The following is a 57671-nucleotide window of genomic DNA, read 5'->3' as shown; positions in this document are numbered from 1 at the left end:
GGCTAAGGAAGAGGAATTCCTGCTCCGCAATTGGAGCTATTACGGACTGAAAGAAAAGATCGCCTATAAAGCGAAGAAAGTAGGAATCAATGTGATTGAGGAATAGTTATTCACCCGCTTCAACGTTCTTTGAAATGTTAGAGGCTGCTTGTACAGCCGTAGGGTGAGGTTAAATGAAACACTCACTAAATACTTTTTTTCAATGGGAAAGCTTCCCTATTGTTGGAATTGATGTATGATTACAATGGGGTCGGTTTTTGAAAAATTAACACGCACTGCCGTATAAGCCGTGCGTTACAACGGGCTGCTGTTCACTCGATAGTATGGACAATGCACTTGCTGTAAATCCGCGAGTAAAAAACTAAATCGAAAATAATCGCATAGCTCGAAATACAAACCGCTTCAAAAGAATGGTATTTATGCAAGTCTCCTTCACAAACGTATCGTATACAACCGTAGTTTCTTACGCTCGAATTGGTCAGAAATAGGCAACGGCTCCTAGTTGGAAACATTTGGCGATAAGGCATATATACAGTGCTCTTGACGGTGCCTTTTGAAATATCGCAGGCATTTGAATATATACAACCTTGCTCTTGTTCTCCCGTTGGGCTGCTGTTCCCAAGTACCTGCAATTCGCTCGTCTGATGAAAGTATTAAAAGTACAACACTCCTGCCGTGGACCTTGGAGATAATGGATTAACATATACAATAGTCTCAAAACTTGATGAAAACACAAGGGTAAAAACGCTGTAACTACCATATACAATCCCTGCTTGTTCTGTGTTCCCGGAAATTAGTTCCTGATGTTGATGATACCGTACCTATACAACTAAGTGAACACCCGACCCACGAACATCGGAGGATCTCTTGTCGGGCATCGATCCCATATACAATGGTTGGCGCTTACTTATATGAAGTTGTGGAATGGTTTTCGTTTCAGTATACAACGGCAGAGAACCACATCTTTTTCGTTTAAAGCTTTACAAAGGCGTCTTTCTGTCAGATCAAATTTTTGCAACGGTCTAGGCTGCAAATGTGCTAAAAGTCATAGCGCTTATTACAACGTTGTCAAGCAGGCGCGCTTATTATTCAGAATTATACAACGGCCTTGCTGTGAAACCTATGGGGGATTGGACTGCTACGAACACCAATTTGAAAGGAATATACAACTGCTAGTGCCTCGACAAAGACTGGAGATAGATAATGCCTATCACAATATGAAATTAAGTACTAAGATTATTCAAGAATGACCTTTCTAAAAAGAATGTTGAAATTTTCGAGGCTGCGTGTACAGCCGTAGGGTGAGGCGAAATTGACACTCACTGAATACTATTTATTGCAATAGACGGTAGGTTAATGCACTATACAAAGGGTGAGCCTTGCTGAGAAGGCTGTGGGAATAGGTATAGGCAATTCTCTCGATTGGAAAAACTAAGAAACTTCGTTATCGAGGCTGCTTGTACAGCCGCAGGGTGAGGTCAAATAGACACTCACTGAATACTTTTTGCAATGGTGAGTCTCACGTTAGATTTACTTTTGCTTCTGCAACGGGCTGCTGTTAATCCGTTGACACTAATTCGAAGTACGGCCAATGGTCCTGTTAGCGAAAACACATAGGTTATAATACCGGCCAAAATAATTTATGCAATAGTCTCGATCATAAACGTACTGTATCCATAAGAAATTGAAGTGTGCACAATAGTCTCCAACCTCGTGGTATGTTACTTTTTTGCGATAGCGAGCTAGCTTAAAACCTGAATTGGCCTCATTTCAGTACATACAGCGGCCTTGCCATGTTACTTGAGAAAAAATGCATTCGCTGCATCCGCTTGTAACTAAAAAGCCCGGCTCCTCGGACGAGGGCACTGAAAAAGTCCTTATTGGTTAAGACTGGAAAGAGAGCAGAAAAACTACGGTTGTCTGCTCTTTTTTTTGTACCTTAAAGCAGGTTTTAAAAGGTACCCGATGCTTGCTTACCAACAAAAGATTCAGTTCAGTTCCTACTCGGGGCTGTATGATCTGATCGTTCCCAAAGATAACCTTCTTCGAAAGATCAACGACCTGATAGACTTCAGTTTTATATACGATGAACTGCTTGAGAAGTACTGCCACAACAACGGACGTACAGCGNGGTTTTAAAAGGTACCCGATGCTTGCTTACCAACAAAAGATTCAGTTCAGTTCCTACTCGGGGCTGTATGATCTGATCGTTCCCAAAGATAACCTTCTTCGAAAGATCAACGACCTGATAGACTTCAGTTTTATATACGATGAACTGCTTGAGAAGTACTGCCACAACAACGGACGTACAGCGGAGAGCCCTATCCGTATGTTCAAATACCTGTTGCTGAAGACCATCTATTGTATTTCAGACGTAGATGTCGTTGAGCGCTCCCGCTACGATATGTCCTTCAAATATTTTCTGGAGATGGCACCGGAAGATGATGTGATCAATCCCAGCTCGCTGACCAAGTTCCGCAAACTTAGACTGAAAGACACGGATCTGTTAAACCTCTTGATTAACAAAACAGTCTGCCTTGCGATTGAAAAGGATATCATCAAATCCAAGTCGATCATCGTAGATGCCACCCATTCGCTGTCCAGATCGAACCCGCATTCTGCCCTTGATGTCCTTAGGGAGCGATCAAAGCTGCTCCGCAAAGCGGTTTATGCCATAGACGGGGGTATGAAGGGCCGGATGCCCGAAAAGAATGAGTCGGGTGACCTTGGGAAAGAGATTGCCTATTGCAGGGAGTTACAGGAACGGATCGAGTCGGACAGGGCCTTGGGCGAAACCCCTGCGGTCAAAGAGAAGTTGAACCTGTTAAAAGAAACGGTTGAGGACACCCGGGAGCACTATACGCTTTCCAGGGACATGGATGCCAAGACCGGCCATAAGTCAGCAGATAGCAAATTCTTCGGTTACAAGATCCATCTTGCCATGACCGAGGAACGTATCATCACGGCTGCGGTGGTTACCTCGGGGGAAAAAGCGGATGGTCCGGAACTGCCCGAGCTTTTAGGGATCAGCCGGCAGAATGGGGTGGAAATAGATACGGTCATCGGCGATGCAGCTTATTCAGGCAAAGAAAACCTGAAATTGGGCAGCGACCGGGGTATCAGGATCGTTGCCAGGCTTACCCCTTCCATTACCCAGGGCACCAGAAAGGATGAAAAGATGTTCGATTACAACAAGGATGCCGGGATGTTCGTTTGCCCGGCAGGCCATCAGGAAGGCCCGCCAGGGAAAGAAAGACAGGGGGAAAAACCAAGCGGACACCTATTACTTTGACGTGGAAAAATGCAAGGTCTGTCCCCTGAGGGAAAACTGTTACAAGCCCGGAGCTAAGAGCAAAACCTATTCGGTAACCATAAAATCCGACCTCCACAAAGAACAGATGGACTTTCAGGAAACCGACCATTACAAACAGAAAACCAGGGAACGATACAAGATAGGGGCAAAGAATAGTGAGCTAAAAAACGTACATGGATACGGACGGGCAAACTCCTATGGTATTGGGAACATGGAAATGCAGGGGGCCATGGCAATCTTTGCAGTAAACCTGAAAAGGATCCTGAAATTGATTGAATAATCCCGAAATCCGGGCTTTCATCTGATTCCAACCTTTTGCCCAAAGAAAGATTGGAGTGCCAGGAACCCATACTGGCCTCCAAAATCAGTCGGTAGCCCGAAATATCGAAATCGGGAAATAAAAAAACGATCAAGTAAAACCATGTTCCACTTGATCGTTTCTGTTAAGCCGTCCCATAAATGAGGGACTTTTTCAGTGCCCTCCGTCTGGACGGCCGGGCTTTTATTCCTATATTCTAGTTTTCAACCATTATCGGGTATCATATCGCCCTCCTCCGATTGGCTTGATAGATTGTCAATGAAGGTTCTGACATTCTTTTTATTCCAGCCATAAGAAATAGCAGAAATGAACATCGCGTCAGGATTGCAAATGCTATTAATCAAAACTCGTCCCTTATCTTTCTTTATAGTAATCAATTCCCCCCAGCTACCCGACCAACTCCAATCCCTATAAGCCCTTACATAATTTCTTTTCTTTTCGAGAACTATCCACTTCAAATCACCCGATGTCTTACTTAGTGCTTTATCAAAGGAACTATCTGTAAAATACGTTCTGAACTCTTTGAATTTCAATCGATTTCGCTGCAAAAAGAAAAGCAAGATTGCCACGAAAATAAATATAACGGATATCAAAAGAAGGTCTTTTGGCTCTACCACTCCCTTATAATCGTCAAAAACATAGTGTTGTATTATACTCCACAAGTTTGCCAAGGGGACGATAAGAAAAAAGAATGGAACGGAATAATGCCAAAGAAGCTGCTTTTTAGTTAACGAAATTCGTTCGGGATTTACAACAATATTCGGATTAGTCATTTTATATCAACGTCTTATACCTAAAAATCTTTGAGCCGGAACTCTTACACTTTCGTGATAACCAGGAATATTGGTAATTGCACGGCCGATTTCCCAACCTACTCCCCATGAAGCGCCATAAATACCCCCCAACGTTGAAAAAGCATTGGAGCCTTGTTCAAGTGCGTATTGTGCTCCATTTATCTGCCCTGTATTGAGCTGGTTTTGTACATTCAATGCATTGTAAGCTCCCAATAGATAACCTCCCACGCGTAGCTCATTACTCAATGCCTTTCCAATGCTTTTTCCTCCAGTACGCTGGTTGCCATTGAACGTCTGGGAATATGATTTCATCTGTCGCAAGCTGTACCAGCTCGCCTTATTGTACATGAGATGTGAACCAGCAGATAATGCAGCTCCGACTCCGGCCCCCAACAATCCTCCCATCCCGCCAGATGGTTGTTCAAACCTAAGGTATTCTGTGCCGATTGAATTTATATTACCCATTTGACCCACAGCATTTGCTACCTGACCCTGAGCATTAGCAACCCAATTCCCACTTTCATAAGAGGCCCTTCCTGTCACTGTAACCTCATCCAACTCCCAACTGAATCCATTTCCCGCACTGATTACATGATTCGACATATCGGATATTGATACGTTACTATTGCTGTTCATATAGCTCATAAAACTGGAAATCTCATCAGGATCATCAATCGTGATGTTTCCATTTGCATCTACACGGTACATACCATTGGGGTCATAATACAATATAGGATTGTTGCCGACATAGGTATATGGTGTAAATGATGAATACATTTCCGCCAACGGATCCACGGCTCCCCACCTCCCGATCACCGGATCGTAGAACCGTGCCCCGTAGTCGTACTGGCCCCCAAGTTCATCCTGCCTCTCTTTTCCGTTATAAAGATACTTATTCTCCGGGCTCGAAACAAGGGCGCGCGGTGTTTTTAGCGAACCGAACGGGTAGTAGTCATCCTGCTGCAGTACCTGCACGTTGCTGCCGGACCGCTTGATTGTAGCACGGACATTCCCCAAATGGTCCGTCAGATTGAATTGGTACACATAACTGCTGCCACTTCGCAGGGCAATCCCTTCTCCCGTATGGATCAGGTCGATCGCGTTGCCGTTGTACTCGATGCCCTCCAGGTAATTGCGGATAGTGGTGCTCCCACTGATTGTTGAAGTTTTCCGGAGCTTTATACCCAATGCATCATACATATAGCTTATACTCATGCCCGTCTTATCTGCCGTTTTCGGCAGATTGAGGAAATTATAGGCAAAAGCCATTCCTGTACGGTCGGAGGTCGCATTTCCGTTTGGGTCGTAAGCATAGTTTCCGGATACCGCCCCAGAAAGATTTACCAATCGATTTCCGGTATAGGTATACGAAATTCCGCTAGCATGGTTATCTCTTTTCAACGTAGTGATGTTCCCCATCAAATCATAGGTCAATTGCTCACGCATGTTTCCGGCACTGTTCCCGTCAACAAGCCGGTGCAGTGCATCGTAGGTGTAGGTGAAATACTTGCTGACCTGCCCCGATTGCACCCAATGTTGCTCCGAAATATTTCCATTATAATATGCGATCCCCGTATTTGTGGGATTATTGTATTTCAGACTAAACGTAAAATATGGGGAACTGGCACTTTCCAACCAGCCGCGGATATTGTGCACATAATCAATGCCCGTCAAAAAAGAGGTCCCCAAGCTGTTTCCCCCAAGGGACTTTTTCTTCAGCTCGCCAATCTCGTTATACTCATTTTTGGATAAAATAACCTTTTCCTGATTATTGATTGTATGGGATGTGCTTAATAATCTGCCAGCGTGATCATAACCGTATCCCGTTACGAGCGTCGTTGTCTGGCCCTGGGCAATGTGTTTCCTTGTGGACTGGAGCAATTGCCCGGGGAAATTGTAGAGGTCGGTAACGTAATCGGTTCCGCCCAAATGATTCTGGCCGGCGGTCTGCCTTAATCGCCCCTTGTCATCATAATAGTAAACGGTCAGCAGGGGGGCTGACCCATCATCCTTGCCAACCCTCGTGCCCGTCAGCAATGCCTTTGTCTTCGGACTCGGGCTAAAATCGATAGCGGGCAAGCCGGCAACGCCCGTAAAACCGTACGTATCGTAGTAATTTGTAACATACACAGCCATGTTCGTGGTAGGGAAAGCCAGGTTTGTATATTCCGAGGCGTTAAGCCTGCCCACCCAAAGGGGGGCATTGGACGCGTCCAATTGGGACTGCAGCGACACCCTGTTCAGGGTTGAATTGTAAATCCCTGTTTGCGCGACCCTCCCGAAAACGTCGTACTTTATAAATCCCCATTTCCCCTGCGGCCGCTGGTTGGCGTCCTGTTCGAGCACAAGCCTGTCACGCCTGTCATATACCATATGCCGCCACCCACTGGCCGGGATCTTCTTTTCTATCAGCCTGTTCCTGAGGTCATATTTATACCAATACGCAGATTCCAGCAATTCCGCTTCGGTCGGAACCGAACTGTCGCTTTGCGATAAGCGATCCGACAGGTCCGGTGGAAGGACAAAAACAAGGTTCCCGTAGTCGTCATAAATATAATAGGTCTGCGTCCAGTGCCCCCTGTTCCCCAGCTGCGTCCGGTTCCGTGTCCGCTGGACTTTCCGCAGCACCGTCTGCCCCCCGGAGGTGACGTATTCCCGCGTTTCCAGGCCTTCCTCATCGATAAGGCTTCTCACGGACAGCTTACCGCTTTCATAATAGCCATTGCTTGCATTGGTATAGAAATGGTATCGATAGGGAAGGCCGTTGGCGGCGATGCGCCAGCAGATGACTTTCTCGTCATAGTCGCCCGTGCCGTGCGAATTAAGCGAATTCACGGTGCGCACAGACCTCTTTTCATTCTTCCAGTCTTCCCCGGGGCCGTATGTAAACTCCTCCCTGCCCAACGGCGAACGCTCATGGACCGTTTCACCGAACGGCCGGCCGTCTTGTACACCCGCAGGATTCTGGTAAAACTTGAAATGCTCACCGGACATATAATCCCCCATGCCATAGTTTGGCCGTACGTTTGGAAGGGCGTTGGGCTTATATGCCCCGTCGGATCCTTGCATGTACGGAGCGAACGTCAGGTGCGGGCGGCCAATGTTATCATAGGTCTGTGATTGCACAATGTCCTTGCCCAAGGGCGAGGCCTGCCAGGAAACAACCTGTTCTTCCCTGCCCAAATCATCGTAGTATGCAATTGTTTTGTTCCTGTCTGCGATGGTTAGAGCCTCCACATCCAAAAAGGATCCCAGCCCGCTTTTTTTGACGACACTTTTTGTGACCGAGTTCCGATTGGCTACGGCCGCTTGGCTATAAACCCGGAAGACACCGGAAACATGGGTTTTGCCGGCCTTCGTTGCTTGCAGCATGTACCCCCCGGGCAGGTTGGTCGTGTACGACGCCCCGGTGGCCCCGCTTATGACCGTTCCGTTTTCACGCTTCCACACATAGGAATTAAAAGGGCCGTTCGTAACCGAGAGCACCGTTGTGCCGTTCACCGGTAACACTCCCCCGTTTGCCGCTGATAAAATCGGTCTTCCCGGATCAACCACCAAAACATCCAAAGTCACATCGGCACTGATGTATAGGAAATCAGGATGGTCACCCTCTGTGTACAAAAGATAGTCGAACTCAAACTCCCCCAATTGGGTCCACCTAAGCTTTATACGGTAAGGCTCTTCCTCCACCGTGACTAAAGGGCCGGCGCCCAGAGAATATGCCCAGGTGTAGGAATCGGGAAAAGGGGCATGTATAATGGCACCGTTCCTGTTTCGGAAAACAATGCGATACTCTACCTCTTCATTAAGATTGACGACCGACGGGCCCGTGATTTCGATATGGCCTTTTTGGCCTTGCCCTTTTGCAAAAAAAGTCAGGCATATCATGGCGGCTATCGCCAAGAACTGTATGGGCAGCTTTACCATGGCATTCATCTTTTGTATTGGTATTTATAGGTCTCTAAAATCGATCCGTCAAAATCCTTGACAACATATAGGCGCCCCAGGCCGTCATACTCATAATACATGGGCCTATTGGTCGCATCGGTTGCGCACACCCGCCCATATTGCGGATGGTAGGCAAATGTCATTAACGTAACGTCATCCGGAAGCTTTTGGCGCAGCTTTTGGTTAAAATTCGACCAAAGGGTTTTCTGTGCGTTCGTCTGCATTTCCCCCACGGAAGAGAGAAAGGCGTCGATATTCCCGTAACCCAATTCCACGACGGACTCATCGGCCTTGGCCGACAGGTTTGGCCCATCGGCATTTACCGCCTGAACAATGGGCAAGGTTTTATTGTAGCCCCAAACGAAAGACACACGCGCATCATTGTCCTTGGAAAAACTCGTCACGTTTCCTTTACTGTCGTATGCATGATACCTTAATAAAGTCCTATAATTGACCCCGTCCCTGCTCTGTTGTTCCGATACGGGCGCAATCACACCATCCGGCCACAACTGGTAGTTTTGCTTATCCCAAAGATAGGCTACGTCATTCCTCCGATGCTCCTTTACGATTGCCGGAGAGATGATGTTCTTGGCCACCATAAGAATGTATGGGGCGGACGTGAAGTCGGTGGGATATTTATAAACGGTGGAGATGGTATCCAAATTGGATTGGGACACCATTTTCCGTGTCATTTGCTTGTGGAGCAAATTACCGTAGAAGTATTTTTGGCGGACCGCCATCACCGTTCCGTGGCTGTAATCCGTTTCTACCTCTTCGCTGGTCACCCACCATTCAGATAGGTTGTCATAATAGCGTATGTCGCCATCTTGATAAATAAAAAAGGGGCTTGTATCCGTATTTGGCTTCATAAACTTTGCGGCTTTCAGGGACGACCCATGCATTTGCCGATATCCGTAGTCCTTCCGTTTGAGCAATTTCCATGAACCGTCCTTATATTCGATATATTTCAGCTTTCCATTAACTCCCGAGAATGAAAGTGGAAGTTCCGGTTCCTGGAAAGTGAACCCCGGACCTAAATTGTGGAAATTATAATGTATGTGGCCATCCCCGTTGCCGCCCCCTTCGAAAACATAGACATCGGAATAGGTTACATGGGAAGGCGGGGCATGCCCTCCCAGCGGATTTACCGAAGACGACGTTCTGATCAGGAAAAGCGCGTGGGACGAAAGCCATCCGTCTTCGGTCTGCAGATATTTGCTGCAACCCCTCGTGTAATGTCTTTTCGGGAACGTAACCTTGGCAGAAGAGAAGCCGTCCGGACTGCCATCAACGCTATATATAAACTTCTTTTGCCGGAGAAGGGCATTATTTTGGGCATATTCCGATATCGATTTTATGCGGAGCCCCCCGATTGCCTTATTCCTGACCGTTGTATACGAAGTAGACGACGCGGAAAGGATAGTCACGTACTCCGGATGATAGATTACCTCTATCGTGTAATCTCCGGAAGACAGGTAAACCGTGGCATTGGGGCTCGCAATGGAGAACGTTCCGATAATGGCGTTTGAACCGTTCCGAAGGTAGGCGACAGCCTGTCCATCGGGTATCCGGTCGTCAGCTATTGGATAACAAGTTAGGTCGAGCGCCACTTCCCGCCCGAGGCTCAAGGTAAAATGACCGATTGTCTCCGAATAGGCATTGGACCCATCGGCCTTGGCTATCTCGGTCTTCCTGATATGCTGATAGGGTGTCACAGGATGGCTATGCGGCTCGTAATCGAATTCCGTCCTTCCGCCCGTTGGATAGACAACGGAAGTAAGCAAGCCCCGCTTGCTGAACATCCCCGTGCTGTCGCTTAAACGATCGACCCCCTGGAATGTCCAGGGGCTACCGTCTTTAATCTCCGTCACGGTCGGCAAAAGCGTCGGCGCCACCTCCCCGGGAATCGTGTAACCGGCAAATGAAGAATAATAGCCCCATTCATCGATCTGCCTCCTATATTTGGAAGGAAGCTCCTGCGGACGGAAGTAGGAAAAACGATAGGGGGGAGAAGAAGAATTGTCCCGCCCGACTTCAGCGATGGAATCCAGTTTCAAGCGGAGGAACTGGTGCGGGTTCGCCCCGGCATATGAACCGTTGAAATAACTATAGGAAAAGACAAACTTTCGGACCAAGGCATTGTTTAGGTCGTACTGCGCTATTTCGGATAATTTCTGGGGCTTCCAGCTATTAGTGTTCAAAAAGGGGTCCGGTTCCACGTCATCGCGTACGGTCCTACTGAAGAGGATACTACCTTTGTCATAGGTTATTTTCCGCAGATACACGTTCTGTATCCTTTGCCTGCTGGCGGAAGTAAAATTGTATACGGTTGCCATCGGCCCGATCTCTTGGGTGTATCCCCCCAACGCCAATCTATCATAACGTTTCTGGTGCACCTGGATCACGCTCAGGCTTAGGCCGGGTTCGTATTGGAAGCGGACCACGGTTTGCCCCTGGGGATCCATGATGGAATCCAGATACCAAGCGTTCTCGGACTCATCGTATGCGTTGGTAAAATTAGGCTCAAGGCCACTGAAATTGGCCAGGTCGGAATTTTTATAGTAACTCCCGGCAATTTCAGGCGTTCCGAAAAAATACTTGTAACCTTGCGGATCTGTGATCGCCCACCTCGCGGAATTGACCCTTTCCAGCAGTTCTATCTTGAGGTTATTCTGCTTTTCCACATAGATACTGTCCCCCATGCTCTGCTTGCCCAAAAAAAACTTACCCGTATTTCCCGCGAAATTGTAATAGAAAACATCCGGCTCAGCATCTATCGTTCGATTCCCAACGTGCCGGAAATATTGGCCGGTTTCATGCGCCTCTTGGGGATCAAGAATGGGAGATTCGACATAATTGTGTTCATCGTGCGGAGGAAGTGCGGTCGCCGAAGGGTATCCGCCAGTCTTAAAATCATCCAACCCCCGGATCGAACGGGTGATAACCCCACCCCCGTCAGAAAGGGCCCATCCCAATCCGACCCAACTTGCCTCATCGGAAACTTTGATGCCGTTTGCGGAATTATATTCAAGGCTTATCCTTATGGGTACTTTATCGGAACTTTCATCCAATAAGGGAACACCGAGGCCGTGCCCACCCGTGAAATGGCTTGCCTCAATATCCACGAACTTCACCAATGACGCTGCCGTTGGAGATGGTGGAATCACTTTCGAGGCTTGGAAATGTTCGCCTGTTTGCGCTTGGGCATGCATTCCCACCGATACCAGAGTTATTAGGAACACAGCCCACCCCGCAAACATATTACCTTTGTCTAATCCAGTTTTCATATATATCTTACGTTAAGAACATGCGGTTGTGGTGTGCGGATGTCCGTGGGTAGCTCATAATCCGGCTCGAAGACATAGTCCGGCACCGTGATATCCGTCTTCATTTTTACTTCCTTGGCCAGGGTGTCGCCATCAACGGCCAGCTTCGCTTGGGGGTCAATGGTGCCGATGCCGGTATTGCCGTTCGGCAGTTTCTGGGCGGATAGATGCAAGGTACATGCACATAGCAAGGCTATAAAGGTGGGTATAGGTTTCATAGATATTAATTGGTGTATGTTAATTCCCCTAGTCGATCTGTTGGTTTATGTAAATCGGTTTAATCATTATAATATGCCCTTGGGGCCATTCACCCCCGCACACATTAGCCGAAAATACATCCAGTTGGAATCTTACACACGTTTAGGCTGATGTCTTATTTCGTTGTAAGTTTAAGGATACATTTCCACAATTCCAAATTAAGTTTTGACTTTTTTCATGGTGTCCCGTTTTCATCGAAAAAAAAATTGTATATTCATTAGTCTTAAATTATGTTTACGTTGTGCTATACGGAGGTTTATGCAGACAACATGGCCGACAAGACCTTGGATAAAAATTTCAGCAAATAGCTTGGATTAATGAGTTCATTATGTTTTGTATTGCGCAGCATGTAGTAGATAAACCAAATACCTTTTTTATTGCATGGGTTGTCTTTCCATTTCCATCACGCAGATATTTTCGATACTATTGCATAGCAAAAGCAAATAAACGCTGGATATTCTGAGAGGCTGACAGGGAGTTAATCTATTTGCCAAACGACTAAACGTTATGGACGAATTATTCAAGAATGAAATTCCTAAATGGGATTTCCGCAAACGATTCAATGTCGATCATGATGGCAAGGGTTGGAAAAGAGAGCCGAGCTTGCTCCGGGCCGAAGCGCTATATGAGCAATCGAGAAAAGTTTATCATATCGCAAAATTGTTTTGCGAAACGTTGGTAGGAGACCAGGCTGATCTGACCACCGAGCTGATCATGGAAAATGCACTCATGATACCACCAAAAATTATCGGTGCTGAAGGGGGAGATCTATACATCTTACGTATGGAAAATGCGGCCATCATCCGCCTACATGGTCGGCAATTGCGGGAGCAAGTTGATTTCGCTGAGGCCAGAGGAATGGGAAAGACCGAATACACAAAACTGCTCAAAATAGAGCTGGAAAAATTCAGGCACCTATTTGTTAATTGGGTAGATGCTTTTGAAAAAGATGAAGTGGAAGATGATTGGGGGTTATTTTGATGCAAACAGGAGACAAAGGTACATGCATTTGCCCGTTGCCGTCTACGGTCAGCCGAACAGGTCATCCATCGTGATGGATTTCTGGATCAACCCGGGGTATTGTTCGGCGTTGCTAACGCCAAAAGAAGTGATCAACGTGAAATAGTGTTTTGCGGGTTTTGGCGTAATATAATGTTTTATATCGCGCCAAAAGCACGAAAAAAACAGGGTTTTGGCGTGATATAAAAGTCACAAAATGCCTTCAGGACGGAGATGGCAATAATAACGGTCAACCGAACAGGTCATCATCATGAGGCTATTTTGGATTTCAATTGGTTTCCAGCATCAAAAAAAGCGGCACCCCCTTTCGGAGATGCCGCTGACTGCCGGAAAGACCGGCGAATGGCGATAAGAACTGCTCCTACACCACGGCGGCCGTCACCGGATCGCTGTAGTCCAGCCGGTCGGTATCCGTACCCACGTACACTGCCCGGAACTCGTACTCAGTGAAGCGTTCCAGGCCTTGCAATTGGCGGGAGGATCCATAGGAGAACACTTCAACCCATGGATTGCCGCTGCCAACAACACGGTAGGCAAACCGGTAACCCCGTGCAGCAGCGTTGGGCTTAACCTTCACCGTCACACGCCGCGAGCCCACCGGCCCGTTGATTACTTGTACGTCCATCGGTTTGGGGCAAGGGCCGTTCGGCTGCCTCGTCTTATTGTGGTCGAAACCGGCCGAAAGAATAACGGCGGCATCGCCATCAGCCACTTGTTGTACATGCAAAGCCAGTGACCGCAGCGTACGGGCTAGCATCTCATGCCGCTGGTTGCGCACCTCGGTGGCATGTTTGCCGCCCAAAGCGGCATCCGGCAATGCCGAACGGTAGTCGGCCAGATTGGTTTCCAGCTCCGTAAGGGCTGGTATAGGGTTTGGGAACAGTTCGTTCCCTGTCATTTTGGTAAACACGGTCTCAGCGATATGGTCTAGCGCCTTGGTGCTCATTTTTCCGAAATTTGTTTTTGGTTTAAAATACATTGTTAAAAAATTTAAAAGTTAAAACCTGACTGCGATATGCAGGCAAGCTCCATCGCCATTGAAAAATAATGATGTCGATGAAAAAATAAATGAACTAATCCTCGATGTAGGCTGATCGGTTCGGTTTTCCGGGAATCCGGGGTTTGGGGTTGATTTTTTGTCATTGTAACACGTGGTTACGGAAGGATTTTCGGTTTTGCTTGCAAGCGGGGCTTCTTCCCTTTAAAGGGGAGCACCGTACCTTGTAGGGAAAATGTTTCCCCTTTAAAGCGGAACCCCTCACCTTTAAACGGGAGCACCGTACCTTGTAGGGAAAATGTTTCCCCCTCAAAGCAGAGCCTCTTCCCTTTAAAGGGAAACGCCGTACCTTGTAGGGAACATGTTTTCCCCTTAAAGCGAAGCCCTTTCCCTTTAAAGGAGGGCGCCATACCTTATAGGGAAAATATTTCCCCCTTAAAGCGGAGCCTTTTACCTTTAAAGAGGAACGCAATACCTTATAAGGAAAATGTTTCTTCCTTAAAAGGGAGCCGTGCTCCTCACTTGCGGCAACCCTTTCTACGGGGATTGCCAAACAATACCTGGATGTCAAAGAACTGCTACGATAAACCGCATTCAGGAACGGGGTATATTATAAAATTCGGTACAATGCGCGAGAAGGGCGTTCGTTATCGTGCCATTTTTCCCGCAGAACGGAGCTTTTTTTGGCACGATAACGAACATTCCGGCTTAATATCCTGTATAACAGATTATTAACGATCTTCTTTGGGAGAGACGCCGAACTCCTGTTTGTACTGTTTTGAGAAGTGGGTACGGACATTGAACCCCACCATCGCTGTGACTTCTCCGACGAGGTGTTGGTTACTGTTCAGCAGTTCCCGAGCCTTTTCAAGTCGGGTGGTGAGGATGAGCCGCTGGGGTGTCGGCTGTCCTTGGTTTTCGAACAGCCGGTATAGGTTGCGGCGCGATAGGCCTACTTGCTGTGCAAGGCTGTCCACGGTGAACGAAGGGTCGGCAAAATGCACCTGGATCAGGTGCTTCGCCCGGAGCATGAGGCTTTCATCTTGGGTCGCATTCGGCCTGGGGGCCGCGGCCATTAAACTGGCATGGTACAGTTTAACGATCTGGTATAGCGCCTCCTTGCAATGGACATTCAGGGCAAACCCCCGTTTATCGGTCTTGTGGAGCTTATCGATGCATTTGTGTACCGTGGACGGCAGAAAGCGGAACTGTAGGTGGGGCACCTTGGTCGGGGGTGCATCTTCAACCACGTGCGTCAGATTGGTCAATAGCCTGAACTCTTCCGTCAGCAGCTGCGCCGCGTACTGCGAGAAACCGAAACAATGGAATCCGGATGATCCCGATGGCAGCTGTACTTCGGTGGTTCCGGGCATCAGCATGGCAGCGAAACACGCGAATGGGGGAACATGGATGGGTGCTTGCCCGGGCACGAACGTCCACTGGCTTTCCTGCTGCCCGTTCAGGATGATCAACAGGTAGGGGTTTGTCGTGTGGATGGTTACAGAGGCATCGGTCTTGCACGACCCCTTGGCTGTGGCGTAGAAGAAAGTCGCCCCCGCTAAGCTACGAGCCACCAGCTCGCCCGAGGGGTTTTGCCACGTGGAGGTTGCCAGGTGATTGCCCAGCGAAGCAGCCTTCCTGGAGGTTGGTATACCATGCTCGCCATCAAACGATACGTCCAGCTGGATATGGCGTTCCATAGGCTTTGGAAGGTAAAAAGGTAGTGTTCATGAGGTAAAACTAACAATCTTGGGGCAGAAAAACAACGGAGGTTCGAGAAAGCAAAAGAGAATATGTAAATTTGCTTCCTTAGCAATTTGCGATATTCATGGAAAAAGTCGTCACCCACCACCCCTTCCGCACCATTGAGCTGGAATACGACCGGGAGAAGCCCCAACCCGACTGGGAAAAGGAGACACTGGATAATTATTTCCACATGCACGATGAGGTGTGGCGTCTCAAAACAATACGGGAAGAATATGAACCCCAGCTGGATAGGGCAATCGCATGGATTAATGAATTACGGACCGAACTATATCCCATCGAGCAGGAAATCGACCTGCTGGAACTGGCCACCGGCCTCCGCGATGACAACCCGATGCCGGGCTTCGAGGGGTCCATATCACTGCAGCTTGACAATTTCCGCAAGGCAACAAAAAAACATAATGAGGATCTGATAGCCCTCCATACGCTCATTACCCAATGCATCGGAGAACACAATGTCTTCCTGAAAGACTATGAAACATTTGACGAATGGTTTGAATCATTTGCCAGCGGGCCATTGCATCAACTGTATATGCGCTATGAGGACATCAGTGTGCATACCGTGTCACTGGACCGGGACCACCAATCGTTCCTCGAAACCTGGAGCCCCGTAATCCAGGCGGAACGCGATTATTTCGAACGGGCCACCGATGCCTTTGAAGCCTATACCGAACTGGCTGAAGCCTCCGAAAAATTATACCGCAGGGCAGAAAAAGTGGACGATTCCTTGGATGATTTTATCAAGAAGAATAAAAACGGGGGTGATGGACAATGGCGAAAATTTCCTTGAGCCGCACGACCAGCTACCGGTTCGTTCCATAAGCGCTCCGCCTTCTCACTAAGAACCCTAAGGAAGGGGCTTGACGCACGCTGCATGAAACCAGCAATCTATCATACACCCCTTTATTAAAGAAGTGTTCGCGAATGCGTTACAATTTTCTACCTTTGCAAAAATTTTCTTTTAATGGCAACTACAACGAATAAAACATTCACCATGATCAAGCCGGATGCAGTAAGCAACGGCCACATCGGAGCTATTTTGAACGACATCATTGCTGGGGGATTTAAGATTATAGCGATGAAATACATTCGCTTATCCAAAGAAACGGCTGGGGCATTCTACGCCGTGCATGCAGCACGCCCTTTTTATGGCGAATTAGTGGATTTCATGACCTCCGGGCCTATCGTGGCAGCCATCCTTGAAAAGGATAGTGCGGTAGAAGCGTTCCGTAAACTGATTGGCGCGACAGATCCGGCAAAAGCTGAAGCCGGCACTATCCGTAATAAATATGCAAAATCCATCGAAGCCAATGCCGTCCATGGCTCGGATTCGGATGACAATGCCGAAATTGAAGGTAATTTCTTTTTCTCGCAGGTCGAGCGGTTTTAAAATTTCGAAACCTAGCAGGCTCTCAAAACCTGCTAGGTTTTTTAGCCTTAAAACATCCTTTTGGCGAGGTAGAAATCTTCTTTTTCCCTCATGATTTCTTTTTCCTTTTTACTCTTGTCGCCATAGCCGCATAAATGCAAGATGCCATGGATGATTACGCGGTGCAATTCATCCCGCACAGCCACACCGAATTTTTCCGCATTTTCGCGGACACGGTCTACACTGATAAAAATATCGCCCGCGATGGTCCCCTGCTTTTCATGGTGATCGAAGGTGACAATATCTGTAAGCGTATCATGATTGAGGTATTGCTTATTGATGGTAAGCAGATAGGGATCACTGCATAGGATAATGCTGATCTCTCCAGTTTTGAATCCTTCGGCCCGTGTAGTTTCCTTGATCCATTGGCGGATATTGATTTTCTGCTTGGGTTGGAAATCCGTATCCTCGGAAAAAAAATAGATATTACTCATTGTTCAGCGGTGTGAAGTATGCAACTACCCTTGTAAATCACGCGCTTCCAGATAAGACTGGAGGATAATGACGGCTGATACGCTATCGACGAGCCCCTTATCTTGCCTTTTCGATTTTTTAAGGCCGCTTTGCGCTATCGTTGCAGAGGCCATTTTGGAGGTAAACCGTTCGTCAATAGTCACCGTGGGAATGGTGGGAAACGTCCGACGCATTGTTCTCACAAAACCCTTTACATGCTGGGCCGACTGGGAATCCGTGCCATCTATCTGCCGCGGCATGCCCACCACAAATGAAGAAACAGCCTCTTTAGTCAAATATTCCTTGACGAATGCGACCACATCCTGTGCATGCACCGTAGTCAAGGCTGTAGCAATAATCTGCAATGGATCGGTCACAGCAATGCCGACTCGTTTAGTTCCATAATCAAAAGCCATGATGCGCATAATCCGAACAAAAGTACTTTTTTGCGCTGGCAATTCATACTAGCTAATTAAAGAAATAGAGAAGGTATATGGTCGCCAGCAGGATAATCGCTATTACCACGGCCCACGTGATGATGTTGCCCACCGGCCGATCATTTGGTTCTTTTATCGACTCACGCGATGGGGCGGGATCATCTTGGTGTGCCGCATAATTTTCCTCCGCTTTGACATTTCCTTCATGATCCGTTTGATGACTCTTTCCCATGACGTAAATACATTAATCTACTAAAACAACAAATAATTATGCCTTTTGTTTAGGGTCCAAATCGTAATCTCATTTCCCAAATACCAAATCTTTTCCTTATCATTGCACGTAATATTATTCGATATGCGATTTATTGTTTCTACCTCGATATTATTAAAACAACTGCAGGCCATCAGTGGGGCTTCTAGCAGCAGTACCGTGCTGCCAATACTGGAAAATTTCTTGTTTGAAATCAAGGACAACGTCCTAACCATTTCTGCTACAGATCTGCAGACCAGCATGGTAACCTCCCTTCCGATTGAAGCTAAGGAAGAGGGTCGGGTGGCCATGCCCTCCAAGATATTGATCGAGACATTAAAGACACTTCCTGATCAACCGGTGGCTTTTTCCGTAGACACCCAAACGTTGGCTGTGGAAATCAGTGCCGGAGATGGCAAATACAAGCTCAGTGGGGAAAACGCAGACGACTTCCCGAAGATTCCCATCGTGGATAATCCATCTTCGGTAGCTATCCCCGCTTCGGTTTTGGCCGAAGCCATCAACAAAACGATCTTCGCTGTGAGCAATGATGAGTTGCGACCCGCGATGTCGGGCGTATTGGTTCAGCTGGCCGAACAATCCGCGACCTTCGTAGCTACGGATGCACATAAACTGGTGCGCTACCGCCGTACGGATATCAGCACCCAAAAGCCTACGTCGTTGATTTTACCAAAAAAAGCGCTGTCCTTGCTGAAATCGTCATTGCCTACGGAAGACATCAGTGTCTCCGTGGAGTACAACAACACCAATGCTTTTTTCAAGTTCGGTAATATCCACCTCATCTGCCGCCTGATAGACGAACGATACCCTGATTACGAAGCCGTCATCCCGCAGGTGAATCCGAACAAATTGACACTCGACCGGCATATATTCCTCAACTCACTCCGCCGCGTGGTCATCTTTGCTAACAAAACCACCCATCAGGTGCGGCTCAAGATTTCCGGCAGTGAACTGAATATCTCCGCAGAAGACCTTGATTTTTCGAATGAGGCCCATGAACGCCTCAGTTGCCAATTTGAGGGTGAAGACATGGAAATCGGCTTCAACGCTAAATTCCTGGTGGAGATGCTAACCAACCTGGATAGCGAGGAAGTGGTAATTGAAATGAGCACGCCAAACCGTGCCGGGCTGCTACTGCCCGCGATTGCGGATGAAAACGAGGACATCCTGATGTTGGTGATGCCTGTAATGTTGAATAATTTGGGTTAACCGTATTGGATCTCATCACCTCACTTATTGATTTTATCCTCCACATCGACAAACACTTGGTGGAGATTGTCAATGACTACAAGACATGGACCTACCTTATCCTGTTCCTGATCATCTTTGCTGAAACCGGATTAGTCATTACCCCATTTTTACCCGGTGATAGCCTACTTTTTGCCGCGGGCGCGATTATCGCCATGCCGGGTACCGACCTTAATATCCTCCTAATGTGCTTCCTGCTGATAGCCGCGGGTATACTGGGCGACATGGCCAATTACCACATCGGTAAATACATCGGGCCAAAGGCTTTCAGCGGACGGTATAAATTGCTGAAAAAGGAATACCTCGAGAAAACGCAGCAATTCTATAATAAATATGGCGGCAAGACTATCATCTATGCCCGCTTCGTTCCCATCATCCGTACGTTTGCCCCATTTGTCGCTGGTGTAGGCACCATGAGCTATGTCCGGTTTGCATCATATAACGTGATTGGCGCTATCCTTTGGGTATCCTCCTTTTTGTTTTTGGGTTACTTCTTCGGTGGCATGCCCGTGGTGAAAGATAATTTTACCTACGTCATCTTCGCCATCATCCTGCTTTCCGTATTGCCTCCGCTAGTGGAGATCATCCGTGGGAAAATGAAGGTTCGTAAACCATCTGAACCTTAGGTTGGCCATTCGGCTTGGGTTTTCTTCACAAACAGCCAATCAGCGCAAAGCAAGTTTCAGCGCGCCCGGCGAGCAACCTTCGCGGGCTTAACATGAAAACCAAAGAACCCATCGGAAGGGATTCCGGCACAATCATTGTCACAGCTCAACAAACACCTGTCATGAGGATAATTGTTTTCTTTGCCCTTTTTGTATTATTTTCCTCTTTTTCGGCCCCCACCCGCCCCATTATAGATAGGAGGGAGGCAAAATCAGCCTTTGTGTTACTCAACAAAATCAGGCAAAATCCGAAGGCATATCAACGGGAGCTTCGCCTAAATCTTCGTGCATCGATGACCAAAACGCCCTTAAGGTGGAATGCTAACCTTGCCAAAGCGGCCGAGGCGAGGGCAATGGACATGGCCCAACGCAATTATTTCGACCATACGGATCCCGACGGTTATGGCCCCAATTACCACATCCTTCGGGCAGGTTATTCATTGAATCCCGGCTGGCTAAAGCGCAAAAATGCAAACAATTTTGAATCCATAGGTGCCAACCATCCCTCGGCCATCGATGGGATGAAGGCCATGATTATCGGCAAAAACTCCCCCGGCTTGGGTCATCGCAAGCACCTGTTGGGTATGGATGAATGGAACGGCTCATTACAGGATATCGGCATTGGCTATGTCCGCGTCCCTTCGGGCAGCACGTATCAATCGTACCTTTGCATCATTATCGCCAAGCACGATTGGTAAATAGCCACGTATTATCCACCTATTACCCACGTATTATTCACATATAGTCCACCTTTTTAAAGGTATGGAAAAGGCGACCCATACATGACGCTCACCAGCCGCATCCCCAAAACTAGCGCGAATCTTAGCGGGTAATGGCATTGTGGGGTAGCCCGCGACCAAAGCCGAAAGCCAATTGCCGAAAGCTGATCGCTGATACCCAAAAGCTAAAAGCTAATTATTACCTTTGCGCATGATCAAATCGATGACAGGGTATGGCTTTGGTGCCAGAGACAATCAAAAAGTAAAGTATACCGTCGAAATAAAATCCTTAAACTCCAAGTTTTTGGAACTGAGTCTAAGGCTGCCCAAGGCTTTTTCAGACAAAGAATTGGCGCTAAGGAGCGAATGCACAAGGCTCATTGAACGGGGCAAGGTAAGCGTAATGGTTAGCGTGGAATACGTAGATCAAACGGCTACCGCCGCCTCCATCAATACGGAATTGCTCAAGAAGTATTACGAGCAGCTGGAAAGCATTGCCGCAGCAGTAGGCAGCAAGGATAGCAATATCTTTGAGATGGCCCTCAACATGCCAGAGGTTGTCAGCCACACCGAAGATGTAGCCGATGATGAAGAAGCGGCATTGCTATTGGATGCTTTTCAGGATGCTGTAGCTCAGCTCGATTTGTTCAGAAGGGACGAAGGTGAAGTACTCAAGCATGACCTTTCTTCACGCACCAAGGACATCATACGGCTGCTCGGTGAAGTGGAAAAAGTGGAGACAGACCGCATACCGCTCATTCGCGAACGGATAAGCCAATACATGGATGATACCGTTGGTAGGGAAAATGTGGATAAAAACCGGTTTGAACAGGAGCTCATTTTCTATATCGATAAGCTGGACATCACAGAAGAAAAAGTCCGCTTGCGTAGCCACTGCAACTATTTCCTTCAAGCGCTTGAAGGCGCTGATGCCAATGGCAAGAAGCTCGGCTTTATCTCGCAGGAAATGGGTCGCGAAATTAACACGTTGGGCTCCAAGGCTAATCACGCTGGAATCCAACAAGTGGTGGTGCAGATGAAGGAGGAATTGGAAAAGGTCAAGGAGCAGTTATTAAATGTCCTGTAAAACCCATGGAGGGAAAACTCATTATATTCTCAGCACCTTCCGGGGCCGGCAAAACGACTATCGTACGACACTTGCTGTCGAAACATGCGGAGAAGATTTCCTTCTCGATTTCGGCCAGTACACGCACGGCGCGCGGAGGTGAGGTGAACGGAAAGGATTATTATTTTATCTCCAAAGGAGAATTCTTGCACCGGATTGCGAAGAAAGAATTCATCGAATTCGAAGAGGTCTATTCCGGTACATTCTATGGCACACTTCGATCCGAAGTAGATCGGATATGGGCTACTGGAAAACATGTTATCTTTGATATCGATGTGGAAGGCGGCCTGCACCTCAAACGTAAGTTTGCAGATCGGGCATTAGCCGTATTTGTACAGCCCCCATCGCTGGGTGTATTGGAGCAGCGCCTACGCGGCCGGGATACCGATACGGAAGAGAAGCTGCGCGAACGGATTGCGAAGGCGGAAAAGGAACTTGGTTATGCAAATCGGTTTGACGTAATCCTCAACAACGATGATTTGAGCAAGGCTTGTGCGGAAGCTGAAAAATTAATGTTGGATTTCCTATCCGGAGAAAAGAACTGATGATATGCGTACCATTGGATTGTTTTTTGGGTCATTCAACCCAATACATACCGGCCACCTCATCATAGCCAATTACTTGGCAAATCATACCGACCTTGATGAGGTATGGTTAGTGGTTTCACCGCACAATCCCTTGAAAAAAAAAGATGCCCTCATCAATATGTATGATCGGCTTGAAATGGTAAATCTTGCCCTTGAACAAGCCGAGAATATCCGCAGCAGCACCATTGAGTTTTCCATGCCCCACCCGTCATATACCATTGACACCCTCATCCACCTTAGGGAAAAACATCCCGAAAAGGATTTTGTGCTCATCATGGGGTCTGATAACCTTGCTTCGCTCAAAAAGTGGAAAAATTATGAAATCATTTTGCGCGATTACCGCATTTATGTCTATCCGCGGCCAAATTACTCGGCGGCGCCTGAATTGGAAGGCCATCCTTCTGTAACCTTGACCAACACCCCGCTTATGGAATTTTCCTCGACCTTCATCCGCAACGCGGTGAAGAATGGTAAAAATATCCGTTATTTCGTGCCGGATAATGTGCTGGAATTTATCGAAAGCAAGGGTCTTTATAAGTAATTTCTCGCAAAGCACGCAAAGGCGCTTGCTTCCTGACTAATAACTACACCACACTATCTCCCCATCCATCCACCATCTACCGTAAGGATGGTTCCATGTACATAGCTTGATGCCTGGGATGCCAAGAATACGGCAGGGCCTTCGAAGTCTTCGGGTTCGCCCCATCTTCCGGCCGGTATACGCTCCAAAATTGAACGGCTACGATTTGCGTCGGCTCGGAGCGCTTCCGTATTGTCCGTGGAAATATAACCCGGCGCTATGGCATTCACGTTTACCCCCTTGGAAGCCCATTCATTGGCAAAAGCTTTAGTCAACTGGCCTACCGCACCTTTTGATGCCGCATATCCGGGTACGGTGATCCCTCCCTGAAAGGTAAGCAACGATGCCGTAAAGACAATTTTGCCCGACCCCCTTGCTACCATCTCCTTGCCGATTTCACGGGTAAGGATGAATTGCGCATTCTGGTTGATTTCGATTACCTGATCCCAATACTCATCCGAGTGCTCGGCTACGGGTTTGCGCAATATCGTTCCCGCATTGTTGAATAAGATATCAATACGGGGATGCTCGGTCTTTGCCTTTTTGATGAATGCATATAACGATTCGCGATTGCCAAAATCTGCTTGATAAGCGTGGAAACTACGGCCCACGGCCTCCACAGCTTTGGACACATCACTCCCCTGCAATTCAAGCGAAGCGGACACCCCAATGATGTCAGCACCAGCCTCGGCAAGCGCCATGGCAATGGCTTTGCCGATTCCTCTTTTGCAACCCGTAACTAGGGCTACCTTACCTGTCAAATCAAATAAATTTGTGTTCGCCATCTTAATGTTATTATTTTCTTAAATACGATCGTCACTTTATTTCCACGGCTAGCGGTGATGCCTGCCTTTCTTTAAATGCTTTTAGGTAATTGAACCACTCTTCGGCCGTGGTGATTTTGCCGGCCTTGCTCCAAGCGCCTCCATTATAATAGGTAATGGGTGTCCCGTTATCGGCCGTAAACAAGGCAAGGTATTGGGATGGGAGGTCTTCAAAACCATCGAAGGTACCATCATCCAAGGCTACTCCTACACCCGTAATACCATCTTCGCCATGTTCAGGTTCCCAGTAACCCAACAACCCTTGGTCTTCCTCTTTCAGCAATTCGCCCGGTTGTTCCCGGCGTGCAACAGCTAATGCTACGGGAAGCTTGCCATCACCATCGATAGTAAATGTGACTTGCACCGTATTCAGCTGTGATCCTGCATCGATACCGATGAGTTTGCTCACAGATACGGTTTTGTCTTCCACCTGCCATGGCTCATAGTCCAAACGGAACGTACTTCTTAGCGGGCCATTGTCTAGGATTTCATAATTGCGGTAATGCTTTGGATAATGAACCGTGCCATCCGAGTACGGAGCGATGTCGCCTGCGCCAAGCGTCTGGCCGACAGAATAATAGTCCATCCCCTCACCATGGTCCTTATGGTAATCGCCGTGCGCATACCACTTGTCGATGACAAGGTTGGGCGTTCTTTTCGACCATAAATCCAAGCCCTGGGCATCATCGGGCCTTCCCTCTAATGCTTTTCCATACATTCGGAAGGCTACCAAATCATTTTCCCAAGCAAAATCGTCCAATCGTTCGGGCACATAGCGCGCAAAGGTCTTTGCCTCAACCGGTGTCGGGGCGCCGCTTTCCACGATAAGCGATATGGAACCTGAAGCCGGAACCTGAACATGAAGAAGGATGTTTTGGGGTTCGGCATGCCCCTTTGTTTCCAATTGATAGGCGATCTCCGTCCCGCTTTCTTTGTCCGTTATGTTAAACAGGCTATCGGCACCAAAGGCATCTATAAAGTCCGCGTAAGGAATACTCACCAGTTCCTGCCGTGCTTGCTCCACGGGATTGCTGATGACGATTGTTTTGGGTTGTTCTCCAGTTCCGCAGGCTGCCATCCAGCCAACTGCGGAAAGAAATAGAGAAGTTCTGATTAACGCTTTCATAATTTATCGTTTTGGTTAGGCAGCATCATTACTTCATATCAGAAATCGCACAGCCATCCATGTCCCCGTAGTCCATGTTTTCACCAGCCATACCCCATATGAAGGTATAATTGCTCGTGCCGGCCCCTGCGTGGATAGACCACGGTGGAGAGATCACGGCTTGTTCATTTTGCATCCAGATGTGGCGTGTTTCCTGCGGTTGGCCCATAAAATGGCTTACGGACTGCCTTTCGGGAACCTCGAAATAGAAGTAAACTTCCATACGCCGGTCATGTGTGTGCGCCGGCATGGTATTCCATACGCTGCCCGCTTTCAATTCCGTCATGCCCATCTGCAATTGGCAGGTTTCTACCACGCTAGCTACCAATAGTTTGTTGATGATACGATGATTGGCTGTTTCCATACTACCCAATTCCACGATTTCGGCCTCAGCCTTGGTCACCTTTTTGGTCGGATAAGCATGGTGAGCCGGTGCAGAATTAAGGTAAAATTTGGCAGGGTTGGCAGCATCAATGCTTGAAAATACAACCTCCTTGTTGCCCTTGCCCACATATAAAGCTTCCTTGAAGCCCAACTCATAGCTGACGCCATCCACGTCCACCTTGCCCACGCCCCCTACATTGATGATGCCCAGCTCCCGCCTTTCGAGGAAATAGGGTGCCTTCAAGGCATCGATGGTTTCCAATGTCAATGCCTTGCTTACCGGTTTCGCGCCGCCAGCGATATACCGGTCATAGTGGGTGTATACCAACTGGATTTCATCATCGGAAAAAACCGTTTCAATCAAGAAATTGCTACGCAATTCTTCGGTATCCAAACTTTTTGTTTCTCTTGGACCTAATGCGTAACGGGATTCATAATGCACACTCATAATTAATTCTGCTTGTTAATAATAGGACTTCGCCCTAAAGGTAGAAACATTCCCGCAATGATGCAAACGTTTACGCGTTTTGCACAAAAGTACTGAGCTACGTACTCCCTGACGTGCACAAAAAACTACAAACCAAACGTTATCCCCTGCGCAAGGGGTAATTTATCCGAATAATTGATGGTGTTGGTTTGCCTGCGCATGTAGGCTTTCCAGGCATCCGAGCCGGATTCGCGGCCTCCTCCGGTTTCCTTTTCACCACCAAAGGCTCCGCCGATTTCAGCCCCAGAGGTTCCGATATTCACATTGGCAATGCCGCAGTCTGATCCGCTGGCCGAGAGGAAGTGCTCCGCCTCGCGGATATTCAGTGTCATGATGGCCGAAGAAAGCCCTTGGGGCACATTATTTTGTATACGGATAGCCTTATCCAATGTCTCATATTTCATGATGTAAAGGATGGGCGCAAAGGTCTCCGTTTTTACTACCTGGAATTCTGGCATAACCTCAGCGATACAGGGCTGTACATAACAGCCGGAATCATACCCTTCGCCACCAAGCACTTCACCTTCTACGATGAAATGTCCTCCCTCGCTTTTGCATCGAGCGATGGCTTCCATATAATTTGCTACGGCGTCATGGTCTATAAGGGGGCCAACGTGGTTGTTTTCATCCAGCGGGTTGCCTATGCGCAATTGGCTATAGGCATTCACTAGTTGCTCCTTGAAACGCTCATATATAGCTTCATGGACGATGAGACGGCGGGTGCTGGTACAGCGCTGGCCAGCCGTGCCCACGGCACCGAACACGGCAGCAAGCAGGGCGACATCGAGATCGGCATGCTGTGTAATGATAATGGCATTGTTGCCCCCTAATTCCAGGATGCTCTTCCCCAAGCGGGACGCCACGGCAACGGCAACGGATTTACCCATCCGTGTGGAGCCGGTGGCAGATATAAGCGCTACCTGGTGGTCTCCGGCCAACCGTTCGCCCAGCGACCTTCCGCCTTGCACTAAGCAAGAGATTCCTTCGGGCATGCCGTTTTTGGCCAGTACTCCAACAATAATTGCCTGGCATGCCACGGCGGTAATTGGAGTTTTCTCTGAGGGTTTCCATACGCAAACATTGCCACATACCCAAGCAATTGCGGCGTTCCAGCTCCACACAGCTACGGGGAAATTAAATGCCGAAATGATGCCCACCACACCGAGTGGGTGCCACTGTTCGTACATGCGGTGGCCTTGACGTTCGGATTGCATGGTAAGTCCATAGAGTTGTCTGCTCAACCCGGTTGCAAAATCGCATATATCAATCATTTCCTGCACTTCACCCAACCCTTCCTGCAAACTTTTTCCCATCTCATATGACACCAAGGTTCCCAGGTCTTGCTTGTGTTTCCGCAGCTCCTCTCCAAACTGCCTAACAATTTCCCCGCGCTGAGGAGAAGGGGTATCTCGCCATTGCATAAATGCTTTTGTGGCCTGCGCGACAACGTTGGCATAATCTTCTGGTGATACCTGCCCGACAGCCGCAATCAGTTTGCCATCCACTGGAGAGATGCTATCAATGCCTTCTTCTTCATTAGACACTCCGTTGATGATTCCCGTACTCCATGCAAGGTTCTTTGGTTTGATGGATAGTCGTTTGAGAACAGCGGCTATATTTATATCGTTCATCATCATCAATATAGGGTATTTGTTGTCTATATTCTTATGCCCTGGGCAAAAAGCCCTTTACGTTGAGCCATGTGTCCCCACATGACCCGAGTCGTTCAAAGGTACATTTTTCGGTTATTATTGTGTACCTTTGCAGGGTATTTAAATAGACACTGCGGGAAAATGATTAAAAAATTGTACCCGACTATAGATTGGGTTCGCTTCACTTAACCGGATTATCTACATTTACTTTGTTTGTAATAAATTGATTTTCATTGATTTTTAGCTGGTCTTGTTAAATTGTTGAAAACTTGTGTTAACAATATCATCCAACAAACCCTATTTTGTTATCATCAAACAATGGCTGTGATGTCGGGAGTGGAAGCCTAGGTGTTAGTTCTTAAAATTAGGATAGATGGAAGACGATTTCGAATATGGGTCTGCCGAAGATCCCAAGTTTTCGGTAGCACGTTACGAAGAAATGATTCGCAACAAAGATCAGTATTTTTTTGATACACAGGCTTTTGAAGGGATAATTGATTATTATATGGACAAGAATGATCCCATCAAGGCCTTGCAAGTAGTGGATTATGCGGTAAGCCAACACCCTTTTGCTGCCGTTTTTTACGTCAAACAAGCGCAGCTATTTGCCGTGACCAACCAGTTTTCTCGTGCACTCGAGTCTTTAGACAAAGCGGAGACACTGGAACCCTCAGATGGGGACATATACCTCATAAAGGGAGGTATACTGGGTAATTTGGAGCGCTATGACGATGCTTTCCATTACTTCAACAAAGCATTGGATCTTGCAGAAAACCCGGATGAAATTTATTTGCAAATAGCGCTCTTACATCAAAATAAGGGCGATTATGAAAAAGCTATCCAATGCCTCAAATACAGTTTGGAGCAAAACATGGAGAACCAAGACGCTTTATACGAGCTTGCTTTTTGCTATGATGTGCTGGACCGCCAAGAGGAAAGCATCGGTTTCTACAAGCAATATATTGATAACGACCCTTATTCTTATGCCGGTTGGTACAACCTTGGAAATGCCTATCATAAATTGACCCGATATGAAGAGGCAATCGATGCTTATGACTATGCCATCCTGATTAAGGATAATTTTGCTTCAGCTTACTTCAACAAGGGAAATGCGTTGGTCAATATGGAGAAATACGGTGACGCGATCGAGGTTTATAAGCAAACGTTCGAATACGAACCGCCGGGTGCCGAGACTTATTGCGCCATTGGAGAATGCTATGAGAAGCTGGAACAAATGGATGAGGCACGGTCTTATTATAAAAAGGCTGTTAAAATCGATACCAACCTGGCCGATGCATGGTTTGGTATCGGTGTGACCTTAGATTACGAAGAACGGTACTTCGAGTCGCTGCATTTCTACAAAAAGGCGCTCGAACTTGACCGGGAGAATCCGGATTTTTGGTTTGCCATAGCCGATGCCCGTTACAAGTTGAAACAGCTTGATGAAGCCGAATTGGCCTATGAAAAGGTCGTTGAGCTTAATCCGATTGATATTGAAGCATGGCTTGACTTTTCTTCCATATTATATGAACGGAACAAATTGACGCGAGCTATTGAAACGATTGCAGAAGCAATCAAAAACAACCCAGACGCGGCCGAGCTGTATTATCGTATGGTGGCTTATCTTATCGCAGACGGCAAATATAATGAGGCATTGAATTACTTAGAGCTGGGGCTTGCCTCAGACCCGCGAAAACACGCGGTGTTGTTTGAGTATCTGCCACAGTTACGTAGCAATAAAGCAATAGCCGAAGTTATTAAAAATTACATGCCGTAGTGTTGGTTCGGGCATGTTCCACAAACAACCAACGATTATTTACATCATTAAACGCTTTAGCCTTTCATGAATTTTGAGTTAAATAATATTCCCCTGCGTACACAAAAACCCCGGGATAAGGGGTTGACAATGGTCATGGATAAGGGATTGAGTGTACGGCAGGCCGAAGATCTCATGTCTGTGGGCGCCACGTACACTGATTTTGTGAAACTCGGGTGGACTACCGCCTATATCGTCCCCCAGCTGGAGGAGAAGCTGGCGGTGTACCGCGACGCTGGTGTCAAGCCGTATTTGGGGGGCACGCTGTTTGAAGCCTTTGCCGTGCGCAACCAATTTGATGATTTCTTACGTGTTATCGAGAAATACCGCTTAGAGTACGCCGAAATTTCCGATGGCTCCATCACCATACCCCACGAGGAAAAATGCAAATATATCGCCCAACTTGCGCAACACACAACGGTGATTTCTGAGGTCGGATCCAAGGACAATTCCAAAATTATGGCTCCATATAAGTGGATTTCCCTGATGAAAGCCGAGCTGGAAGCCGGCACATGGAAACTTATTGCCGAGTCACGCGAAAGTGGCAACGTGGGGCTCTATAGAGAGTCTGGTGAAGTGAGACAAGGGCTGGTCGATGAGATAATTAATGAAATCCCAAGCGAAAAAATAATTTGGGAAGCACCACTCAAGGCCCAGCAGGTATATTTCATCCACCTCCTTGGCTCCAACGTCAATTTGGGCAACATCAACACCAATGAAATCATTGCATTGGAAACTACACGCTTGGGTTTACGTGGCGACACTTTCCATGATTTTATTTGATAGTTTTGTAGGTGCAACCACCTCAAAATAAGATACGAAATGAAGAAATTTGGCCTAATTGGTTTCCCGCTTACCCATTCTTTTTCAAAGAAATATTACGATGCCAAATTTGAACGAGAGCAAATTGCCGATGTGGGTTATGATTTATATCCTATTCCGGAAATCGAGGTGTTCCCTCGTTTGGTTGCCGAGGAGCACTCCCTAATGGGTGTCAATGTAACCATTCCCTATAAAATTGCCGTGATGAACTACTTGCATCATTTATCGCCAGAAGCTGAAGCCATTGCCGCAGTCAACTGTATCCGCATTGAAAGGAATAGCCATGACCCGGTATTAACCGGGTACAATACGGATGTCTACGGCTTTGCGAAATCACTGAAACCCTTGCTACTGCCGCGGCATCAACGGGCCCTCGTATTGGGCAACGGAGGAGCGGCTAAGGCCGTAACTTATGCACTTGCCAACTTGGGAATCGTTTTTACGCTGGTATCGCGGTCGCCACGGCCAGGACAGTATCATTATGCCCAATTGGATGCCACAGTAATGGCCAACCACTCACTTATTATCAATACCACACCCTTGGGGACATATCCGGCTGTGGCAGATTGTCCCGATATCCCTTATGAACTCATCGGAGATAAGCACCTGTTATACGACCTGGTCTACAACCCTGTGGAAACCGAGTTTCTTAAAAGGGGAAGGACAAAGGGGGCTATCGTAAAAAATGGGCTCGAAATGCTGGAATTACAGGCCGAAAGGAATTGGGAGATTTGGACCGTTAAGTAGTAGGAAGCAATATGAATAAGCGAGTTGTTTGATGGATAATCGCATGACCTACTTAGTTTTTTGGGGACTGGTTGTTTTCACAATTTGCAGCTGCCAATATGATTATTCTCCCAAACCAAGGGGTTATTTTCGCATAGCTTTTCCCGAAAAGGCTTACCATACTTTTTCGTCCACGTGCCCTTATGAATTTGACATCCCTGTTTATGCAGAGATGGGGTCTGACCGTTCGCCGGATGCACAACCTTGTTGGATGGACATCAAATTCCCACAGTTCAATGCCCAGATTCACTTGACTTATATGACCATTCGTGACCTGGAAAATTTCAACGAATTGGTGGAAGATGCGCGTACATTGGCCTTCAACCATACGGTCAGGGCTACCGCGATAGACCAGCAGCGCATCAATCGTTCCGAGGCCCGTGTACATGGGTTAAAATATGAAATCAAAGGGAACGCAGCATCAAGCATCCAGTTTTTTGTAACCGATAGTACCAAGCATTACCTACGGGGAGCCTTATATTTCCACGAAAAGCCGCGGCTCGATTCCATTCAACCGGTACTTGATTTCATAAAGGCCGATATCGATACGCTCATCCACTCCTTGCGATGGAAATGAGGTGCTTTTCACGCAAAAGACTGAACGTGGATGACACAGATTGGACGGATGGCCACTGATTCTCCATTTGTTACCTGCATAAATCCGCCGTATCCACGTCATCTGCGTTCCATCAAAATACCTACCTTTGCACTATGATCCATATCAAGTCTTTTGTTTGCAACCCTTATCAAGAAAACACTTATCTCTTGTATGATGATACGGGTGCTACGGCAATCATCGACCCAGGGATGTATGGGGAGCGCGAAGAAAAAGAGGTGAAAGGATTCATCGATGCTGAAGGGCTTTCCCCTGAGCTGCTGCTCAATACACACTGCCATGTAGACCATGTGCTCGGAAACAGCTATATATTCGAGGAATACGGCTTAATGCCACAATTCCACGAGGGCGAGCTCCCGTTGCTTATAGAAGTGCAAAACTACGCCCCACAAATGGGAATCCGTTATGAAGTGTCTCCCATTGCCGAGTTTTTTCTGCCCGCTATAGGCTCGGTGGCTTTTGGCCAAAACAAGCTGACTCTAATCTTTGCACCGGGGCATTCCCCAGCCCACCTGTGTTTCTATAGCCCAGAAAACGGCTTTCTAATTGGGGGCGATGTGCTTTTCAGGAATAGTATCGGTCGCACGGATTTGCCCGGCGGCAACCACCAACAATTGTTGGATAGCATTGCCCGGTCGCTCTACATGTTACCCGACGATACCGTTGTATATCCTGGCCATGGGCCGGAGACCACCATTGGGTACGAGAAAAGAACGAATCCATTTATAAGGGGATAATATATGAACATCGCACTGTACTTTGCAAAGCGTTATCTTTTCTCCAAAAAAACCATCAATGCCGTTAATATCATTTCAGGCATCAGTGTGGTGGGCGTATTGGTGAGTAGTGCGTCCTTGATCGTCATCTTGTCTTTCTACAATGGGCTTGAGCACCTCATCCTCTCCATGTATAACGCTTTCGCTCCAGAACTTCGCATCGAGCCCAAGCAGGGGAAGAGTTTTATGGTCGATTCAGCACTTTTTGGAGCCGTCAAGCAAAATCCGCGTGTGCAAGGATATAATGAAGTGTTACAGGAGCGGGTATTACTCCGCTATGGCGAGGGGCAATACATTGCCACACTCAAGGGTATAAGGCCCGATTTCGCCCAAGGGCCGTCTACGGATTCATTGCTCCATGATGGCCATTTCGTGCTGAGGCAGGACGGCGAAGACTATGCGGTATTGGGTGCGCGGGTACAGGGAACACTCGGTATTTCTTTAGCGGACGAGTTGCGCCGAATCGAGGTGTTTTCTCCGCGAAAAGGAATCAAAAGCAGCATAAACCCGGCCGAGGAATTCATTATGCGCACCATACGCCCTGCCGGTGTGCTGGCATATCAACAGGAATTTGATGATTTACTGATCGTGCCAATGGAATTTGCCCGGGAGGTGCTCGGCGAATTTGAGCAGGTATCCGCCATTGAAATTAATCTGTTGGAGGGCAGCAACGTGACGGCCATACAGCACGAATTGTCGTCGCTCTTGGGAGAAGCTTATGTAGTGAAAAACCGAGAGCAACAAAACCCGACCTTGTATAAGATTATCCGCACGGAAAAATGGGCGGTGTTCTTTATCACCGCTTTTACAGGTATCATCGCCATCTTCAACATCGTGGGGTCGCTTACCATGTTGGTCATCGATAAGAAGAAGGATATATCCGTATTGATGGGGTTGGGAGCAAGCAATGGCCTTATACGCCGTATTTTCTTTTATGAAGGCCTACTCATTTCGTTGATTGGATGCCTGGTTGGCCTTTTATTGGGCCTGCTCTTCTGTATATCCCAACAGTATTTTGGTTGGATCCATTTAGGCGAAGGAGAAAACATGGTCACAGATGTATATCCAGTAGACATCCGGGCAGGTGACTTTCTGCTCGTTTTCTTGACTGTTTTTATTATTTCCGCTATTATTTCTTCCATATCGTCCAGATTGAGTATCAAGCAAACAGTAAGGCTATCATAGGGAATGAGATCAAGCGGATTGAATAAGTTAAAACGATTCGCCGACAGTTAAATATTAGTTGTTTCTGTTCCGGCTCTTGTTTCCTTCGGTGATTTGGCGAATGAGATTGCCCCAAGCGAAGGGGCTCAATAGGGGGTTAGCCATCCGTTGGTTCACTGCTTTATTCGTCAGCCCGATATGGTTTTGCATCGCATTGAAGCTTTGAATTTCCTCCGCGCTTCGCGGAGTCACGCGTGATAAAGCTGCCAACGATTCCGGTGAAAGGTTTTTCTTGGCTACAATAATGTCGTCGTCTGCTATTTCGAGTGACATAAATGCCATATTGAACTCATCGATACTCGCCCAAGGATAAGGTGTAACCATGGGTAATTCCTTGATTTCGGCAGTCAATTTAATCATGGCGGTGTATTTGTCGTCCTGAACCTTTGGAATAATGATACGGGTAGGCAGGTAACCAACCGAAGAGAAACTGATTGTGTCTCCTTCATGCACCACAAAAGAAAAATATCCTTGGTGGTTTGCTGTAAATGTTTGGTCATTGAAAGATCGGTTTTTCACCGTCACATAGGGTACGACTACGTTGGTATCGGCGTTGTGGATGACACCACTAAACTGCACAAGCTTCTGCTGCTGTGCCATAGACGGCATCGCCACCCCCATGGCAAACAAAACAACCAATATATAACGGATCATCCTGATATTCATATGCAAATAACTTGCCTTTTAATGGCCATATGGAATACCCACGGTGTCCATCTGCGTTTAATTGTACCTGGATATTTCATACAACAAAACTACATATTCGGAAGCCGACTGCCCGTTAAATAATGTTAAATTCCCAAAAAACCTATCCGTTTATCCTTGGGGAAGGCATGGTGGCCTCGGAGTCATTCATATCTGTAATATTAGTGGCCTCAACGGCGGTAATTTCCGGTACAGCCTTTTTGATGGCCTGTTCCAAACCAGCCTTAAATGTCATGATACTCATGGCACAGGAAGCACAGGAACCCAAAAGCTTCAGTTTCACCACATTATCTGCCGTAATCTCTTCTATGCTCACATTCCCCCCGTCCGTTTCAAGATATGGCCTAATGGAATCCAAAGCTTGTTCTACTCTTTCCTGTAAATTCATTTGAATATAATTTGTCTTATGAAAGGCAACTATGAATATTCATACCCTTTCACTGATTATCCAAGTTGTAAAGATACGGATTTTTATTAAATTATTAGTAACTCGCTTTATAGGGCAGGGCAATGTTTGCTGTCACGTCGGTCAAAAACTGGGTGACCCCAAAACCCTCCTTTCCCGACAAAAAGCCAACGGCTGCTTCGATGGCAATCAATTTTCCCCCAGCAGTTATCCAGGCGTCCAGTTTATGGGTTGCGGCATCTCCCAATCCATTGTAATTGCCAGACGGCAAAATAATCGTGTTATATTTATTGAAGTCTGCCGAGGAAAGTTGCTGTGCGTCCAAAACGGAAAGTGGGCAACCCAGTTCCCGTTCGAAGAAATGCCAAAGCTCACCAAAATTGAGCGAGGAAGCTCCGGGGCCACCGACCAATGTTCGCTCGTGGTCGCCACATGTTCGAAATAAGCCACCACCTTATGGTGGGGAATAAATCGTGAACCCAATTCATAGCCAAGGAATTCCCGTGGGGATTGGGTTTGTGCGACGGCGGGGATCCAATAGATGAAAAAAAACAAGGCAGTAAAAAGCCCGTGGCCAGCCAATCGAGGTCGTGTTAGTGTCATGTTGTATAAAAAACAATACTTGTTTCTGAAACAGAAAGAACCAAATAAACCGATGAGAAGGGTGCTGTAACTAAAAAATTATGCAATAAGACTTCCTAATAATCTGTTAAACTCTGTTAAACCGCTTGGCTAATCGGCGCAATCAGCTTATCTTGGCTCATAAAAATTTAATTGACAGGTGTTTTAAATTAACTTATCTTTGCAGAATGTTTATAAATAGGCGAATAGTGGCATGGGGTGCCGGAATATTTTTGGTGGTGATGGTAGTGGGGTGCAAAAGCAAATTCGAGAAATTGCGTGCCAGCAACAATATCGCACAAAAATACCAAGAAGCCATCAAATATTATAACAATAAAAAATTCAGCAAAGCAGTCATCCTGTTTGATGAGCTGATGGTGAAATACCGCGGACAGGCCGAGGCAGAGGATTTATATTATTATACCGCTTACACAAACTACCGCCTGCGCGATTTCACCTCCGCAAGGTATCATTTTAAGCAATTTACGGATACTTATCCAAACAGCGCACGCACGGAGGAATGCCGGTTTATGGGGGCTTATTGCTATTATCTTGAATCACCCAAGTCCGAACTTGACCAAGAATACACCTACCGTGCAATAGAGGCCCTGCAACTGTTTATCAACCTCTACCCATCAAGCGAGCGGGCTGAAGAAGCGTCGGAGCTCATCCAACAGCTACGCGACAAATTAGAGGCCAAAGCGTTTGCTAATGCCCGACTCTATTTGGACATGGGCCTCCAAGACGATTATAGAGCTGCTGTGATTGCCTTTGACAATGTGTTGCGTGATTTTCCCGACACCAAGTATGCTGAGGAAATGGAGTTCCTGAGTATAAAGGCACAATACCTTTATGCCGAACAAAGTTCCCCCAGAAGGCAGGAAGAGCGTTTCGGTGAGGTTGTGGATTTATATGAAGGTTTTGTGTCTGCGCATCCCGAAAGCAAATTCCGAAAAGATGCGGAACAACTTAAGCAAGGTGCCGAAAAAGGGGCAGAGCAAGCCAAGAAACGCATGGCCCAATATGCTGCTGCATCGACGGCCCAAAACACAGAAGAAACAGAAACCACTGTACAGAATTAATACTGCAAAAGATATGAGTACCCAAGTAACCAAATCAATCATCCCCAGTTCAACAGTAACACGAGACTTGAGGGATCTGGACAAAAAAACGGATAATATCTATGAGTCCCTCGTGGTCATCAGTAAGCGGGCCAACCAAATTGCCGTAGATCTGAAAGAAGAACTGAATGGCAAATTGGCTGAGTTTGCAACCACGAATGACAATTTAGAGGAAGTTTTCGAAAATCGTGAACAAATCGAAATCTCCAAGCACTACGAGCGTCTACCCAAACCTACCTTGGTAGCCATGGATGATTTTCTGAATGACAAGGTGTATTTCAGAAACCCGTCAAAAGAAAAGGAAGAGGAATAACCCTCTTTTAGCAATCGCAAATGGCTGTTCGGGGAAAACATATCCTTTTGGGTATCTGCGGCAGCATCGCCGCATACAAAGCAGCCTACCTAACTCGTTTATTGGTCAAGGCTGGCGCGAAGGTACAAATAGTGATGACACCAGATGCCACGCATTTCGTCACTCCGCTTACACTCTCCACGCTCTCTGGAAATCCGGTATTGGTAGATTATTTCAATGCCACTACTGGCGAATGGAATAATCATGTCCATCTTGCGTTAGAAGCGGATGCTATCGTCATGGCGCCGGCAAGCGCCAATACGTTGGCAAAATTTGCACATGGCCTCTGTGATAACCTGCTATGCGCAGTATACCTGTCGGCTAAGAGCCCTGTCTTCATCGCTCCAGCCATGGATTTGGACATGTGGGGGCATGGTACTACCCAATCCAATATCGCCCGTCTACAATCCTTTGGCAACCACGTCATCCCGCCAGGTAATGGCGATTTGGCTAGTGGGTTGAGTGGGGAAGGTCGCCTTGCCGAACCTGAAGAAATCCTTGATGCTTTGGAGGCTTATTTTACCAAGACCCTTCCATTGGCTGGTAAGAAAGCTTTGGTCACTGCAGGACCTACCTATGAAGCGATCGATCCAGTGCGTTATATCGGCAACCATTCCAGCGGCAAGATGGGCTACGCTCTTGCTTCGCAATTGCTCTTTTTGGGAGCTGAAGTAACGCTGGTGAGTGGTCCAACCGATTTGCCTGTTCCCATAAGGGCTGAATATGTTGCCGTCACCTCGGCTTCCGAAATGCTTAGCGCCTGCATGGCACACTTTGCTCAATCAGACATTACCATAATGAGCGCGGCTGTGGCTGATTATACCCCAAAAACAGTTGCCGACCAAAAGATTAAGAAAGAGCACGCGGCTCTTCGCATTGAATTAGTCAAAACCCCTGATATTTTGGCCGAATTGGGAAAACAAAAGCAACCGGGACAAATCCTCGTGGGCTTTGCCCTTGAAACTCAAGACGAGCAGGCCAATGCTATCTCCAAATTACACCGAAAAAATCTCGACTTCATCGTACTTAATTCCGTGCGTGATCATGGGGCTGGTTTTGCTGGAGATAGCAATAAAATCACCATTATTGACCAAAACAGCGACATTGAGGTGTTTGGTTTGAAACCCAAAATGGAAGTCGCCCGAGACATCTGCGTCCGTATCATGCGGTTACTGAAACTCCCTTAAATCTATTCTATAGCCTTTTCGCTCACCATAAGGCTTGATTGACGAATGTCTAACCGTGTGGGCAACAATACCGTTTCATGTTCTTCTTGCATATCCTTTCCGCTGATAAGGCCAATGATTTTCTCTGCGGCTAATCGGCCGATTTCAAAGGCCGGCTGGTACACGGTAGAAAGGGGAGGGGTAAGTACGTCTGCCAATTCGGTGTTGCAGAAGCCAATCAATGCGATATCCTGGGGAATACGGAAGCCCAATTGGTGAATTACGCTGAGGCTATGGGTGGATAGTTGGTCCGTTGCGGCAAAAAGTGCTTGCGGCGGATTAGGCAGCCCAAAAAGCGCCTGTATAGCGATCGCCGCGCTACCCATTAAAGCTTCCCTGTCGGATGGTTTGCATAGGTGTACAAACTCATCCCTATAAGCGATATTATTTCTTTCCAACGCATCAGCATAGCCCTCACTACGTTTCAAAGCGAAATGGGTGCCTGAACTGATATTGAGCATCGCTATGTGCCTATACCCATTGTCTATCAAGTGCTGTGTTGCTTGAAATGCCCCGTTACGGTTATCTATCCCGACCTGATACGACTCAACGTGTTCGTTGATGCGATCAAACAATACCACAGGCATTCCCGCATCCTTGAGATAAGTAAGGTGTTCGAAATCGATGGTCTCTGCCGAAGGAGAAATAAGGATTCCCTCCACCCCTCGGGCCTCTAGCTGCATAATACATGCTTTTTCCTGCGCCAAAGACTCCTTGCTCTGCATGATAATGATATCATATCCAGCCTTGGTACAGGCACCGTCGATGCCATCGAGCATCCGCGACACAAAACTGTTGTCTATTGAGCAGATGACTATCCCTATGGAACCACTTTTACCTTCTTTTAGGCTTTTTGCCATCCGATTAGGCAAATAATGGTTGGTCCTTGCGAAGTCCAATACCCGCTTTTTCGTTTCGTCACCAATCTCGTAACTGTCGCGTAGCGCTTTGGATACCGTGGAAACCGATAAATCTAACGCTTTCGCGATATCTCGTAATGTTAGATTGGGCATGATACAAACTAAATAAATGGATAAAGGTACACATTACTTACGTAATTATATTAATCTGGTTAAACATCCATAAGTATGGACAACCCACTACTCCGTCTTATAACGGTCATATTCTGGCAACGGCAATTCTTTCGTTTTCTGCTTCAGGGGTTAACCTTATCTTTGTGTAGTTGGTCCCTTCATTAAAAATGGGTTATGAATAAATATCTATTAAGAGGTTTGGTATACACCATGATCGGTTTGGCGCTATGTGCGTTCGGTTATTACCTGATGGAACAGGAAAACCTCCTATATAAATGGGCCATGATTGTTGGCGTAATCGTTTTTGGGATAGGCTTCTTGATGGTTATCTATGGCTTTATACGCAAAATCGAACGCCGAAGCATTGTCCATGAACGCAAAGAACGACAAATGAAAAAATGAACAGGTACGGTTCGAGCACGTTTATAAATGCGTTGCGCGGTATATGGGAGGCCTGCCGTAGCGAGTCGAATTTCAAAATCCACCTCGCTTCTGCCTTGGTGGTGGTCGTGCTGGGGTTATGGCTTGAGTTGTCTGCTTCCGACTGGCGTTGGGTAGTCTTATGCATAGCCCTGGTATTCATCTTGGAATTGCTGAATACAGCCATTGAAACTTTGGTGGACTTGGCTTCGCCAGCATACCATCCTTTGGCAAAAAAAGCTAAGGACATTGCTGCTGGGGCTGTTTTAGTTGCTGCTATCTTTGCCGTCATCGTGGGGGCAATTATTTTTGTTCCCAAATTCTGGGCGTCTTTTTTAGGATAATCATTTTACCGCATTTAACATGTTGCATAAGACCCGGGGCATCGTTTTGAAACAGACGAATTATTCTGAAAGCAGTGTTGTTGTACAGGTTTTCACGGAAAAATTTGGTCTGCAATCTTATATGGTCAACGGTGCACGGAAACCAAGGGCCAAAATAGGGACGACCATCTTGCAACCTTTGCATCTGCTTGATATGGTGGTGTACCACCGTGGAAATAGCTCCCTGCAACGCATCTCTGAAGCCCGTCAATTGCCACATTTTCAAACAATCCCCTATGATATCGTAAAAAGTACTGTCGTGATGTTCCTCAATGAAATGCTGTATAAATGCCTTCGGCAGCAATCAGCAGACGAGCCATTATTTAACTATGTATTCAATGCCATTTCATGGTTGGATACCCTAGAACGAATGCCTCCAAATTTTCATCTTTTTTTCCTGATGAGGCTCTCTCGGTTCCTTGGATTCAATCCAGGGTTGCCTAAACCCGGCCAGGTGTTTTTTGATTTGAAAGACGGTGTTTTCTGTCATGCTTTACCAGCACATACATTAGTTTTACAGAATCCACATGTCACCCATTTGGCCAATATTTTAGCCTGTTCCTTCAATAACCTAGATTCTCTACAGATATCCTTAGCTGATCGGCGCTTTTTACTCAGCAAAATTATCGATTTCTTCCGGCTTCATATCGATAACATAGGAGAAATAAGGTCGCATGAGGTGCTTGAAGAGGTGCTTGGATAATTTTTCTTTTTTGACTACTCGATGTGGATAAATTCGATAGTTTGATAGCCAACCTACAGACACCTCGTTAACAAAAGATGTTCCAGGCAAGAATTTTGTGCTGCTGCCGCCCAATAAGCCACAAACAAAAGCGTTCTCTGTTTGTTTTACATACTAGGCTTTTTCATTGATTAGGTAACAACCAACCCTTAATATCATGTGGCAAGAAGAAAAGAATACCCTTCATCAATCATTCACATTCGCTGATTTTTCTGAAGCATTTGCATTTATGCTCCAAGTGGCGTTATTGGCAGAGAAACATAACCACCACCCAACTTGGACCAACACCTGGAACAAAGTGGAAATCTGGTTATCAACACACGACGCTGGCAACATCGTGACCGAAAAAGACAGGAAACTTGCCCAAGCCATAGACAAGTTGAAGTAATGTTCCTGTATCTTTAGGAAAATGGCCTAGCGATACACAGTAACATAAAAAAAGCCGATTGTCAACTGGCTGTTGATAATCGGCTGGGAATACAATAAATATGTTTAACAAGGATAATCCTTAGATTACCTTAACATTTACCGCATTTAAACCTTTTTTGCCTTGTTCAACATCGTAAGAAACGTTGTCGTTTTCACGAATTCTGTCAATAAGGCCTGATGAGTGTACAAAAATTTCACTTTCACCAGAATTGGGTACGATAAAACCAAAACCTTTGGTTTCATTGAAGAATTTTACTACTCCTTCTGCCATTGTAATAGAAAATTAAAAAATAATGAAAAAACGAAGTTACAAATATTTATATAAACCTGTCAAAAATATCAACAAGAAAATATAATTCCTTTTAAAATTATCTTGTTTTAATGTTAAATTAGCCCATCATGCTCACATGGTTACCTATCACGAAATACCTGACCATTTACAAAAAGACTTCATTTGGATAGACGCTATCCCAATCATAGGAACCGTTTTTGACTTTTTCTTCAAGGCAAACAAGAAAAACATTCTGTTACTTCGAGCGTATTACTATCAGGGAAAACATCAAGGTAATGGAAATGATCTGCTCGCCATTATTCTCGGTGTTTTTTCTTATCTTGACATTTCTACTGCTTTTTCTGCTGTGGAAAGGTTTCATGTGGATCATCAGTTTAATGTAAGATTCCTTTCAATCAATTATTTTTTTGACAGGTTTTCCGTATAATTATCATTCTATATAAAAACTAGCTAAACACCATGGAACATCAAATAGCCTCCCTGGAAAAGTTGGAGGGAGAAAACAAACGGATAAGCAAACTTCCTTTCTCTATCCGCATATTGCTCGAAAATGTGTTGCGCAACCACGACGGTTTTGCCATCACAGATGAACACCTTGATACATTAATCAATTGGAATCCTGCCGGCACCGATAAGGAAGTACCTTTCAAGCCGGCCCGAGTACTGATGCAAGACTTTACTGGTGTACCAGCCGTGGTGGATATCGCTTCTATTCGAGCGGAAGTCGTTCGAAAAGGTGGGGATGGAAGCAAAATTAATCCGGCTATTCCCGTGGATTTGGTTATTGATCATTCGGTACAGGTCGATTTTTTTGGCACAAATTATTCCTATCAAAGCAACGTCGATTTGGAGTATGAACGCAATGCTGAGCGCTATGAATTGCTTAAATGGGGTCAGCAAGCATTGGATAATTTCACCGTTGTGCCTCCAGGCATGGGAATTTGCCACCAGGTAAATTTAGAATATTTAGCCAAGGGTGTAATCAAACGAGACGGATGGGCCTTTCCAGACACGTTGGTGGGCACGGATTCCCATACTCCCATGGTAAATGGCATTGGTGTCATCGCTTGGGGCGTAGGTGGGATAGAAGCTGAAGCCGCCATGCTAGGTCAACCGATTTATTTTACTTGTCCACAAGTGATTGGGTTGAAATTGACTGGAAAAATCCCTGCCGGATGTACGGCTACGGATATGGTGCTGTTTATCACCAAATTGCTGCGCGACTATGGTGTGGTAGGCAAATTCGTAGAGGTCTTCGGCGATGCTTTAGATCATTTAAGCGTAACAGATCGGGCCACCATATCCAACATGTCTCCAGAATTCGGTTGTACGGTTACCTATTTCCCAATAGATGGACGAACCCTGGAATATATGCGGCGCACCAATCGCTCGGAAGAACAAATCGCCTTAGTAGAGGAATATTGCAAGGAAAACCTATTATGGCGAACCGGTGAAGAAGAAATCATATATTCCGATGTAATTGAATTAAACCTGGATACCCTCGAACCCACGGTATCGGGTCCTAAACGCCCGCAGGATAAAATACTGGTAAGGGATTTTTCTGCACAATTTTCCCATCTCCTTGAAAAAGAATATCGTCGGAATTACCTGCCCATCAAAGACCGCCAAGAACAAGCCTGGCTATCAGAAGGCGGCTCTGGCAGTCAATTCACATACGAAGACAGACAAACAAACACGGAAATTGCTGTGGAAACCGATGATATTCGATCGGTAAGGATCAAGATAAAAAATAAGGAGTATGTGCTTAGCGATGGGAGCATTGCCATTGCTGCTATCACCAGCTGTACCAATACGTCAAATCCAACGGTAATGGTGGGTGCCGGATTAGTAGCTCGCAAGGCGGTTGCTAGGGGCCTACGTACCAAATCATGGGTGAAAACGAGCTTAGCTCCCGGTTCAAAGGTGGTAACCGAATACCTACAGCGTGCCAATCTCTTGGAGGATTTGGAAGCTTTGCGGTTCCATACCGTAGGATATGGTTGTACTTCCTGCATCGGCAATAGTGGTCCGCTACCGCCGCATATCGCTGAGGCTGTGGATAAAGGTGATTTGGTAGTGGCTTCCGTATTGTCCGGCAATCGTAATTTTGAAGCCCGTGTACACCCTCAGGTGAAAATGAATTTCCTGATGTCACCCATGTTGGTTGTTGTCTATGCTTTGGTTGGTCGGGTAGACGTCGATTTAATCAATGATCCGCTTGATTACGACCCGAATGGTAACCCCGTTTACCTCAGGGATATTTGGCCCTCACAGCAAGAAATTATTGACACCATCAATCAGTGTATGCGTATTGAAGATTTCAAAGACGTATATGATGTGATATTCGACGGCGAGGCGGATTGGAAGCAGCTAATCGCCCCAGAGGGGAAAAATTTCATCTGGAACGAACATTCCACTTATGTGCAGGAAGTGCCCTTCTTTAAAGACATAAGCGACGAACCTTTGCCAACGGAAGATATTAAAGATGCTAAAGTGTTATTGTTTTTAGGCGATTCCGTCACAACGGATCATATCTCTCCTGCCGGCTCCTTTAAATCCGATTCCGCCGCCGGGCAATACCTGATTTCGAAAGGCGTAGAAGCCAAGGACTTTAATTCATACGGTTCTCGAAGAGGCAACCATGAGGTGATGATGCGTGGCACCTTTGCCAATGTCCGCATCCGCAATAAGGTCACCGATAAAGAAGGCGGCTATACCACTTATTTCCCTACTGGCGAAACATTATCGGTATATGATGCCGCTATGGAATATGCTAAAAACGATACGCCTTTGATTATTTTGGCAGGAAAGGAATATGGCAGCGGTTCTTCACGGGATTGGGCTGCAAAAGGTGCTAATCTACTTGGTATCAAGGCCGTCATTGCCGAAAGTTTTGAGCGTATCCACCGGAGTAATTTAGTGGGCATGGGAATAATCCCGATGGAATTTCTGCAGGGTGAAAATCCAGAGACATTAGGTTTGGATGGTACGGAAACTTTTCATATATCTGGTGTTTCTGATAACCTCAAACCCCATAAGTTGCTTCATGTCATTGCGACGAAGGCCAACGGGGAAACCGTAGCTTTTGAATCCAAGGCTCGATTCGATTCGGACATAGAAATTGAGTATTACCGCCATCGCGGAATTTTACAGTATGTACTTAGGGGTTTCTTGAAAAAATAATTGTAAAAGAAGCTTTATTGTTTATTTTGCAACTTTTCTAGTTGGTTTCGGGCATATTCTTTCGTTTGCGCATCGCCATATTTTATGGTTTCTTCATAATACATTATAGCGTTTTCATTGTCGCCAATTTGCTCATATGCATATGCCAAATTACTGAGCACACTGGTGTTTGTTGGCTCATAGGAGGCCGCCTTAGCTAGATGCGTTATCCCTGATTCATAATCTTTACGGTATAAGGCCGTAATGGCCAAATTGGAAAGACTTGGAACATGCTGGGGATATGAAGCCAATACCCGATTAGCGATCGTATCCATATTTGGATGCAATGATTCATCCTGCCTATTATAAAGCATGACTATAAAATTATCTACATACTGTAATAGGAAATCCGATGCATCTACCAAAGGAGCATTGTTTTTCCATAGCCACACTTCTTTTACTGCGTCATTTGTGTCCAACAATTCCAGTAATTGCTCGGTATATTGGCTATAATTACCAATCTCACCAAGTAAAGCTATGTTAGCAAGCCACATATCCAATCTATTAGGAAATCTGGTTGTCCCGGTGTCAATGTTGGAAAAAGCTTGAGACAGCAATTCGTTTCGGATCAGGCTATCTGCTTCGGTTTCATAACGTTGCTTATAGAAATTGAAATAACCAATGTGCAAATCCGCATCTTTTGGCTTATTCTCCTGCCATTCCGATAAAATCTTCCGTTGGTTGATGGTATCTCGTTGATTGAGCGCTTCCTCAAACCGTTGGTTATAAGATTGACCGCTAGCAAATATCGGTAAAAATGCAAACAACCATAACATTATCGATGCGTTGTTCATGACGATTGGTATTGCTAAAACATAATTATAAAGGTATGTAATTTATTTAGTAATCAACACGTTCACAAGGAATGCAATTAGTTAAACGCATTCCATCCTTGAGCTTTGATGGGGTGTACCTTTCCAGATTTTGAAATAAGCTCACATCCGGCAGATACTTCGGTGATATGGCCAATGATGCTGATGTCAAGATGGTTCTTTATCTTATCATAATCATCCTGATTGACGGTAAAAAGCAGTTCGTAGTCTTCTCCACCATTCAACGCACAAATGGTTGGATCCAATCCGAAATCCTGGGCTGTACCATATGTCATCGGATCAATTGGAATTTTTTCCTCATAAAGCTTACAGCCTTTATCAGATGATCTACAAATATGCAGTATTTCTGAGGCCAATCCGTCAGATACGTCAATCATCGCCGTAGGTTTGACCCCTATGGATGCCAATAGCTCTATAATATCCTTGCGAGCTTCCGGCTTAAGCTGTCGTTCTACGATGTAATCCTTTCCTTCAAGGTCAGGCTGTATGTTTGGATTCTCCAAAAATATCTTCTTTTCCCGCTCTAGCAGCTGTAAACCAACATAAGCCCCACCTAGGTCGCCAGAAATGCAAATCAAATCTCCTTCCTGCGCACCATTCCGGTACACGATATCTTCCTCGCTAGCATAGCCTATGCTCGTAACACTGATAACCAGCCCTTGTGCCGATGTGGAAGTATCGCCCCCTATCAAATCAACGTTGAATTTTTTGCAAGCCAATAATACCCCAGCATATAATTCATCCACAGCTTCCAGCGGAAATTTACTTGACAATCCAATGGAAAACGTTATCTGCGAGGCCATTGCATTCATGGCATAGATATCACTCAGATTTACCTGCACAGCCTTATATCCTAAGTGTTTAAGTGGTACATAGCGCAAATCGAAATGGATACCTTCCAAAAGCAAATCTGTCGATATTAATGCTTTTTTTCCTGAAAAATCTAATACTGCGGCATCATCCCCTATACCTTTTACAGTAGATTTTTCTGTTAATTCCACCACCTTGGTAATACGGTCTATCAAACCGAATTCGCCCAAGCTTTCTAATCCTGTTTTTTCCTTGCTGTCAAACATCTTTTTTAAGATCAATAATAAACGAATAAGGATTAAAGACACATACTATCCTTGCTCCTTAATCCCTTCCATCCTTAGCTATTAATTACAGGCCCAGCCGCGCCGAAATTTCCAACATGCGCTCAATGGGCCGTTGAGCACGGGCAATCATATCCATGGGTAAATCCACTTCCGGAAGTTCATACTTCATGCAGTTATACAATTTCTCCAAGGTATTGAGCTTCATGTATGGGCAATCATTACAGGCGCAGGCATTATTGGGTGGTGCTGGAATAAATGTCTTCTGCGGATTGGCTTTCTGCATTTGGTGGATAATACCACTTTCGGTAGCCACAATAAATGTATCAGCAGGATTTCCTTTTGTATAATTAAGTAATCCAGAAGTAGATCCGATATAGTCTGCTACATCTAAAATCTCTTTTTCACATTCCGGATGGGCAATGAATTTGGCATCGGGGTGTTCAGCCCTCAACCTGGCTATCCGTTCTTGCGAAAAAATTTCATGAACCATGCAAGCTCCATTCCAAAGTACTAGGTCTCGGCCTGTTTTTTTCCGTACGTAATCACCTAAATTCTTATCCGGACCAAAAATAATCTGTTGATCTACCGGCAAGCTATCCACAATCTGAAGAGCATTGCTAGAAGTGCATACGATATCGCTCAACGCCTTAAGCTCCGCGGTGCAATTGACATACGTAATAACGATATGATTTGGATATTGCTCCTTGAACTTGGCAAAAAGATGGGGTGGACAGCTATCCGACAATGAGCAACCCGCCTTAAGATCTGGAAGCAATACTTTCTTGCTTGGTGACAATATTTTTGCTGTCTCTGCCATGAAATGCACACCAGCAAATACGATTACATCGGCCTCCGTCTTGGCTGCCTGTTGTGATAAGCCTAAGCTATCGCCTACATAATCCGCTATATCTTGTATTTCAGGCTCTTGATAATAATGAGCCAGCAAAACAGCGTTTTTTTCTATTTTAAGTCTGTTTATCTCCTCAACCAAATCCAATGTAGGATCTATTGGTTCATCGATAAAACCTTTTGCACTGAGTTCAGTTAGATAAGTCTCCATGTGGCACGCTTCCTTACATCTAAATTGATAATACAAAGGTAGCTAAACAAATTGATTTGATTTTCACATTTCAACAGACACAATAAGTAATAATAATATATTTATATATAATTTCTTATTGTTTGTTAAGGTGTTAGTTTTGTGAGAAACATGATGCTTTTTTATTTTGATTTGACGCTATTGGATATTTTTTAACATATTGTTAACATTAATTTAATCCGTTTATGCTGATTTTCAATAGCTTTATTTTTTTCGGAAATTGTTTTCCATATACTAATGTCTACTTTTTATTGCTTGATAATTGTTAATATTGTGAAGTTTTGTAGGGTGTTTTTATAGAAGTATTGTTCAAAAATAGATTGAAGATTGAAGATTAGTTATTTTTAATTTTTATCAACGGTTTGTGGACATGTTATTAACAAAGTTATATACGTATTGGTTCCCATTTCCTTTCCATTAGTTCATTAAGTTTATGCGTCAAGTTGATTTTTTGGTGATTGGTTCAGGTATAGCAGGCTTGAGTTTCGCGTTGAAGGCTGCAAGGCATGGTAAAGTGATGATTATCACAAAGGCAAATGAAGATGAATCCAATACAAAGTATGCACAAGGTGGGGTTGCTGTAGTTGTTGATAAATCAGATTCATTTGAAGAGCATATAACTGATACACTGGTCGCTGGAGATGGTTTATGCGATGTGAATATTGTGGAAAACGTTGTGAAGGAGGGACCACTCCGCATTCAGGAGATTATAGATTACGGTACGCATTTCGATAAAGACACAAATGGTGTCTACGATTTGGCAAAAGAGGGCGGACATTCGCAACATCGTGTTTTGCATTATAAGGATATCACTGGTTTTGAGATAGAGCGGACTTTGCTAAAGAAAGTGCATGAGAATCCTGATATAGAAATACTTACTCATTATTTTGCGGTTGATCTGATTACCCAACATCATTTAGGGGACTTTGTGGATAAAAGCACGGAAAATATTACTTGTTATGGTGTGTACGCATTTGATACGGTGGATAATCGTGTGGAGAAGGTACTAAGCAAGGTAACGGTGATGGCGTCAGGTGGTGCGGGGCATGTTTATTCCAGCACTACAAATCCGGTTATTGCTACAGGTGATGGTATTGCTATGGTCTACCGTGCAAAGGGTAAGGTACGCAATATGGAGTTCATTCAGTTCCATCCTACTGCGTTATATAATCCTGGTGAGTATCCGGCGTTTCTTATTTCAGAAGCAGTGCGGGGATTTGGTGGTTTGCTTAGGAGAAGGAATGGCGAAAGTTTCATGGAAGAGTATGATGAACGTGGATCTCTCGCACCGCGAGATATTGTAGCCAGGGCAATAGATTCGGAGATGAAAAAATCAGGAGATGAGTTTGTCTATCTGGATATTACCCATCGGGATAAAGAAGAGATTTTGAAGCATTTTCCAAATATTTATGCCAAGTGTTTATCTATCGGTATTGATATGTCAAGAGATTATATTCCAGTAACTCCATCAGCACATTATCTATGCGGTGGGATTATGGTCAATGAGAATGGGCGCTCTTCCATTCGTAATCTTTATGCATGTGGAGAGTGCGCTTCAACCGGACTTCATGGGGCTAATCGGTTGGCTTCCAATTCTTTATTGGAAGCAACAGTCTTTGCACATCGTATTTATGAAGATGTGGTTGAAAAAATTAGAAATATCGGTATTCCTGTTGGTATACCGGATTGGGATGATTCGGATACAACACTTTCCAATGAAGATATTTTGGTCACTCATAACCTTCGGGAAACGCAGAAAGTAATGAGTGATTATGTGGGTATTGTACGTTCAGATTTCAGGTTAGAACGCGCTATGCGTAGACTTGGATTACTATATGATGAAACAGAAAGTTTTTATAAGAATACGAAGCTTTCCGTGAAATTGTGCGAATTGCGGAATGTGATCCAAGTTGCTTATTTAGTTATTAAATCTGCCATGGCCCGCCGGGAAAGTCGGGGGCTACATTATACCACGGATTATCCTCACTATGCAGAAGAGTTGGTGGATACGGTTTTTTGATTTACTTACATTTATTGGTTATGGCGTTAATTCTTCCCGTTAAGGGCATTTATCCGGAAATTGCTGACGGTTGCTTTATCGCTGATAATGCCACAATTGTGGGTGAAGTAATATTGGGTGAAGGTTGCTCTGTTTGGTTTAACGCGGTATTGCGTGGAGATGTGAATAGCATAAAAATAGGAAGGTATACCAATATTCAAGATGGTGTGGTTATACATTGTACCTATGAGACTGCACCCACTGTTATAGGAGATTATGTAAGCATAGGGCACAATGCGTTGGTGCATGGATGTACCTTAACGAATAATGTGTTGATTGGGATGGGGGCGATTGTGATGGACCATGCGGTTGTGGAGGAATATGTCATCATTGCCGCTGGTGCTGTGGTGCTTGAGCAGACGGTCTGTGAGCGTGGGTATTTATACGCCGGTGTTCCCGCCAAGAAAATAAAACCGATTACGGCAGCGCAACGGAAAATGCTCGACGAATTGCCTCATCGTTATGTAATGTATTCCAGCTGGTTTTAGGAAAGTTATAGCGTCTGGGTAGTGTTATTTAGGTATGTCAATAGATTCTTCCTGCTCCCAATTGGCACGGATAATAAACGTTTTATCTAGGTACCAAATCCTTTCTGGATGTCGGCGTACAATCGCATCACCGGTATCCCATTTTCCGTTCTTATTTTCATCATAGATAATCCTTATTGTGTATTTTCCTCCTGGAAACTGACGTAACGGAATCGTTTTGGATTCCATTATTGGCACGCTTCGAAAGATGAAATCTTTCTTTTCATTGATTAGTTGTACTAAATATTGCTGGGTTGTATCGGGGACATTCATTTTTAAAAGGATATCCCCAAAGTTTTCTGTCTCATCCATTGTGAATGATTTGGTCACCTCCTTGTTCTTATCCCCAAAATGTCCGGAAAATGTCCCTTCTTCAAGTGTTAGCTCATAGTTCCGTTTTGGGCGCCAATTATACCGTATAATATATTTACGTTCGGTTGTTGTATCTTTTGCGATTTGGAAATTTGTCCTTGGTACGGAATCTTCTACAAGGATGATCTTGTTTCTATCTATCGATTGTACTGGAGATCCTGCAGTGAGTTCTATATGTTTGATTCGGTTTACCCGGTTTCCAGTAAGGTTATCTGTGATGATAAAGTCGCGATCATATTTGTCATTCCTGCCACGACGCATCGTTATGGAATCAAGATGATTGTTGCCGTCAAGGAATTGCACTTTCAGGGAGTCAAATGTCAATTCGCTTAGCCATACGGTAGCGGAGTCCCTTGTTTTATTATATTCGACGATTTTGCTTTCGTTAAGTTGTTGGGGATGTCGGATGACGATATTCGGGTTTTCCAACGGTTTGTTAAAAGCAAAGATTGCTTTTCCATTGGATTCTATTTTTCGGTCTAGTAAACGGAAATCCTTCGGAATGCCTTTGAATATCTCTAGGCGGATGCCCGCGGTATCCTTATCGAGGTGAATGGAATCGTTCAGGAACCCAATCAATTCCCCAGGAGCATTATATATACGATCATTATTTTCTTCCTTGAGTGCATAGATACGATAAGTATCTTCCCGGAGATTGCTTAGCCTGAAATTACCAGCGGTATCCGTTGAAGTAAAAATATTAGCCTTTCTTTTTCCGAATATGGAATCCTGACGAGTAGGAATGAGCATTACAGTTATTTCCTTCTCCCTTTCTTTTGTGAGTGCGTTTGTTACACTACCGGAAACAGATAATGAATCAATGACGTCGCCAGTGGAAAACACGTAACTATAATTAGGCAAAGGATTACCTTCGTTGAAATCAGTAAGTGCTTTTCCAAAATTAATTGTATACGTCGTATTTTCTTCAAGTGAATCGGGGACAATGATTTCGAGATTCTTCTTTTTTATTCTTGGATTTAGTGCCCGCTCAATATCAGGTGATACGCTGATTTCCTTAAATTGATTGGTGAGTTTGATGAACTCGTCAAATTCGATGACAATTTTTTCCGCATTAAAATTCCGCGTCAAATTCGGAGGAGTCTCTTTCAATATTTTTGGTGGAATGGAATCCTTTGGTCCCCCTGTTGGTTGCTGGATGCTCGCGCATTGCCAAGTGAGTAAAACAAGGGTTGTAAAAAAGAGCAAAACGAGGTGTTTTGGATTTAAGGCCTTTTTTAGGCGATTTGAGCGAGTTTTAATTTTTAATGAATTGTCCATCGGAAAAATTGAAAAAACGTCTTATATATAATTTATTGAGGCCGCTAATTTTATGGGTTAAATTATTGATATACAATAATTTAACCCATATGAATCATTAATACGGAAATATCTGAGGGCGAAACACCAGAAATGCGTGATGCTTGGCCTAGTGTCCTTGGTTTTACTTTAATAAGTTTTTCTCGAGCCTCTTTGGACAACGATACAAGGTTTGAATAGTTAAAATCAGGATTGATTTCCTGATCCTCCATACGTCTCATCTTATTGACGATTTCAATTTCCTTCTCGAAATAGCTATCGTATTTGATTTTGATTTCGGCCTGTTCGATGACATCTTGGTCATAGGACGCGAGCTTTTGGGCAAACAAGTTGTCTGCTCTTGCAAGGTCTTGAATGCTTACTTGTGGCCGACTCAAAATATTGAATAGTCGGGTTTTTTGGTTGAGGGGACTTGAATTTAGTTGGGCCAAGATGGGGTTTATTACTTGGGCATCTAGCGAGTGTTTTCTCATGTATTCCACTAGTGCATCGGAATTTGCTACCTTCCGTTTCACGTTATCAAGACGTTCATCAGATATGAGGCCCAGCGTATGTGCTATTGGGGTGAGCCTTGCATCGGCATTGTCCTGTCTAAGGAGGAGGCGATGTTCGGCTCTTGAAGTAAACATCCGGTATGGTTCTTCCGTACCCTTGGTAACAAGGTCATCGATAAGGACACCGATATAGGATTCGGATCGCTTGAGGATGAGTTCATGTTGGTTGTTTACGCGTTGATGTGCATTGATTCCGGCAATGAAACCCTGGCTTGCAGCCTCTTCATAACCGGTAGTTCCATTGATTTGCCCGGCAAAGAAAAGATGTTTGACGAGGTGTGTTTCCAAAGTAAGGCTCAACTGCATCGGAGGAAAATAATCGTATTCTATTGCATAACCGGGGCGAAACATTTTGGCTTTCTCAAAGCCTGGAATTAGCCGCAGGGCCTTTAATTGAATATCTTCCGGCAGGGAAGTAGAAAAACCATTTACATAGATTTCGACTGTGTTCCATCCCTCAGGCTCTACGAAAATTTGGTGCCTATCGCGTTCGGCGAAACGGTTTATTTTATCTTCTATGGATGGACAATACCGTGGACCAAGGCCCTTGATTCTGCCTGTAAACATGGGTGATTTCTCAAAACCTTCTTTCAGTGTTTCATGTACCTCTTCATTGGTATAGGTGACCCAGCAACAACGTTGTTCCGTCGGCAATGGCACATCAGTGAAAGAAAATCGGCCTCTTTCCTCATCTCCCCATTGTTCCTCCATTTTAATATAATCGAGGCTCCGGCCATCTACCCTTGGTGGGGTGCCTGTTTTCATCCTTCCCGATTCGAATCCAAGGCCTACAAGCTGTTCCGTGAGTCCTGTAGCTGATTTTTCGCCAGTTCGCCCACCACCGAATCGCTTTTCACCAATGTGTATAGTCCCATTTAAGAAGGTGCCATTGGTTAGGATTACAGCATCACTTTCAATGATGAGACCAAGCGAAGTGATCACACCACAAGCTTTTCCGCCCTTTACGACAACCTCTTTTGCGGTGTCTTGCCAAATATCGATGTTTGACAGGGCCTCCAGTTGTAATCGCCATGCTTCAGCAAAACGCATTCGGTCATTTTGGGTTCGTGGGCTCCACATGGCGGGTCCTTTAGAGCGATTGAGCATTCTAAATTGAATGGTCGTTTTGTCGGCTATGATGCCGGAGTATCCTCCCATCGCGTCTATTTCCCGAACGATTTGCCCTTTTGCTACTCCACCCATGGCAGGGTTGCAACTCATTTGAGCGATGGTAGCCATGTTCATGGTAATCAACAATACAGATGATCCCATGTTGGCTGCCGCTGCCGCTGCTTCACAACCGGCGTGCCCCCCTCCTACTACAATAACGTTATATTTATTAAACATAGTTGTTTTTCGCTGTGTTCCACGTGGAACAATTTTAGTGGATTCCTGCTGCCCGTTAAATGTTCCACGTGGAACATACTATACGTGTTCTCCTAAATTTAACCAGCGCTCGGTTTTTAAATCTAATTCGTGGTTCATTATTTCAATTTCCGTTGCAATCTCTGCGATTAGCAAATGATCTGTCGTTTGATTCAGCGCCTTCGTTCGCTCCGATAGCCGTTGTTCCAAGGACGGAATTTCCTTGTCTAACCGGTCATATTCCCGCTGTTCTTTATAGTTTAACTTTTTTTTGGCGTCGACACTCATAGACACGGGCTTCGGTTCTTCGACCCGTTGCTTAGTCGGGTTGCCATCTTCTTGCTCCACTTTATAATCGGCATAGTTGCCACTGTAAATGGTTACCTTACCATTACCATCGAAAACAAAGAGCTGATCGGTGAGCCTATCCAGTAAATAACGATCGTGCGAAACGAGAAGTAAAATGCCGGGGTAATTTAGAAGAAAATCTTCCAAGACATTAAGGGTGTCAATATCCAGATCATTGGCAGGTTCATCCAAAATCAAGAAATTTGGATTTTGCATCAACACCCGCATTAACTGCAAGCGTTTGCGTTCACCCCCACTCAGTTTGTTGACCAAGCCAAATTGTTTGTTAGGCGGAAAAAGAAATAAGGTAAGGAGCTGTGTGGCGGAAAGAATTTCGCCATTTGACATCGTAATGTATTCCGCCACATTTTTGACGACATCGATTACTCGTTCATTTTCGGTGATCTCCAAACCACCCTGTTTATAGTATCCAAACACGGTAGTTTCGCCAATATCAATTTTTCCGGTGTCGGGATCTTCAGCACCTGTAAGCAGATTGAGGAAGGTTGATTTACCTGTGCCATTCCTGCCTGCAAGTCCAATTCGATCGCCTCTCTTGAACACATAAGAAAAACCTTGGATAAGCGAGTTGTTTCCGTAACCTTTGGAAACATCTTCCAACTCGAGAATCTTGCCGCCCTGTCTGCTCACCTTTATGCTGAGTTGTACAGAGCCATTTTGTTTTTTTGCTTTGGTTTTTTCCTCCAGCTCGTAAAATGCGTCTATACGCGCCTTGGATTTGGTGCCCCTCGCCTGAGGTTGTCTGCGCATCCATTCCAATTCGCGACGCAGTAGATTACGATTGCGTTCAAGCATCACACTGTCCGCTGCTTCGCGTTCAGCCTTCTTCTCCAAATAATAACTATAGTTTCCCGAGTAACCAATTAGTTTCCCGTTGTCTAATTCGCGTATTTCCGTGCAGACATTATCGAGGAAATAACGATCGTGGGTCACCAACAATACCGTCTTTTGGCCCGTGGTGAGTAGCTTCTCAAGCCATTCAATCGTTTCAATATCTAAATGATTGGTTGGCTCATCAAGGATATATACATCTGGTTCGTCGATGAGTAATTTAGCCAAAGCAAGACGTTTATGTTGGCCGCCCGAAAGCTTGCTTATCTCTTGCGAGAAGTCGGTTATCTGTAAGCGAGATAGGATAGTTTTGATATTGTGCTCGTATTCCCAGGCATCCATCGCACTGATTTGGTCACTTAATTCGGCCAATTTATGTGCATTAGCATTCGGATCTGAAACCAATTCCTCATACATTCGTATGAGTCTTTGTGATTGGTTATCGGCGCTATAAATAAAATCATTTATTGACTTAAGATGCTTAAAATCCGGATCTTGAGCGAGGTAGCCAATGGTGATTCCTTTTTCTTTTACCACCTTTCCTTCTGTCGGATCGAGCTGTCCCGAAAGGATGCGGAGCAAGGAGGATTTACCCGTGCCATTGGCTCCGACTAAAGCTACACGGTCACCCTTTTGCAACCCAAAATGGAGGCTTTTGAACAACCACTTGTCGTGGTATGAATGGCCCAATTGCTCTGTTGATAAAATACTCACGCTAATTTTTTGATATCGTCCCAATAATATATGTGGTTGCCGCTAGCCGCCTCTTTTGCGGCCTTGCTCATCGCTCTTGCCACGGATGCCGCCGGGATGCTTCGATAGCGCCTTAATCCACCAATCAACAATGGATTGACTATGGCTAATATGCCTTCGGATACCTCTTCTAGGAATCTTTTTCCCCTACGCTGACCAGTAAGTAAAGAAGGCCTGAAGATATGGTTCTGTTCCATGCCTATCGCTTTTACATCCCGCTCGGTCTCCCCTTTTATACGGAGGTAGAAATTGGAAGATTCTGTATTAGCACCAACGGAAGAAACTAAAAAGAAGGCTTTAGCCCCATTATCTTTAGTCAGTTTCGCTGCAGCCACAGGGTAATCGTGGTCTATTTGATAGTAAGCGTTTAGATCCGGGGTTTTTTTTCTTGTTGTACCCAAACAGCAAAATACGTCATCAGCAACCAATAAATCTCCAACTTCATTAAGTGTCTGTAAATCAGCCACAACCTGATGTAATTTGGGATGGTTAAACGTCACCTTTCTCCGTACCACGGCTGTTACCTTACTATGCGTAGAACGATCTAGCAAATACCGTAAGAGGTGCCCGCCGATAAGTCCGGTTGCCCCGAATACGATAGCCGATTTTTGCATATTCACAAATTTTATGCAAAAATACGGAAATATATTGGTAGTCTAGGAGTTGGAGAGTACAAGGGGTACAAGACAAATATTCGTTTGAGGCGTTACAGAATTCACACAAAGAAGCCCACTTAGCGCCCTCAGCATAACGAGGCTCTGCGTGCTTTGTGAGAAAACGATGGGTTTTTTCATTTCAATTCAATCGATGCGGAGCAATTAAATCGAATTTCGGGATATTCACTTCAAAAGTCCGGCCATCCAGTTCACGCAGCATCTCGTATTTGCCTTCCATGCAACCCATATCGCTTTTGAGATTACAGCCCGACACATACTCGTGTTGTTCGCCCGGCTCGATAATGGGTTGTTGTCCCACTACCCCTTCGCCTTCTACTTCCCGGCGCGTACCGTTCGAATCGAAGATGTACCAATGCCGGCGTAAGAGCTGTACGCTGTAGTCGCCCAAATTCTCAATCGTGATTTTATACGCAAACATGAAGTGTTCGTTTTCAGGATTGGAATACTCGGGCTGATACACCGTTTCTACAGAAACCCTTACCCCATCGGTAATTTGCGTGGCCATACTGGTATCAGTTTTTTGGGCAATTTAGTAAATGCGTTTCAATAAATAAAACGAGCAAACCAAAAAAGTATCCATAGGCCCACTAAATGATATTTCCATAGCGCAAACTCATTTACTCGAAATAATGAATTCTAATGAAACAGGATATCAATTTAGGGCCTTTTACTCACAGGAGATGCATGAAACGCAAATTTTAATAAATCAAAACACAATAAACCAACACGTTTTATTACGTTTGTACATGCCTTATGGAACGCTGTACCTTATCCCCGTACCTTTAACGGATGATGCCGCATTGGCGTCATACACACCTTATCTTGCGCAGCTTATCAACACCATTGATGAGTATATTGTGGAAAATGAAAAGACAGCCCGCAAATTTCTTAAGCAGGCCGGTCTACAAAGACCCCAAAGCGAATTGATACTACATGATTACGGTAAGCATGCCCGAGGAAAAGCGGACATCGCTGGGTTTTTTGCCGGACTTTTGGCAGGTAAGGATGTAGGTCTCATGAGTGAGGCGGGATGCCCGGGCGTAGCCGATCCGGGGTCTG

55 protein-coding genes and 2 pseudogenes (2 of these 57 running past the window's edge) are annotated in these 57671 nt (G+C 45.5%); 30 read left to right on the top strand and 27 right to left on the bottom strand.

Features of this window, described 5'->3' with window-relative positions:
- From NF543_RS07060 to NF543_RS07050, 3 genes and pseudogenes are all read left to right on the top strand, one after another.
- Window positions 1-106 carry the 3' portion of a hypothetical protein gene (locus NF543_RS07060; RefSeq protein WP_257667408.1) on the top strand. Its footprint begins 989 nt before the window's first position, so only the last 106 of its 1095 coding nucleotides appear in the window; its start codon lies beyond the left edge, outside the window; its stop codon occupies window positions 104-106.
- Between the two features lie 1859 nt (window positions 107-1965).
- Window positions 1966-2130, top strand: a pseudogene (locus tag NF543_RS07055) (transposase); the annotation flags it as partial.
- 19 nt (window positions 2131-2149) lie between these two features.
- Window positions 2150-3593 (top strand): annotated as a pseudogene (locus NF543_RS07050) (IS1182 family transposase).
- A gap of 242 nt (window positions 3594-3835) precedes the next feature.
- On the opposite strand, the gene NF543_RS07045 reads toward NF543_RS07050, so the two are convergent.
- From NF543_RS07045 to NF543_RS07030, 4 genes are read right to left on the bottom strand one after another with little or no spacing between them, the layout of a single operon-like run.
- Window positions 3836-4405, bottom strand: coding sequence for a hypothetical protein (locus tag NF543_RS07045; protein WP_257667407.1), 570 nt, complete (start codon window positions 4403-4405; stop codon window positions 3836-3838).
- A gap of 6 nt (window positions 4406-4411) precedes the next feature.
- The gene (locus NF543_RS07040; protein WP_257957449.1) at window positions 4412-8362 is read right to left on the bottom strand and encodes an RHS repeat domain-containing protein; all 3951 of its coding nucleotides are present in this window, start codon (window positions 8360-8362) and stop codon (window positions 4412-4414) included.
- Complete coding sequence (locus NF543_RS07035) at window positions 8359-11661, bottom strand: hypothetical protein (RefSeq protein WP_257667405.1); 3303 nt, start codon at window positions 11659-11661, stop codon at window positions 8359-8361. Before NF543_RS07035 ends, NF543_RS07040 begins: the two co-directional genes overlap by 4 nt.
- Window positions 11658-11918, bottom strand: coding sequence for a hypothetical protein (locus NF543_RS07030; protein ID WP_257667404.1), 261 nt, complete (start codon window positions 11916-11918; stop codon window positions 11658-11660). Before NF543_RS07030 ends, NF543_RS07035 begins: the two co-directional genes overlap by 4 nt.
- Before the next feature lie 547 nt (window positions 11919-12465).
- On the opposite strand from NF543_RS07030, the gene NF543_RS07025 reads away from it, so the two are divergent.
- Window positions 12466-12939, top strand: a complete 474-nt coding sequence (locus NF543_RS07025) for a hypothetical protein (protein ID WP_257667403.1) — start codon at window positions 12466-12468, stop codon at window positions 12937-12939.
- A 400-nt stretch (window positions 12940-13339) separates the two neighbouring features.
- Here the strand turns inward: NF543_RS07025 and NF543_RS07020 are convergent, their stop codons facing one another.
- The 3 genes from NF543_RS07020 to NF543_RS07010 all read right to left on the bottom strand — a co-directional run bounded on the left by NF543_RS07020 (window position 13340) and on the right by NF543_RS07010 (window position 15675).
- The gene (locus NF543_RS07020; RefSeq protein ID WP_257667402.1) at window positions 13340-13957 is read right to left on the bottom strand and encodes a fibronectin type III domain-containing protein; all 618 of its coding nucleotides are present in this window, start codon (window positions 13955-13957) and stop codon (window positions 13340-13342) included.
- Window positions 13958-14133: 176 nt separating this feature from the next.
- Entirely contained in the window at window positions 14134-14385 is a 252-nt protein-coding gene (locus tag NF543_RS07015; protein ID WP_257667401.1) for a hypothetical protein, read from the bottom strand.
- Window positions 14386-14706: 321 nt separating this feature from the next.
- Window positions 14707-15675 carry a helix-turn-helix domain-containing protein gene (locus tag NF543_RS07010; protein WP_257667400.1) on the bottom strand — a complete coding sequence of 323 codons (969 nt, stop codon included), beginning with the start codon at window positions 15673-15675 and terminating at the stop codon, window positions 14707-14709.
- A gap of 128 nt (window positions 15676-15803) precedes the next feature.
- On the opposite strand from NF543_RS07010, the gene NF543_RS07005 reads away from it, so the two are divergent.
- Both NF543_RS07005 and NF543_RS07000 read left to right on the top strand, forming a co-directional pair.
- Window positions 15804-16529 (top strand): hypothetical protein, encoded by a 726-nt coding sequence (locus NF543_RS07005; protein ID WP_257667399.1) that lies wholly within the window; start codon window positions 15804-15806, stop codon window positions 16527-16529.
- A gap of 174 nt (window positions 16530-16703) precedes the next feature.
- The gene (locus NF543_RS07000) at window positions 16704-17129 is read left to right on the top strand and encodes a nucleoside-diphosphate kinase (RefSeq protein ID WP_257667398.1); all 426 of its coding nucleotides are present in this window, start codon (window positions 16704-16706) and stop codon (window positions 17127-17129) included.
- Between the two features lie 47 nt (window positions 17130-17176).
- Here the strand turns inward: NF543_RS07000 and ybeY are convergent, their stop codons facing one another.
- Genes ybeY through NF543_RS06985 form a run of 3 tightly spaced genes read right to left on the bottom strand, consistent with a single transcriptional unit; the run spans window position 17177 to window position 18290 of the window.
- On the bottom strand, window positions 17177-17602 hold the full coding sequence (ybeY, locus tag NF543_RS06995) for an rRNA maturation RNase YbeY (RefSeq protein WP_257667397.1): 426 nt from the start codon (window positions 17600-17602) through the stop codon (window positions 17177-17179).
- A 24-nt stretch (window positions 17603-17626) separates the two neighbouring features.
- Window positions 17627-18046 carry a Holliday junction resolvase RuvX gene (gene ruvX / locus NF543_RS06990; RefSeq protein WP_257667465.1) on the bottom strand — a complete coding sequence of 140 codons (420 nt, stop codon included), beginning with the start codon at window positions 18044-18046 and terminating at the stop codon, window positions 17627-17629.
- 43 nt (window positions 18047-18089) lie between these two features.
- On the bottom strand, window positions 18090-18290 hold the full coding sequence (locus tag NF543_RS06985; RefSeq protein WP_257667396.1) for a hypothetical protein: 201 nt from the start codon (window positions 18288-18290) through the stop codon (window positions 18090-18092).
- 123 nt (window positions 18291-18413) lie between these two features.
- Between NF543_RS06985 and dnaN the strand changes: the two genes are divergently transcribed.
- From dnaN to nadD, 6 genes are all read left to right on the top strand, one after another.
- The gene (gene dnaN / locus NF543_RS06980) at window positions 18414-19538 is read left to right on the top strand and encodes a DNA polymerase III subunit beta (RefSeq protein ID WP_257667395.1); all 1125 of its coding nucleotides are present in this window, start codon (window positions 18414-18416) and stop codon (window positions 19536-19538) included.
- Window positions 19539-19543: 5 nt separating this feature from the next.
- The gene (locus NF543_RS06975; protein ID WP_257667394.1) at window positions 19544-20203 is read left to right on the top strand and encodes a DedA family protein; all 660 of its coding nucleotides are present in this window, start codon (window positions 19544-19546) and stop codon (window positions 20201-20203) included.
- Between the two features lie 92 nt (window positions 20204-20295).
- Window positions 20296-20940: a CAP domain-containing protein gene (locus NF543_RS06970; RefSeq protein WP_257667393.1), complete on the top strand. Its 645-nt coding sequence runs from the start codon at window positions 20296-20298 to the stop codon at window positions 20938-20940.
- Between the two features lie 232 nt (window positions 20941-21172).
- A complete protein-coding gene (locus tag NF543_RS06965) occupies window positions 21173-22048 on the top strand; it encodes a YicC/YloC family endoribonuclease (protein WP_257667392.1) in 876 nt (291 codons plus the stop codon).
- Window positions 22049-22053: 5 nt separating this feature from the next.
- Window positions 22054-22632: a guanylate kinase gene (gmk, locus tag NF543_RS06960; protein WP_257667391.1), complete on the top strand. Its 579-nt coding sequence runs from the start codon at window positions 22054-22056 to the stop codon at window positions 22630-22632.
- Between the two features lie 4 nt (window positions 22633-22636).
- Window positions 22637-23215 carry a nicotinate (nicotinamide) nucleotide adenylyltransferase gene (nadD, locus tag NF543_RS06955; RefSeq protein WP_257667390.1) on the top strand — a complete coding sequence of 193 codons (579 nt, stop codon included), beginning with the start codon at window positions 22637-22639 and terminating at the stop codon, window positions 23213-23215.
- Window positions 23216-23268: 53 nt separating this feature from the next.
- Here the strand turns inward: nadD and NF543_RS06950 are convergent, their stop codons facing one another.
- From NF543_RS06950 to amaB, 4 genes are all read right to left on the bottom strand, one after another.
- A complete protein-coding gene (locus NF543_RS06950; RefSeq protein WP_257667389.1) occupies window positions 23269-24039 on the bottom strand; it encodes an SDR family oxidoreductase in 771 nt (256 codons plus the stop codon).
- Between the two features lie 31 nt (window positions 24040-24070).
- Complete coding sequence (locus NF543_RS06945) at window positions 24071-25204, bottom strand: BT3233 family polysaccharide utilization protein (protein WP_257667388.1); 1134 nt, start codon at window positions 25202-25204, stop codon at window positions 24071-24073.
- Between the two features lie 28 nt (window positions 25205-25232).
- Window positions 25233-26075 carry a 5-dehydro-4-deoxy-D-glucuronate isomerase gene (gene kduI, locus NF543_RS06940; protein ID WP_257667387.1) on the bottom strand — a complete coding sequence of 281 codons (843 nt, stop codon included), beginning with the start codon at window positions 26073-26075 and terminating at the stop codon, window positions 25233-25235.
- 125 nt (window positions 26076-26200) lie between these two features.
- Window positions 26201-27745, bottom strand: coding sequence for an L-piperidine-6-carboxylate dehydrogenase (amaB, locus tag NF543_RS06935; RefSeq protein ID WP_257667464.1), 1545 nt, complete (start codon window positions 27743-27745; stop codon window positions 26201-26203).
- 394 nt (window positions 27746-28139) lie between these two features.
- Here amaB and NF543_RS06930 point away from each other — a divergent pair, with 394 nt between their 5' ends.
- The 6 genes from NF543_RS06930 (at window position 28140) to NF543_RS06905 (ending at window position 33767) form a co-directional block, all read left to right on the top strand.
- Complete coding sequence (locus NF543_RS06930) at window positions 28140-29543, top strand: tetratricopeptide repeat protein (protein WP_257667386.1); 1404 nt, start codon at window positions 28140-28142, stop codon at window positions 29541-29543.
- A gap of 66 nt (window positions 29544-29609) precedes the next feature.
- Window positions 29610-30365: a phosphosulfolactate synthase gene (locus NF543_RS06925; RefSeq protein ID WP_257667385.1), complete on the top strand. Its 756-nt coding sequence runs from the start codon at window positions 29610-29612 to the stop codon at window positions 30363-30365.
- A gap of 39 nt (window positions 30366-30404) precedes the next feature.
- Window positions 30405-31151 (top strand): shikimate dehydrogenase family protein, encoded by a 747-nt coding sequence (locus NF543_RS06920; protein ID WP_257667384.1) that lies wholly within the window; start codon window positions 30405-30407, stop codon window positions 31149-31151.
- Between the two features lie 31 nt (window positions 31152-31182).
- Window positions 31183-31767 carry a gliding motility lipoprotein GldD gene (gene gldD / locus NF543_RS06915; protein WP_257667383.1) on the top strand — a complete coding sequence of 195 codons (585 nt, stop codon included), beginning with the start codon at window positions 31183-31185 and terminating at the stop codon, window positions 31765-31767.
- A gap of 134 nt (window positions 31768-31901) precedes the next feature.
- Window positions 31902-32543, top strand: coding sequence for an MBL fold metallo-hydrolase (locus tag NF543_RS06910; protein ID WP_257667382.1), 642 nt, complete (start codon window positions 31902-31904; stop codon window positions 32541-32543).
- Window positions 32544-32546: 3 nt separating this feature from the next.
- Window positions 32547-33767: an FtsX-like permease family protein gene (locus tag NF543_RS06905; protein WP_257667381.1), complete on the top strand. Its 1221-nt coding sequence runs from the start codon at window positions 32547-32549 to the stop codon at window positions 33765-33767.
- A gap of 54 nt (window positions 33768-33821) precedes the next feature.
- Here NF543_RS06905 and NF543_RS06900 read toward each other — a convergent pair whose 3' ends face one another.
- The 3 genes from NF543_RS06900 to NF543_RS06890 all read right to left on the bottom strand — a co-directional run bounded on the left by NF543_RS06900 (window position 33822) and on the right by NF543_RS06890 (window position 35329).
- Window positions 33822-34472 carry a hypothetical protein gene (locus NF543_RS06900; protein ID WP_257667380.1) on the bottom strand — a complete coding sequence of 217 codons (651 nt, stop codon included), beginning with the start codon at window positions 34470-34472 and terminating at the stop codon, window positions 33822-33824.
- 142 nt (window positions 34473-34614) lie between these two features.
- Complete coding sequence (locus NF543_RS06895; RefSeq protein WP_257667379.1) at window positions 34615-34899, bottom strand: NifU family protein; 285 nt, start codon at window positions 34897-34899, stop codon at window positions 34615-34617.
- Between the two features lie 94 nt (window positions 34900-34993).
- The gene (locus NF543_RS06890; protein WP_257667378.1) at window positions 34994-35329 is read right to left on the bottom strand and encodes a type 1 glutamine amidotransferase family protein; all 336 of its coding nucleotides are present in this window, start codon (window positions 35327-35329) and stop codon (window positions 34994-34996) included.
- Between the two features lie 397 nt (window positions 35330-35726).
- Between NF543_RS06890 and NF543_RS06885 the strand changes: the two genes are divergently transcribed.
- The 3 genes from NF543_RS06885 to coaBC are packed head-to-tail and all read left to right on the top strand — an operon-like array spanning window position 35727 to window position 38198.
- Complete coding sequence (locus NF543_RS06885; protein WP_257667377.1) at window positions 35727-36620, top strand: outer membrane protein assembly factor BamD; 894 nt, start codon at window positions 35727-35729, stop codon at window positions 36618-36620.
- A 13-nt stretch (window positions 36621-36633) separates the two neighbouring features.
- On the top strand, window positions 36634-36972 hold the full coding sequence (locus NF543_RS06880) for a DNA-directed RNA polymerase subunit omega (protein WP_257667376.1): 339 nt from the start codon (window positions 36634-36636) through the stop codon (window positions 36970-36972).
- A 20-nt stretch (window positions 36973-36992) separates the two neighbouring features.
- Window positions 36993-38198, top strand: a complete 1206-nt coding sequence (coaBC, locus tag NF543_RS06875; protein ID WP_257667375.1) for a bifunctional phosphopantothenoylcysteine decarboxylase/phosphopantothenate--cysteine ligase CoaBC — start codon at window positions 36993-36995, stop codon at window positions 38196-38198.
- Between the two features lie 2 nt (window positions 38199-38200).
- Here the strand turns inward: coaBC and NF543_RS06870 are convergent, their stop codons facing one another.
- Window positions 38201-39250 (bottom strand): LacI family DNA-binding transcriptional regulator, encoded by a 1050-nt coding sequence (locus NF543_RS06870; protein ID WP_257667374.1) that lies wholly within the window; start codon window positions 39248-39250, stop codon window positions 38201-38203.
- A 195-nt stretch (window positions 39251-39445) separates the two neighbouring features.
- Between NF543_RS06870 and NF543_RS06865 the strand changes: the two genes are divergently transcribed.
- From NF543_RS06865 to NF543_RS06850, 4 genes are all read left to right on the top strand, one after another.
- Window positions 39446-39673: a signal peptidase gene (locus NF543_RS06865; RefSeq protein ID WP_257667373.1), complete on the top strand. Its 228-nt coding sequence runs from the start codon at window positions 39446-39448 to the stop codon at window positions 39671-39673.
- Window positions 39670-40035, top strand: a complete 366-nt coding sequence (locus tag NF543_RS06860) for a diacylglycerol kinase family protein (RefSeq protein ID WP_257667372.1) — start codon at window positions 39670-39672, stop codon at window positions 40033-40035. The genes NF543_RS06865 and NF543_RS06860 overlap by 4 nt, the downstream gene beginning before the upstream one ends.
- A 19-nt stretch (window positions 40036-40054) precedes the next feature.
- Complete coding sequence (gene recO, locus NF543_RS06855; protein ID WP_257667371.1) at window positions 40055-40777, top strand: DNA repair protein RecO; 723 nt, start codon at window positions 40055-40057, stop codon at window positions 40775-40777.
- 196 nt (window positions 40778-40973) lie between these two features.
- The gene (locus NF543_RS06850; protein WP_257667370.1) at window positions 40974-41204 is read left to right on the top strand and encodes a 4a-hydroxytetrahydrobiopterin dehydratase; all 231 of its coding nucleotides are present in this window, start codon (window positions 40974-40976) and stop codon (window positions 41202-41204) included.
- A gap of 120 nt (window positions 41205-41324) precedes the next feature.
- Here the strand turns inward: NF543_RS06850 and NF543_RS06845 are convergent, their stop codons facing one another.
- Entirely contained in the window at window positions 41325-41516 is a 192-nt protein-coding gene (locus NF543_RS06845; protein WP_257667369.1) for a cold-shock protein, read from the bottom strand.
- A 136-nt stretch (window positions 41517-41652) separates the two neighbouring features.
- Between NF543_RS06845 and NF543_RS25490 the strand changes: the two genes are divergently transcribed.
- The gene (locus NF543_RS25490; protein ID WP_373274995.1) at window positions 41653-41964 is read left to right on the top strand and encodes a DUF4112 domain-containing protein; all 312 of its coding nucleotides are present in this window, start codon (window positions 41653-41655) and stop codon (window positions 41962-41964) included.
- A 32-nt stretch (window positions 41965-41996) separates the two neighbouring features.
- The gene (gene acnA, locus NF543_RS06840; RefSeq protein WP_257667368.1) at window positions 41997-44720 is read left to right on the top strand and encodes an aconitate hydratase AcnA; all 2724 of its coding nucleotides are present in this window, start codon (window positions 41997-41999) and stop codon (window positions 44718-44720) included.
- Window positions 44721-44734: 14 nt separating this feature from the next.
- Here the strand turns inward: acnA and NF543_RS06835 are convergent, their stop codons facing one another.
- From NF543_RS06835 to nadA, 3 genes are all read right to left on the bottom strand, one after another.
- Window positions 44735-45553: a tetratricopeptide repeat protein gene (locus tag NF543_RS06835; protein WP_257667367.1), complete on the bottom strand. Its 819-nt coding sequence runs from the start codon at window positions 45551-45553 to the stop codon at window positions 44735-44737.
- 77 nt (window positions 45554-45630) lie between these two features.
- Window positions 45631-46668, bottom strand: coding sequence for a thiamine-phosphate kinase (gene thiL, locus NF543_RS06830; protein WP_257667366.1), 1038 nt, complete (start codon window positions 46666-46668; stop codon window positions 45631-45633).
- Window positions 46669-46753: 85 nt separating this feature from the next.
- Window positions 46754-47749 carry a quinolinate synthase NadA gene (gene nadA / locus NF543_RS06825; RefSeq protein ID WP_257667365.1) on the bottom strand — a complete coding sequence of 332 codons (996 nt, stop codon included), beginning with the start codon at window positions 47747-47749 and terminating at the stop codon, window positions 46754-46756.
- Between the two features lie 472 nt (window positions 47750-48221).
- Here nadA and nadB point away from each other — a divergent pair, with 472 nt between their 5' ends.
- On the top strand, window positions 48222-49808 hold the full coding sequence (gene nadB / locus NF543_RS06820) for an L-aspartate oxidase (protein ID WP_257667364.1): 1587 nt from the start codon (window positions 48222-48224) through the stop codon (window positions 49806-49808).
- A 20-nt stretch (window positions 49809-49828) separates the two neighbouring features.
- Entirely contained in the window at window positions 49829-50335 is a 507-nt protein-coding gene (locus NF543_RS06815) for a gamma carbonic anhydrase family protein (protein WP_257667363.1), read from the top strand.
- A gap of 24 nt (window positions 50336-50359) precedes the next feature.
- Here the strand turns inward: NF543_RS06815 and NF543_RS06810 are convergent, their stop codons facing one another.
- The 5 genes from NF543_RS06810 to apaG form a co-directional block, all read right to left on the bottom strand.
- Complete coding sequence (locus tag NF543_RS06810; RefSeq protein ID WP_257667362.1) at window positions 50360-51952, bottom strand: Ig-like domain-containing protein; 1593 nt, start codon at window positions 51950-51952, stop codon at window positions 50360-50362.
- A 152-nt stretch (window positions 51953-52104) separates the two neighbouring features.
- On the bottom strand, window positions 52105-53964 hold the full coding sequence (gene mnmG / locus NF543_RS06805) for a tRNA uridine-5-carboxymethylaminomethyl(34) synthesis enzyme MnmG (RefSeq protein ID WP_257667361.1): 1860 nt from the start codon (window positions 53962-53964) through the stop codon (window positions 52105-52107).
- Between the two features lie 78 nt (window positions 53965-54042).
- A complete protein-coding gene (locus NF543_RS06800) occupies window positions 54043-55896 on the bottom strand; it encodes an ABC-F family ATP-binding cassette domain-containing protein (protein ID WP_257667360.1) in 1854 nt (617 codons plus the stop codon).
- On the bottom strand, window positions 55893-56549 hold the full coding sequence (locus NF543_RS06795) for an oxidoreductase (protein ID WP_257667359.1): 657 nt from the start codon (window positions 56547-56549) through the stop codon (window positions 55893-55895). The genes NF543_RS06800 and NF543_RS06795 overlap by 4 nt, the downstream gene beginning before the upstream one ends.
- A gap of 181 nt (window positions 56550-56730) precedes the next feature.
- Complete coding sequence (gene apaG, locus NF543_RS06790) at window positions 56731-57117, bottom strand: Co2+/Mg2+ efflux facilitator ApaG/CorD (RefSeq protein ID WP_257667358.1); 387 nt, start codon at window positions 57115-57117, stop codon at window positions 56731-56733.
- Between the two features lie 241 nt (window positions 57118-57358).
- On the opposite strand from apaG, the gene NF543_RS06785 reads away from it, so the two are divergent.
- On the top strand, window positions 57359-57671 hold the 5' end (the start) of the coding sequence (locus NF543_RS06785; protein ID WP_257667357.1) for an SAM-dependent methyltransferase. The gene runs 395 nt beyond the window's last position; 313 of the gene's 708 nt are visible here — the first part of the coding sequence; the start codon lies at window positions 57359-57361; its stop codon lies off the right edge, out of view.

Source organism: Parapedobacter tibetensis (genome assembly GCF_024704835.1).
Lineage (GTDB): Bacteria > Bacteroidota > Bacteroidia > Sphingobacteriales > Sphingobacteriaceae > Parapedobacter > Parapedobacter tibetensis.
Note: the sequence above shows the minus strand (reverse complement) of the source record. Positions and strands in the feature narration are given on the sequence as shown.

What these genes read in the sequence shown, in the direction of transcription:
- NF543_RS07010 (WP_257667400.1), bottom strand. Translation starts at nt 15,675, where the DNA reads ATGGAACGCCATATCCAGCTGGACGTATCGTTTGATGGCGAGCATGGT.
- NF543_RS06970 (WP_257667393.1), top strand. Translation starts at nt 20,296, where the DNA reads ATGAAAACCAAAGAACCCATCGGAAGGGATTCCGGCACAATCATTGTC.
- dnaN (WP_257667395.1), top strand. Translation starts at nt 18,414, where the DNA reads ATGCGATTTATTGTTTCTACCTCGATATTATTAAAACAACTGCAGGCC.
- gldD (WP_257667383.1), top strand. Translation starts at nt 31,183, where the DNA reads ATGGATAATCGCATGACCTACTTAGTTTTTTGGGGACTGGTTGTTTTC.
- gmk (WP_257667391.1), top strand. Translation starts at nt 22,054, where the DNA reads ATGGAGGGAAAACTCATTATATTCTCAGCACCTTCCGGGGCCGGCAAA.
- NF543_RS06870 (WP_257667374.1), bottom strand. Translation starts at nt 39,250, where the DNA reads ATGCCCAATCTAACATTACGAGATATCGCGAAAGCGTTAGATTTATCG.
- thiL (WP_257667366.1), bottom strand. Translation starts at nt 46,668, where the DNA reads ATGTTTGACAGCAAGGAAAAAACAGGATTAGAAAGCTTGGGCGAATTC.
- NF543_RS06835 (WP_257667367.1), bottom strand. Translation starts at nt 45,553, where the DNA reads ATGAACAACGCATCGATAATGTTATGGTTGTTTGCATTTTTACCGATA.
- NF543_RS07025 (WP_257667403.1), top strand. Translation starts at nt 12,466, where the DNA reads ATGGACGAATTATTCAAGAATGAAATTCCTAAATGGGATTTCCGCAAA.
- NF543_RS07040 (WP_257957449.1), bottom strand. Translation starts at nt 8,362, where the DNA reads ATGAATGCCATGGTAAAGCTGCCCATACAGTTCTTGGCGATAGCCGCC.
- NF543_RS07015 (WP_257667401.1), bottom strand. Translation starts at nt 14,385, where the DNA reads ATGGCGCCCTCCTTTAAAGGGAAAGGGCTTCGCTTTAAGGGGAAAACA.
- NF543_RS07020 (WP_257667402.1), bottom strand. Translation starts at nt 13,957, where the DNA reads ATGTATTTTAAACCAAAAACAAATTTCGGAAAAATGAGCACCAAGGCG.
- NF543_RS06845 (WP_257667369.1), bottom strand. Translation starts at nt 41,516, where the DNA reads ATGGCAGAAGGAGTAGTAAAATTCTTCAATGAAACCAAAGGTTTTGGT.
- kduI (WP_257667387.1), bottom strand. Translation starts at nt 26,075, where the DNA reads ATGAGTGTGCATTATGAATCCCGTTACGCATTAGGTCCAAGAGAAACA.
- NF543_RS06795 (WP_257667359.1), bottom strand. Translation starts at nt 56,549, where the DNA reads ATGCAAAAATCGGCTATCGTATTCGGGGCAACCGGACTTATCGGCGGG.
- NF543_RS06925 (WP_257667385.1), top strand. Translation starts at nt 29,610, where the DNA reads ATGAATTTTGAGTTAAATAATATTCCCCTGCGTACACAAAAACCCCGG.
- apaG (WP_257667358.1), bottom strand. Translation starts at nt 57,117, where the DNA reads ATGGCCACGCAAATTACCGATGGGGTAAGGGTTTCTGTAGAAACGGTG.
- NF543_RS06880 (WP_257667376.1), top strand. Translation starts at nt 36,634, where the DNA reads ATGAGTACCCAAGTAACCAAATCAATCATCCCCAGTTCAACAGTAACA.
- NF543_RS07030 (WP_257667404.1), bottom strand. Translation starts at nt 11,918, where the DNA reads ATGAAACCTATACCCACCTTTATAGCCTTGCTATGTGCATGTACCTTG.
- NF543_RS07035 (WP_257667405.1), bottom strand. Translation starts at nt 11,661, where the DNA reads ATGAAAACTGGATTAGACAAAGGTAATATGTTTGCGGGGTGGGCTGTG.
- NF543_RS06860 (WP_257667372.1), top strand. Translation starts at nt 39,670, where the DNA reads ATGAACAGGTACGGTTCGAGCACGTTTATAAATGCGTTGCGCGGTATA.
- NF543_RS06985 (WP_257667396.1), bottom strand. Translation starts at nt 18,290, where the DNA reads ATGGGAAAGAGTCATCAAACGGATCATGAAGGAAATGTCAAAGCGGAG.
- NF543_RS06930 (WP_257667386.1), top strand. Translation starts at nt 28,140, where the DNA reads ATGGAAGACGATTTCGAATATGGGTCTGCCGAAGATCCCAAGTTTTCG.
- NF543_RS06920 (WP_257667384.1), top strand. Translation starts at nt 30,405, where the DNA reads ATGAAGAAATTTGGCCTAATTGGTTTCCCGCTTACCCATTCTTTTTCA.
- ruvX (WP_257667465.1), bottom strand. Translation starts at nt 18,046, where the DNA reads ATGCGCATCATGGCTTTTGATTATGGAACTAAACGAGTCGGCATTGCT.
- coaBC (WP_257667375.1), top strand. Translation starts at nt 36,993, where the DNA reads ATGGCTGTTCGGGGAAAACATATCCTTTTGGGTATCTGCGGCAGCATC.
- NF543_RS07000 (WP_257667398.1), top strand. Translation starts at nt 16,704, where the DNA reads ATGGCAACTACAACGAATAAAACATTCACCATGATCAAGCCGGATGCA.
- recO (WP_257667371.1), top strand. Translation starts at nt 40,055, where the DNA reads ATGTTGCATAAGACCCGGGGCATCGTTTTGAAACAGACGAATTATTCT.
- ybeY (WP_257667397.1), bottom strand. Translation starts at nt 17,602, where the DNA reads ATGAGTAATATCTATTTTTTTTCCGAGGATACGGATTTCCAACCCAAG.
- NF543_RS25490 (WP_373274995.1), top strand. Translation starts at nt 41,653, where the DNA reads ATGGTTACCTATCACGAAATACCTGACCATTTACAAAAAGACTTCATT.
- acnA (WP_257667368.1), top strand. Translation starts at nt 41,997, where the DNA reads ATGGAACATCAAATAGCCTCCCTGGAAAAGTTGGAGGGAGAAAACAAA.
- NF543_RS06895 (WP_257667379.1), bottom strand. Translation starts at nt 34,899, where the DNA reads ATGAATTTACAGGAAAGAGTAGAACAAGCTTTGGATTCCATTAGGCCA.
- NF543_RS07045 (WP_257667407.1), bottom strand. Translation starts at nt 4,405, where the DNA reads ATGACTAATCCGAATATTGTTGTAAATCCCGAACGAATTTCGTTAACT.
- amaB (WP_257667464.1), bottom strand. Translation starts at nt 27,745, where the DNA reads ATGAACGATATAAATATAGCCGCTGTTCTCAAACGACTATCCATCAAA.
- mnmG (WP_257667361.1), bottom strand. Translation starts at nt 53,964, where the DNA reads ATGTTTAATAAATATAACGTTATTGTAGTAGGAGGGGGGCACGCCGGT.
- NF543_RS06885 (WP_257667377.1), top strand. Translation starts at nt 35,727, where the DNA reads ATGTTTATAAATAGGCGAATAGTGGCATGGGGTGCCGGAATATTTTTG.
- NF543_RS06905 (WP_257667381.1), top strand. Translation starts at nt 32,547, where the DNA reads ATGAACATCGCACTGTACTTTGCAAAGCGTTATCTTTTCTCCAAAAAA.
- NF543_RS07005 (WP_257667399.1), top strand. Translation starts at nt 15,804, where the DNA reads ATGGAAAAAGTCGTCACCCACCACCCCTTCCGCACCATTGAGCTGGAA.
- nadD (WP_257667390.1), top strand. Translation starts at nt 22,637, where the DNA reads ATGCGTACCATTGGATTGTTTTTTGGGTCATTCAACCCAATACATACC.
- NF543_RS06945 (WP_257667388.1), bottom strand. Translation starts at nt 25,204, where the DNA reads ATGAAAGCGTTAATCAGAACTTCTCTATTTCTTTCCGCAGTTGGCTGG.
- NF543_RS06900 (WP_257667380.1), bottom strand. Translation starts at nt 34,472, where the DNA reads ATGAATATCAGGATGATCCGTTATATATTGGTTGTTTTGTTTGCCATG.
- nadB (WP_257667364.1), top strand. Translation starts at nt 48,222, where the DNA reads ATGCGTCAAGTTGATTTTTTGGTGATTGGTTCAGGTATAGCAGGCTTG.
- NF543_RS06910 (WP_257667382.1), top strand. Translation starts at nt 31,902, where the DNA reads ATGATCCATATCAAGTCTTTTGTTTGCAACCCTTATCAAGAAAACACT.
- NF543_RS06850 (WP_257667370.1), top strand. Translation starts at nt 40,974, where the DNA reads ATGTGGCAAGAAGAAAAGAATACCCTTCATCAATCATTCACATTCGCT.
- NF543_RS06815 (WP_257667363.1), top strand. Translation starts at nt 49,829, where the DNA reads ATGGCGTTAATTCTTCCCGTTAAGGGCATTTATCCGGAAATTGCTGAC.
- NF543_RS06965 (WP_257667392.1), top strand. Translation starts at nt 21,173, where the DNA reads ATGATCAAATCGATGACAGGGTATGGCTTTGGTGCCAGAGACAATCAA.
- NF543_RS06950 (WP_257667389.1), bottom strand. Translation starts at nt 24,039, where the DNA reads ATGGCGAACACAAATTTATTTGATTTGACAGGTAAGGTAGCCCTAGTT.
- NF543_RS06865 (WP_257667373.1), top strand. Translation starts at nt 39,446, where the DNA reads ATGAATAAATATCTATTAAGAGGTTTGGTATACACCATGATCGGTTTG.
- nadA (WP_257667365.1), bottom strand. Translation starts at nt 47,749, where the DNA reads ATGGAGACTTATCTAACTGAACTCAGTGCAAAAGGTTTTATCGATGAA.